Annotated in this window: 57 protein-coding genes (1 of these 57 cut by a window edge); 34 read left to right on the top strand and 23 right to left on the bottom strand. The window is 46.0% G+C overall.

Features of this window, described 5'->3' with window-relative positions; translation table 11 throughout:
* Nucleotides 1-21 carry the 5' portion of a vitamin K epoxide reductase family protein gene (locus C7Y66_RS08305; protein ID WP_106545204.1) on the bottom strand. Its footprint begins 924 nt before the window's first position, so the window shows 21 of its 945 coding nt (coding positions 1-21); its start codon is at nucleotides 19-21; the stop codon falls past the left edge of the window.
* A 55-nt stretch (nucleotides 22-76) separates the two neighbouring features.
* Entirely contained in the window at nucleotides 77-2,590 is a 2,514-nt protein-coding gene (locus tag C7Y66_RS08300; protein ID WP_106545203.1) for a heavy metal translocating P-type ATPase, read from the bottom strand.
* A gap of 145 nt (nucleotides 2,591-2,735) precedes the next feature.
* Here C7Y66_RS08300 and C7Y66_RS08295 point away from each other — a divergent pair, with 145 nt between their 5' ends.
* The 4 genes from C7Y66_RS08295 to C7Y66_RS08280 all read left to right on the top strand — a co-directional run bounded on the left by C7Y66_RS08295 (nucleotide 2,736) and on the right by C7Y66_RS08280 (nucleotide 6,108).
* Nucleotides 2,736-3,140, top strand: coding sequence for a metalloregulator ArsR/SmtB family transcription factor (locus tag C7Y66_RS08295; protein ID WP_106545202.1), 405 nt, complete (start codon nucleotides 2,736-2,738; stop codon nucleotides 3,138-3,140).
* Nucleotides 3,141-3,297: 157 nt separating this feature from the next.
* Complete coding sequence (locus C7Y66_RS08290; RefSeq protein WP_106545201.1) at nucleotides 3,298-4,002, top strand: glycoside hydrolase family protein; 705 nt, start codon at nucleotides 3,298-3,300, stop codon at nucleotides 4,000-4,002.
* Between the two features lie 72 nt (nucleotides 4,003-4,074).
* Nucleotides 4,075-4,650 carry a DUF411 domain-containing protein gene (locus C7Y66_RS08285; protein WP_106545200.1) on the top strand — a complete coding sequence of 192 codons (576 nt, stop codon included), beginning with the start codon at nucleotides 4,075-4,077 and terminating at the stop codon, nucleotides 4,648-4,650.
* 144 nt (nucleotides 4,651-4,794) lie between these two features.
* Nucleotides 4,795-6,108: an Nramp family divalent metal transporter gene (locus C7Y66_RS08280; RefSeq protein ID WP_106545199.1), complete on the top strand. Its 1,314-nt coding sequence runs from the start codon at nucleotides 4,795-4,797 to the stop codon at nucleotides 6,106-6,108.
* Between the two features lie 37 nt (nucleotides 6,109-6,145).
* On the opposite strand, the gene C7Y66_RS08275 is transcribed toward C7Y66_RS08280, so the two are convergent.
* From C7Y66_RS08275 to C7Y66_RS08260, 4 genes are all read right to left on the bottom strand, one after another.
* Nucleotides 6,146-6,877, bottom strand: coding sequence for a tetratricopeptide repeat protein (locus C7Y66_RS08275; protein ID WP_106545198.1), 732 nt, complete (start codon nucleotides 6,875-6,877; stop codon nucleotides 6,146-6,148).
* Nucleotides 6,878-7,072: 195 nt separating this feature from the next.
* The gene (locus tag C7Y66_RS08270; RefSeq protein WP_106545197.1) at nucleotides 7,073-8,431 is read right to left on the bottom strand and encodes a mechanosensitive ion channel family protein; all 1,359 of its coding nucleotides are present in this window, start codon (nucleotides 8,429-8,431) and stop codon (nucleotides 7,073-7,075) included.
* 125 nt (nucleotides 8,432-8,556) lie between these two features.
* Complete coding sequence (locus tag C7Y66_RS08265) at nucleotides 8,557-8,910, bottom strand: phage holin family protein (RefSeq protein ID WP_106545196.1); 354 nt, start codon at nucleotides 8,908-8,910, stop codon at nucleotides 8,557-8,559.
* A 100-nt stretch (nucleotides 8,911-9,010) separates the two neighbouring features.
* Nucleotides 9,011-9,730 carry a hypothetical protein gene (locus C7Y66_RS08260; RefSeq protein ID WP_106545195.1) on the bottom strand — a complete coding sequence of 240 codons (720 nt, stop codon included), beginning with the start codon at nucleotides 9,728-9,730 and terminating at the stop codon, nucleotides 9,011-9,013.
* Nucleotides 9,731-10,225: 495 nt separating this feature from the next.
* Here C7Y66_RS08260 and C7Y66_RS08255 point away from each other — a divergent pair, with 495 nt between their 5' ends.
* Nucleotides 10,226-11,302, top strand: coding sequence for an AI-2E family transporter (locus C7Y66_RS08255; protein WP_106545194.1), 1,077 nt, complete (start codon nucleotides 10,226-10,228; stop codon nucleotides 11,300-11,302).
* A gap of 8 nt (nucleotides 11,303-11,310) precedes the next feature.
* Here C7Y66_RS08255 and C7Y66_RS08250 read toward each other — a convergent pair whose 3' ends face one another.
* Both C7Y66_RS08250 and C7Y66_RS08245 read right to left on the bottom strand, forming a co-directional pair.
* Nucleotides 11,311-12,012 carry a class I SAM-dependent methyltransferase gene (locus C7Y66_RS08250; RefSeq protein WP_106545193.1) on the bottom strand — a complete coding sequence of 234 codons (702 nt, stop codon included), beginning with the start codon at nucleotides 12,010-12,012 and terminating at the stop codon, nucleotides 11,311-11,313.
* A gap of 165 nt (nucleotides 12,013-12,177) precedes the next feature.
* Nucleotides 12,178-12,522, bottom strand: a complete 345-nt coding sequence (locus tag C7Y66_RS08245; protein WP_106545192.1) for a DUF3703 domain-containing protein — start codon at nucleotides 12,520-12,522, stop codon at nucleotides 12,178-12,180.
* Nucleotides 12,523-12,657: 135 nt separating this feature from the next.
* On the opposite strand from C7Y66_RS08245, the gene C7Y66_RS08240 reads away from it, so the two are divergent.
* From C7Y66_RS08240 to C7Y66_RS08230, 3 genes are all read left to right on the top strand, one after another.
* Nucleotides 12,658-13,236, top strand: a complete 579-nt coding sequence (locus C7Y66_RS08240; protein ID WP_106545191.1) for a hypothetical protein — start codon at nucleotides 12,658-12,660, stop codon at nucleotides 13,234-13,236.
* A gap of 202 nt (nucleotides 13,237-13,438) precedes the next feature.
* Complete coding sequence (locus tag C7Y66_RS08235; RefSeq protein WP_106545190.1) at nucleotides 13,439-14,143, top strand: cytochrome b/b6 domain-containing protein; 705 nt, start codon at nucleotides 13,439-13,441, stop codon at nucleotides 14,141-14,143.
* 9 nt (nucleotides 14,144-14,152) lie between these two features.
* Nucleotides 14,153-14,542, top strand: a complete 390-nt coding sequence (locus C7Y66_RS08230; protein ID WP_106545189.1) for a YkvA family protein — start codon at nucleotides 14,153-14,155, stop codon at nucleotides 14,540-14,542.
* 98 nt (nucleotides 14,543-14,640) lie between these two features.
* Here C7Y66_RS08230 and C7Y66_RS33245 read toward each other — a convergent pair whose 3' ends face one another.
* Both C7Y66_RS33245 and C7Y66_RS08220 read right to left on the bottom strand, forming a co-directional pair.
* A complete protein-coding gene (locus tag C7Y66_RS33245) occupies nucleotides 14,641-17,328 on the bottom strand; it encodes a LuxR C-terminal-related transcriptional regulator (protein WP_199197311.1) in 2,688 nt (895 codons plus the stop codon).
* 219 nt (nucleotides 17,329-17,547) lie between these two features.
* Nucleotides 17,548-18,042, bottom strand: a complete 495-nt coding sequence (locus C7Y66_RS08220; protein ID WP_106545188.1) for a hypothetical protein — start codon at nucleotides 18,040-18,042, stop codon at nucleotides 17,548-17,550.
* Between the two features lie 550 nt (nucleotides 18,043-18,592).
* On the opposite strand from C7Y66_RS08220, the gene C7Y66_RS08215 reads away from it, so the two are divergent.
* From C7Y66_RS08215 to C7Y66_RS08195, 5 genes are all read left to right on the top strand, one after another.
* Nucleotides 18,593-18,862, top strand: coding sequence for a thioredoxin family protein (locus C7Y66_RS08215; RefSeq protein ID WP_106545187.1), 270 nt, complete (start codon nucleotides 18,593-18,595; stop codon nucleotides 18,860-18,862).
* 98 nt (nucleotides 18,863-18,960) lie between these two features.
* Entirely contained in the window at nucleotides 18,961-19,590 is a 630-nt protein-coding gene (locus C7Y66_RS08210; protein WP_106545208.1) for a class I SAM-dependent methyltransferase, read from the top strand.
* Between the two features lie 112 nt (nucleotides 19,591-19,702).
* Nucleotides 19,703-20,326, top strand: a complete 624-nt coding sequence (locus tag C7Y66_RS08205) for an FMN-dependent NADH-azoreductase (RefSeq protein WP_106545186.1) — start codon at nucleotides 19,703-19,705, stop codon at nucleotides 20,324-20,326.
* 3 nt (nucleotides 20,327-20,329) lie between these two features.
* Nucleotides 20,330-21,196, top strand: coding sequence for an RNA polymerase sigma-70 factor (locus C7Y66_RS08200; protein WP_106545185.1), 867 nt, complete (start codon nucleotides 20,330-20,332; stop codon nucleotides 21,194-21,196).
* Nucleotides 21,197-21,207: 11 nt separating this feature from the next.
* Nucleotides 21,208-21,876, top strand: a complete 669-nt coding sequence (locus C7Y66_RS08195) for a class I SAM-dependent methyltransferase (RefSeq protein ID WP_106545184.1) — start codon at nucleotides 21,208-21,210, stop codon at nucleotides 21,874-21,876.
* 87 nt (nucleotides 21,877-21,963) lie between these two features.
* On the opposite strand, the gene fldA is transcribed toward C7Y66_RS08195, so the two are convergent.
* From fldA to C7Y66_RS08160, 8 genes are all read right to left on the bottom strand, one after another.
* On the bottom strand, nucleotides 21,964-22,476 hold the full coding sequence (fldA, locus tag C7Y66_RS08190) for a flavodoxin FldA (protein WP_106545183.1): 513 nt from the start codon (nucleotides 22,474-22,476) through the stop codon (nucleotides 21,964-21,966).
* Nucleotides 22,477-22,834: 358 nt separating this feature from the next.
* A complete protein-coding gene (locus C7Y66_RS08185; RefSeq protein WP_106545182.1) occupies nucleotides 22,835-23,248 on the bottom strand; it encodes a heavy metal-responsive transcriptional regulator in 414 nt (137 codons plus the stop codon).
* A 110-nt stretch (nucleotides 23,249-23,358) separates the two neighbouring features.
* Nucleotides 23,359-23,949, bottom strand: coding sequence for a cupredoxin domain-containing protein (locus tag C7Y66_RS08180; RefSeq protein ID WP_106545181.1), 591 nt, complete (start codon nucleotides 23,947-23,949; stop codon nucleotides 23,359-23,361).
* A gap of 14 nt (nucleotides 23,950-23,963) precedes the next feature.
* Nucleotides 23,964-24,107 (bottom strand): hypothetical protein, encoded by a 144-nt coding sequence (locus tag C7Y66_RS30955; RefSeq protein ID WP_158265886.1) that lies wholly within the window; start codon nucleotides 24,105-24,107, stop codon nucleotides 23,964-23,966.
* On the bottom strand, nucleotides 24,104-26,359 hold the full coding sequence (locus tag C7Y66_RS08175) for a heavy metal translocating P-type ATPase (RefSeq protein WP_106545180.1): 2,256 nt from the start codon (nucleotides 26,357-26,359) through the stop codon (nucleotides 24,104-24,106). The genes C7Y66_RS30955 and C7Y66_RS08175 overlap by 4 nt, the downstream gene beginning before the upstream one ends.
* Before the next feature lie 41 nt (nucleotides 26,360-26,400).
* Complete coding sequence (locus tag C7Y66_RS08170) at nucleotides 26,401-26,595, bottom strand: heavy-metal-associated domain-containing protein (protein WP_106545179.1); 195 nt, start codon at nucleotides 26,593-26,595, stop codon at nucleotides 26,401-26,403.
* Between the two features lie 192 nt (nucleotides 26,596-26,787).
* Nucleotides 26,788-27,120 (bottom strand): four-helix bundle copper-binding protein, encoded by a 333-nt coding sequence (locus C7Y66_RS08165; protein ID WP_106545178.1) that lies wholly within the window; start codon nucleotides 27,118-27,120, stop codon nucleotides 26,788-26,790.
* 155 nt (nucleotides 27,121-27,275) lie between these two features.
* A complete protein-coding gene (locus C7Y66_RS08160; RefSeq protein ID WP_106545177.1) occupies nucleotides 27,276-27,632 on the bottom strand; it encodes a four-helix bundle copper-binding protein in 357 nt (118 codons plus the stop codon).
* Between the two features lie 308 nt (nucleotides 27,633-27,940).
* Here C7Y66_RS08160 and C7Y66_RS08155 point away from each other — a divergent pair, with 308 nt between their 5' ends.
* Nucleotides 27,941-28,801: a DUF5602 domain-containing protein gene (locus tag C7Y66_RS08155; RefSeq protein ID WP_233222577.1), complete on the top strand. Its 861-nt coding sequence runs from the start codon at nucleotides 27,941-27,943 to the stop codon at nucleotides 28,799-28,801.
* A gap of 239 nt (nucleotides 28,802-29,040) precedes the next feature.
* Here the strand turns inward: C7Y66_RS08155 and C7Y66_RS08145 are convergent, their stop codons facing one another.
* Complete coding sequence (locus C7Y66_RS08145; protein ID WP_106545176.1) at nucleotides 29,041-30,957, bottom strand: heavy metal translocating P-type ATPase; 1,917 nt, start codon at nucleotides 30,955-30,957, stop codon at nucleotides 29,041-29,043.
* Between the two features lie 86 nt (nucleotides 30,958-31,043).
* Here C7Y66_RS08145 and C7Y66_RS08140 point away from each other — a divergent pair, with 86 nt between their 5' ends.
* The 4 genes from C7Y66_RS08140 (at nucleotide 31,044) to C7Y66_RS32850 (ending at nucleotide 33,305) form a co-directional block, all read left to right on the top strand.
* Nucleotides 31,044-32,156 (top strand): precorrin-8X methylmutase, encoded by a 1,113-nt coding sequence (locus C7Y66_RS08140; RefSeq protein WP_106545175.1) that lies wholly within the window; start codon nucleotides 31,044-31,046, stop codon nucleotides 32,154-32,156.
* A 474-nt stretch (nucleotides 32,157-32,630) separates the two neighbouring features.
* Nucleotides 32,631-32,813 (top strand): transposase family protein, encoded by a 183-nt coding sequence (locus C7Y66_RS33325; RefSeq protein ID WP_199197309.1) that lies wholly within the window; start codon nucleotides 32,631-32,633, stop codon nucleotides 32,811-32,813.
* A gap of 43 nt (nucleotides 32,814-32,856) precedes the next feature.
* Nucleotides 32,857-33,042, top strand: a complete 186-nt coding sequence (locus tag C7Y66_RS33320) for a transposase family protein (RefSeq protein WP_199197308.1) — start codon at nucleotides 32,857-32,859, stop codon at nucleotides 33,040-33,042.
* Nucleotides 33,043-33,080: 38 nt separating this feature from the next.
* Nucleotides 33,081-33,305 carry a transposase family protein gene (locus C7Y66_RS32850; protein ID WP_199197307.1) on the top strand — a complete coding sequence of 75 codons (225 nt, stop codon included), beginning with the start codon at nucleotides 33,081-33,083 and terminating at the stop codon, nucleotides 33,303-33,305.
* Nucleotides 33,306-34,004: 699 nt separating this feature from the next.
* On the opposite strand, the gene C7Y66_RS08125 is transcribed toward C7Y66_RS32850, so the two are convergent.
* Both C7Y66_RS08125 and C7Y66_RS08120 read right to left on the bottom strand, forming a co-directional pair.
* A complete protein-coding gene (locus tag C7Y66_RS08125; protein WP_106545174.1) occupies nucleotides 34,005-36,098 on the bottom strand; it encodes a heavy metal translocating P-type ATPase in 2,094 nt (697 codons plus the stop codon).
* A 189-nt stretch (nucleotides 36,099-36,287) separates the two neighbouring features.
* Entirely contained in the window at nucleotides 36,288-36,884 is a 597-nt protein-coding gene (locus tag C7Y66_RS08120; RefSeq protein ID WP_233222576.1) for a DUF305 domain-containing protein, read from the bottom strand.
* A gap of 792 nt (nucleotides 36,885-37,676) precedes the next feature.
* Here C7Y66_RS08120 and C7Y66_RS08115 point away from each other — a divergent pair.
* From C7Y66_RS08115 to C7Y66_RS08070, 10 genes are all read left to right on the top strand, one after another.
* Nucleotides 37,677-38,393, top strand: coding sequence for a DUF305 domain-containing protein (locus C7Y66_RS08115; RefSeq protein WP_106545172.1), 717 nt, complete (start codon nucleotides 37,677-37,679; stop codon nucleotides 38,391-38,393).
* Nucleotides 38,394-38,654: 261 nt separating this feature from the next.
* A complete protein-coding gene (locus tag C7Y66_RS08110; RefSeq protein WP_106545171.1) occupies nucleotides 38,655-40,424 on the top strand; it encodes an efflux RND transporter periplasmic adaptor subunit in 1,770 nt (589 codons plus the stop codon).
* 297 nt (nucleotides 40,425-40,721) lie between these two features.
* Nucleotides 40,722-43,862 (top strand): efflux RND transporter permease subunit, encoded by a 3,141-nt coding sequence (locus tag C7Y66_RS08105; protein WP_106545170.1) that lies wholly within the window; start codon nucleotides 40,722-40,724, stop codon nucleotides 43,860-43,862.
* A 57-nt stretch (nucleotides 43,863-43,919) separates the two neighbouring features.
* Entirely contained in the window at nucleotides 43,920-44,414 is a 495-nt protein-coding gene (locus C7Y66_RS08100) for a hypothetical protein (protein WP_106545169.1), read from the top strand.
* A gap of 129 nt (nucleotides 44,415-44,543) precedes the next feature.
* Complete coding sequence (gene rppA / locus C7Y66_RS08095; RefSeq protein ID WP_106545168.1) at nucleotides 44,544-45,248, top strand: two-component system response regulator RppA; 705 nt, start codon at nucleotides 44,544-44,546, stop codon at nucleotides 45,246-45,248.
* On the top strand, nucleotides 45,235-46,563 hold the full coding sequence (rppB, locus tag C7Y66_RS08090; RefSeq protein ID WP_106545167.1) for a two-component system sensor histidine kinase RppB: 1,329 nt from the start codon (nucleotides 45,235-45,237) through the stop codon (nucleotides 46,561-46,563). The genes rppA and rppB overlap by 14 nt, the downstream gene beginning before the upstream one ends.
* 260 nt (nucleotides 46,564-46,823) lie before the next feature.
* Nucleotides 46,824-47,087 (top strand): metal-sensitive transcriptional regulator, encoded by a 264-nt coding sequence (locus C7Y66_RS08085; protein WP_106545166.1) that lies wholly within the window; start codon nucleotides 46,824-46,826, stop codon nucleotides 47,085-47,087.
* Nucleotides 47,088-47,109: 22 nt separating this feature from the next.
* A complete protein-coding gene (locus tag C7Y66_RS08080) occupies nucleotides 47,110-48,501 on the top strand; it encodes an MFS transporter (RefSeq protein WP_106545165.1) in 1,392 nt (463 codons plus the stop codon).
* 68 nt (nucleotides 48,502-48,569) lie between these two features.
* Nucleotides 48,570-49,247: a response regulator transcription factor gene (locus C7Y66_RS08075; protein WP_106545164.1), complete on the top strand. Its 678-nt coding sequence runs from the start codon at nucleotides 48,570-48,572 to the stop codon at nucleotides 49,245-49,247.
* Nucleotides 49,248-49,265: 18 nt separating this feature from the next.
* Entirely contained in the window at nucleotides 49,266-50,576 is a 1,311-nt protein-coding gene (locus tag C7Y66_RS08070; protein WP_146149754.1) for a cell wall metabolism sensor histidine kinase WalK, read from the top strand.
* Here the strand turns inward: C7Y66_RS08070 and C7Y66_RS08065 are convergent.
* The gene (locus C7Y66_RS08065) at nucleotides 50,573-50,854 is read right to left on the bottom strand and encodes a peptidase (protein WP_106545163.1); all 282 of its coding nucleotides are present in this window, start codon (nucleotides 50,852-50,854) and stop codon (nucleotides 50,573-50,575) included. The genes C7Y66_RS08070 and C7Y66_RS08065 overlap by 4 nt on opposite strands.
* A gap of 332 nt (nucleotides 50,855-51,186) precedes the next feature.
* On the opposite strand from C7Y66_RS08065, the gene C7Y66_RS08060 reads away from it, so the two are divergent.
* From C7Y66_RS08060 to C7Y66_RS08035, 6 genes are all read left to right on the top strand, one after another.
* Nucleotides 51,187-51,597 (top strand): DUF4363 domain-containing protein, encoded by a 411-nt coding sequence (locus C7Y66_RS08060; RefSeq protein WP_106545162.1) that lies wholly within the window; start codon nucleotides 51,187-51,189, stop codon nucleotides 51,595-51,597.
* Between the two features lie 399 nt (nucleotides 51,598-51,996).
* Entirely contained in the window at nucleotides 51,997-52,728 is a 732-nt protein-coding gene (locus tag C7Y66_RS08055; protein WP_106545161.1) for an MIP/aquaporin family protein, read from the top strand.
* A gap of 52 nt (nucleotides 52,729-52,780) precedes the next feature.
* Nucleotides 52,781-53,485 (top strand): manganese catalase family protein, encoded by a 705-nt coding sequence (locus tag C7Y66_RS08050; RefSeq protein ID WP_106545160.1) that lies wholly within the window; start codon nucleotides 52,781-52,783, stop codon nucleotides 53,483-53,485.
* Between the two features lie 186 nt (nucleotides 53,486-53,671).
* Entirely contained in the window at nucleotides 53,672-54,370 is a 699-nt protein-coding gene (locus C7Y66_RS08045) for a VIT1/CCC1 transporter family protein (protein ID WP_106545159.1), read from the top strand.
* A 34-nt stretch (nucleotides 54,371-54,404) separates the two neighbouring features.
* Nucleotides 54,405-55,079: a response regulator transcription factor gene (locus C7Y66_RS08040; protein ID WP_106545158.1), complete on the top strand. Its 675-nt coding sequence runs from the start codon at nucleotides 54,405-54,407 to the stop codon at nucleotides 55,077-55,079.
* A gap of 76 nt (nucleotides 55,080-55,155) precedes the next feature.
* Nucleotides 55,156-56,403 carry a cell wall metabolism sensor histidine kinase WalK gene (locus tag C7Y66_RS08035; RefSeq protein ID WP_106545157.1) on the top strand — a complete coding sequence of 416 codons (1,248 nt, stop codon included), beginning with the start codon at nucleotides 55,156-55,158 and terminating at the stop codon, nucleotides 56,401-56,403.
* On the opposite strand, the gene C7Y66_RS08030 is transcribed toward C7Y66_RS08035, so the two are convergent.
* Nucleotides 56,381-56,644, bottom strand: a complete 264-nt coding sequence (locus C7Y66_RS08030; protein WP_233222575.1) for a bestrophin family ion channel — start codon at nucleotides 56,642-56,644, stop codon at nucleotides 56,381-56,383. The two genes, C7Y66_RS08035 and C7Y66_RS08030, sit on opposite strands and share 23 nt — an antisense overlap.
* Nucleotides 56,645-56,725 lie beyond the last annotated feature (81 nt).

Below are 56,725 nucleotides of genomic sequence, written 5' to 3'. Positions count from 1 at the left end.
AGGGGTCTGTCGGTGCTTCATAAAACTCGTATAACTAAGATGAAAAAAAAACGAACAATTGTACGCCACAAAATACCTACTGAGATTTGGGGCTGACTTTGAATAGTCGCATCCCATTTGCCGTCACTAGCAACGAGGTTCCCGTATCTGCTAGAACCGCCACGACGAGTCCAACTACCCCCACCGTACCCAGCAGCAGAAACAGCCCTTTCGTCACCAGGGAAAAGACCACGTTCTGCTGAATAATTGACACGGTGCGACGCGAGAGAGCCACGGTGTAAGCCAGTTTTCTCAGATCGTTCCCAACCAAAACTACGTCAGCAGTTTCCAGAGCAATATCAATGCCGCCGACGGCAAAGCTGATGTCTGCTGCTGCCAAAGCTGGGGCATCATTGATGCCGTCGCCTACCATTCCCACAACTCCTGAATGTTTGAGTTGTTGAATGCAGTAAAGTTTATCTTGGGGTAGCAGTTCGGCTCGATAGTCCGAAATCTCGACTTGTCGAGCAATCTGTTTGGCAACAGCAGTGCGATCGCCCGTCAACATCACCAACTTTTTGAGTCCAACTCGCCGCAGCTGTCGCATCGCCTCTGCCGCTTCTAAGCGCAAGCCATCAGCCAGGGCGATCGCTCCTAATAATTGGGTTGGCGTTCCCACCAACACGGGCGTTTGACCTAGAGATTCAATCTCAGTTAGCATTGCCTCAGCTTCTTGTGATAGCGGAATGCCCCGTTCGGCAAATAGGCGCTGATTGCCGACTAAGTAAAAGCGATCGCCAATTTCCGCTTCAATGCCCTTACCAGGTAGCGCCGTAAACTTTTCGGGAGTCTGGAACTCAATTCCTTTAGATTCAGCGTCGGTAACAATTGCCTTAGCTAGAGGATGTTCCGACTGCTGTTCCAAACTGGCAGCAATCTGAAATACTAGCTTGGCGCTCGTCTGTCCCACAGCATAAACCTTCTGCACTGTTGGCAGCCCTTGAGTAATCGTGCCAGTCTTATCGAAGGCAAGGCTAGTCAGATGCCCTGCCGTCTCCAGCGCGTTGCCACCTTTGAACAAAACTCCTTGACGAGTTGCCGCACCAATGGCACTGACAATCGAAACTGGGGTGGAAATAACTAAGGCACAGGGACAGGCAATTACCAGCATGACCAAAGCACGGTAGAACCAAACATCGAAAGGTTGAGCGAATGCTAAAGGTGGAATCAGGGCGATCGCAATTGCGACTAGAATCACGATCGGAGTATAGACATTAGCAAACTTATCTACCCACTGCTGAGAGGGAGCGCGACTTTCTTGGGCTTGTTCTACTAGATGAATAATTTTGGCGACCGTCGTATCGCTGACGGTGTGGGTGACTTTGACTTCTAAAAAACCAGCTTGATTCAGCGTCCCCGCATAGACTGCATCGCCAGGAGCTTTATCTTCTGGAATTGACTCTCCGGTAATCGGGGAAGAGTCGATGGCGCTTGTCCCTGACACGACTACACCATCTAATGCCACGCGCTGTCCTGGTCGAATCGTCAAAATTTCACCCACCACAATACTCTCGACGGGAACCGTTATCTCCCGCTCTCCCCGTTTGACTGTAGCTGTGGGTGGAGTTAAGTCAAAGAGAGCGCGAATGGCGTTGCGAGTGCGACCGAAAGTAAAAACTTGCAGCGTTGTTCCCAAAGAGAATAAAAAGACAACCAGCGCCCCTTCAAACCAATCGCCTAAAATCACTGCCCCAATTACCGAAATGGTCATCAGCAGATTCATATCAGCTCGGCGCAAGCGCAACTCGAATAAACCTGCCTTCGCAATCGGATAGCCAGCAACGACTATACCAATGCCATAAAAAGCCCGTGCGATCCAAATCGGCAGTGCTAATTGTTGAGCGAGTAAGCCAAAAATTATCCCGACACCTGCCAGAATGACGCTCTGCCCTCGGCGGTTCGTCATCCAGAATTTCCAGGTTATCGGGTCGGGTTTGCGATCTGGCGTGTTAGCTAGTTCAGCTTGAGGATAGTCGTGACTGAGTGAGTCGGAGCTTTTCTCAGAAGTCTTTTCAACTGTATAACCTAGAGCTTTAATTCGGTCGTAAACCGTTTGTTCGCTGGCTAGCCGTGGGTCATAAGATAGTTGCAAGCGTTCGGTGGAAAAATTGACCAATATATCTATAATGCCTGGGATCTGCTGCACCCCCGCCTCAATCGTTTTGGCACAGCTACCGCAGTCCATCCCCCCAACCCGCACTTGTAGCGTTTTCGCAGCAGTTAAATTGCTCGCACTCGGTTGGCGAGCGCGATCCAAGTTGCGATCGCCCGCACAACAGCTAGAGTCTGACTCGCAGTGGCTATGCTGCCCTTTCTCCTCACGACTCTGCTCTACGGTATAGCCCAAAGTTTTTACCCGTTCGGCAATTTTTGTCTCGCTCACCAGAAGAGGGTTGTAGGAAACCTTGGCTCGTCCGGTGGCAAAGCTAACAGATGCTTCGCTCACGCCGCTTAACTGCTGCAAGCTTGTCGCAATTGTCTTGGCACAACTGCCGCAGTCCATACCACCAATCTGAAGTGTTTGGGTTTTGAGGTCAGGAGTTTGAGTCATGGCAGTTTCAATCCAACCGCGATCGAGTTTAACTGCATTCTAGTTCAATTCTCCTAACTTATGAACAATTATTCATATATACAATGATTCTCATTTTAGATAGCATAATGAGACCGATAACCATTGCCTCAAACTAAAAGTTCTGATGAACAGGCGTAAGAAAAAGCCAGACCGTAACCTACTACCAACTCCTGATGTACCGACGTGTGAAACCCATATGGTGCATCTAGAAAATGTCCGCTCCTACCAGTCAGAGATCGTCACAACAGCCAAGGCTCAGCAGATGGCAGAATTTTTTGCCGTACTAGCAGATCCAAACCGTCTGCGCCTCTTATCTGCTCTTGCTTCCCAAGAGTTGTGCGTCTGCGACTTAGCGGCATTGACGAAAATGAGCCAATCAGCTGTTTCTCATCAACTGCGATTATTGAAAGCCATGCGTTTAGTCAGCTACCGCCGATCAGGTCGCAACGTTTATTACGGTTTGGCGGATAATCATGTTATCGATCTTTATCGTGGAGCAGCTGCTCGTTTGGCAGACGATCCAGTTTGATTCTGCGTTCGAGCAATGAGATGAAATCAAGCAATTTGCTAGAAAATCCTGTTATGATGGCTGGGTTTGATGCGATCGCATTCAGAATAGAGGCGACTAAATGTAAATTATTCTGTTATAAAACCAGAACGATTCTCAATTGTTTAGCTCTAAGAAAATGCAAAAATCTTTCACTCACAAGCCAAATAACTTCAGACAACCTAAAAAGTCGGGATGGTGGTTGAGATTTCTGATTTTAGGGGTGCTAGCATTACCGATTCTCGTCTGGAACGGACGCAGAGAACAACAATCTTCTTTTGAAAAAAATCCTTTTGGGTACTTACCACAACTAGCTATGTCGGGAGGCGATCCTTATGTTCGGGCATTAATGCGGACGATATCTGCCAGCGAGTCAAATGCTAAAAATCCCTACGTTCTGCTGTACGGTGGAGACCACTTTCACAATTTCAATCGACATCCTAACGTTTGCGTAAAAATCGCTAGGGGTCCAAATCGGAGAAAATGTTCTACGGCTGCGGGTCGCTATCAATTTCTCGCCTCGACTTGGTTAGAAAAAGCTCGCAAATATCACCCTCACCCTCATGGATCTACTGGTTTAAGCATATATAGCTTTGAGCCTAAATACCAGGATAAAGTTACCTACAAATGGCTGAAAGATCGTCGGATTTGGGATACAGATATTGCGTTTTTGTTGAGACAAGGACGAGTCGATGAAGTCCTAAAGATGCTATCTGGCACTTGGACAAGCTTGGGATATGGAATTGAAGATAACTGGGTAACTCCTTATTTAGCCAAAATTTATCAGCAAGTTCTTGCCGAGGAATTGTCACGAGTCCAAAGGTCGGGCGATCGCGATCGCTAGATTTTCGATTGAGCTTTGACTTGAAATTTACAGAGCAACGCCAAAAACTAACTGTTATTTGTGAGGCTTGAAATGAAACACAAACAATCTACGAAAATACAAAAATGGTTACGCCCCGTTGCGATCGGTGCTGCGATTGGAATCGTCATGGTGACTCATCCAGCAGTCGCGCAGAACTTGGGAGACAATTCTTTACTAGGGACTCCTTTAGGGCGATTGGTAAGTATCGATTCAAACGTCAATCAAGAACGGACAAAACTATCTACAACGCCAGAGATCGTTGTCTATCGCAGTCCATCTTGCAGCTGTTGTGGTGGGTGGATTGACTATATGAAAAAACAAGGTTTTCCAACAAAAGTCATACTCACATCCGACATAGAAGCTGTAAAACAAAAGTATCGCGTTCCCGATCGCCTCGCATCTTGCCATACGGCAGTCGTCAATGGCTATGTCATCGAAGGACACGTACCAGTTAATGATGTTAAACGCCTGCTGCAAGAAAAGCCCAATGTTGCTGGTATATCCGTTCCCGAAATGCCTGTAGGTACTCCTGGGATGGAGATGGGAAACCGCAAAGACCCGTTTACCGTGTTTTCTTTCGATCGCCAGGGTAGAGCTAAAGTCTTTAACAAGTATCCATCCTCGTGAGGCGCGATTCTGTCAAAAAATAGCTTCTGTGAGAATGCAATCTCGCTCAGAATCTATTGCACCTGATGCAGAGGTTGATGATGCTGGCAAAAAATCTGAGATTATGAGAAGAATATGAAAATAATCTTGGTTAAATGAACGACCATGCCAGAAAATCGCCCCAGCCTGCCAGAAGTTCACCGCAGTATCAAAATCCCTCATGATAGTGGCTTTTGGCGCAAGATGCTTGCCTATGCGGGACCAGGGTATCTCGTCTCTGTAGGCTATATGGACCCTGGTAACTGGGCGACAGATATTGCTGGCGGGTCTAAGTTTGGCTACACGTTGTTGAGCGTGATTCTGCTGTCGAATTTGATGGCAATCTTGCTGCAATCGTTATGCGTGCGTTTGGGTGTTGCTACCGGAAGAGACTTAGCACAAGCTTGTCGTGACTATTTCAATCCGAAGGTTAACTTTTGTTTGTGGGTGTTGTGTGAAATCGCGATCGCAGCTTGCGATTTAGCCGAACTGCTGGGCAGCGCGATCGCCTTACAACTCTTATTTGGACTACCCTTAGTATGGGGAGTCTGCATCACGGCTCTGGACGTGCTGATGTTGTTATTCCTGCAAGGGAAAGGCTTCCGCTACGTGGAAGCGTTGGTAATCATGCTGGTGGCGACAGTAGGAATTTGCTTCGCCTTAGAAATTTTCTTCTCTCGCCCCGATGTGGGAGGAATATTACTAGGGTACGTACCCAAGCCGGAGATTTTACAGAATCCAGAGATGCTCTACATCGCTATGGGGATTCTGGGAGCAACAGTAATGCCACATAACTTATATTTGCACTCCTCGATCGTACAAACTCGCGACTGGCAACCAACAGTCGAGAAGCGATGGGAAGCGATTAAGTTTGGCACAATTGATTCAACTGTAGCTTTGTCACTGGCACTATTTATCAACTCAGCGATTTTGATTGTTTCTGCGGCAACGTTTCATTTTTCTGGTTATCGAGATGTAGCAGAAATTCAAGATGCTTATAAATTACTATCTCCTTTGCTAGGAGTTAGTACTGCCAGTGCGATTTTTGGTCTTGCCTTACTTGCTTCTGGGCAAAGTTCTACGCTAACTGCAACTCTGGCAGGGCAGATCGTGATGGAAGGCTTTTTGCATCTGCGCCTACCTGCTTGGCTGCGTCGTCTAGCTACCAGGCTGATTGCGATCGTTCCTGCCTTAATTGCAATTATCTTTTTTGGCGAACGCAGTACGGGGAACTTACTCGTTCTCAGTCAAGTAATTTTGAGCTTACAGTTATCGTTTGCGGTGATTCCACTAGTCATGTTTACCAGCGATCGCCGCCGCATGGGAGAATTTGTCAATCCCCTCTGGCTGATAGTTTTGGCTTGGTCAGTCGCTCTGATTATCGTCAGCTTAAATATTTGGCTGCTGCTGCAAACTTTTCTAAGCTGGCTAAAGCTGTAGGACAAAAACTTTGTATCTTCTACCTTCCCTTCAGGATTTACGGCTGCACGGGAGGTTTAGCAGTTGATGGCTGTTGGATCGTTTGCAGAAAAGTCAACGCTTGTTGGTGAGCAGGTTCATTTCCTTGAGCCGAAAAAATTCGCGCTGCTTGCTCTAGATCGGCGATCGCTCCTGGCTTATCTCCCAAATGATAGCGGACAGTGCCTCGATTGCCATATGCCTCAGCCATGTTAGGTTGGAGTTGAATTGCTCGGTCGTAATCGGCGATCGCGGCTTTGGCATTTCCTAGCCCTGAATGTGCCAGTCCTCGATTGTAGTAAGCATCGGCAAAATTGTCATCGTATCGTAAAGCCGCGTTAAAGTTGGCGAGCGCTGCGGAAAAATTGCCCTTTTGGGCTAATACCGTTCCCCGCTTATTGTAAGCATCGGCGTGACGGGGATCGATTCGCAGTGCCGAATTAAAGTCTGCCATTGCTGCTTTGTAATTTCCGAGTTCGGCACGGACGAAACCTCGGTTGCAGTAAGCTTCAATAAAACTGGGATTCAGCCGCACGACTCCATCGAAGTCTTCAATTGCGCCTTGTAAGTCTCCTCGTTCGGTCTTTTCTACCCCCCGATTAAACAACTCCTGAGCTTTTGTCACAGGTGCAGACGGCGATGAAGGCAGATTGGGTTTTACAGTAGATGCTGCACGAACGGCGGGAGTCAGTCCGCCCAAGGCAGTAGCTATTCCCAGGATGGCGATCGCTCTGTGAATAATGTTGTTCATGAATTGGCTCCACAGCTAGAGAACAACCTCAGATTCGTAAAAGAGCATTTCCTGCTAAATGGGTTAGTTCCAATTAAAACCACGCCAAGCAAGGAAAATACGATGTAGATTGACTCAAAATCGGACTTGAATTCGTCGTTGGCGATCGAGCGTTTACATTTAGCATAACAAGAGACAGCGAATGAGTTAGCACCTTTACCTCTGACTGTTTTGAGATTTGCTAGAATTTCCCACACCTAATGCAGCCTGCCAGCTGTCAACATGGCGTGGTACGAGAATGCGGACATCGGGATCGGGCAACCCAATCCCTGCTTGTTTCAAAGCACCAACGATCGCAATTCTGACTGCTGAAGTCGTAGCCACGAAATCAGAACGTCGCGAGTCAGTCCAAAAACGCACTTCAACTACAACATCATCCTGTCCTAGCTCTCGTATCCGCACGGAAACTCTTGGTTCTGCCAGCACTCCCGCAGCACTCTGGGCTGCATCTGTGACAACATTAACAACTTTTTGTAAGTCGCTATCGTAGCCGATAAATAATTCCACGCTGCTGCGGCGGATGGGAGCAGCTGTATTGTTGATAATACGAGAAGTAAATACTTCTGCATTGGGAACGAGAACCACGCGCCCGTCATAGGTACGTAACTGAGTTGCCCGCAATTCGATCCGCTCGACATTTCCCTCAGTTTCACCCACAACGATTTGGTCGCCTAACTCAAACGGGCGCAGAATCAAAATTAAAATCCCGCTGACGAAATTAGACAGGATATCTTTGAGAGCAAAACCCAAGGCAAGTCCAGTTAACCCTAACCCAGTAGCAACGGTACGCGGGTCAAAACCAAAGGCATCCAGCGCCACAATTACACCTAAAGTCCAAACAGCGTAGTATGCCACCTGCTTAATCAGGTTCTCTACAGTTAAATCTTCCACAATATGACGGAAGATAATTCGCATCAACCAGCGTACAGTGGTGGCGATCGCCCAAAATAATCCAATGACCAACAAAGATGCGATCGCACGCGGCACGATCGCGATCGCGGATTCTAGCAGCCGTCCGAAGGCAGTAGCAACCGATGCCTGAACTTCTGCCACAAATCGTCCCCAAGGGGAAAACCGCCGCCCACTCGCTCGCTTCAGAGCAGCATTAATTGCTTGCGACCATTGAGTCGCTAGAGCATCAACAGTCGTTAAGTTATCCTGAGCATCGGCTGGGGTGACGGTGACTACAGGTACTCCAGCAATTGTGATGACGCGCTCAGCCCGATTTGTTCTGGTTGTCTCGATTCGAGGTGCGGCGATCGCCTCTGGATTCTCTAGCAACCTATTCATCCGTCGCTCGATTTGCCGCGCCCGCGCCTGAGCGTCGTTATTCTCTACTGCACTGACGCGAAACACCGAGCGACCATCTAGGCGTACAGTTACTCGCTCGTCTTGCGCTCCTACCCAACTGGGAATAAATGTTGTCGTCAGGATAGCAAACAGCAGTAACCAACTCGCGGCAGTTCGTGCCAGCTTGTGTTGACGGCTCGCGATTGCTCTCCTGTTTTTGGGCATGACAAATCCATTCTTCTTTTCAAAAAATAAAGCGTAGCTCCAAAATTGTCGTCACGCTTGAGTCAGAAATAGTCATGCTAATTTGCTAACTTTTGTCCCCTTGCTGCGACTCAGAATACTCAAACTCACAGTCTCAATGTTGCTAGCAGATTGAAAAGAACAGAGTTAATCAGACTTAAAGCAATGGAGCCGAGTAAGGCACTCCAAATTCCCCAACGTAGCCGAAATCCAGTGACGAGAGCAGCGGCTAGACCAAAAATAATTGCATTCAAGACAAACAGGAATAGACCCAAGGTTAAAAGAATCAAGGGAAAGGTAAAAAACCCTAAGATCGGTCGCAACAGAGCGTTTAATACTCCAAAAACTGCGGCGGAAACTGCTGCTTTGCCAAAACTGTCAATTTCTACTCCCAGTGGTAGCCGCGCAATAATTAAAAAGCTAATGGTTGTGACTAACCAGGTAATGAGGATTCCAAGCATGATAATTATCGGGATTGGCGATCGCGTACAACATCCAGAATCCTGAATTTAGAATTCTGAATGTAATACTTATTCTAGTTTCTGCTGGCGAACTCCGATCCTAGAATCCAGCAAAGTTGTAGCCAACACCAATCGCTAACCCGACGCTGGTATCGTCAAAGAAACCCACATTTACGCCAGCGTTGGCTGTAATTTGTCTGGCTACGGGTACGTCAACACCTGCTGTTAACATTGGACCGACATCGCTGTTGTCGCCCGTAGCAATTGCTAAGCCACCTCCAACGTAAGGAGAGAAAGCAGATATTTCTTCTGTTGCTGCTCCAGTAGGCTGTAAGTTGAAGTCATAAGTGACTGGAATCAGAATCGCAGTGCTATCACCAATGACTACTGATGGACGAGCGGAGATAGCATTAGTCAATCCTACTTTGCTGAGAACTGTAAAGTTGCCCAAACCTAAAGCTGTTTCACCACCACCTAAACCGATATTACCGCCGATGCCGATATAGCTAGAACCTCCACGAGTGGCTCGACCTGGTTCGACATCTCCACGCGGAGGTTGAGCGGGTGTCGTTTCCGGTGTCGTAGTAGGAGCCGACGGTTCAGTAGTTGGGTAAGTAGGCTCGGTTGTGGGAGCCGATGGTTCTGTTGATGGATAGTTTGGTTGGTTGGTCGGCGCTGACGGCTCGGTAGGTGGAGATGTAGGTTGAGTTGATGGATAAGTCGGTTGAGTTTGAGCTTGAGCAGACAGTCCACTTGCTACTACAGTTAAAGTAGCAAGACCTAAGACTACAGAAGTCTGCTGGAGAAATTTGGCGTTCATGGTCGTTCCTTTATCAATTTAGTGGCAAGAACTGTCTCAGCACTAAGCTATCGATAATAATGCTTGTTAAAAATCTGTATGTGAAGGATTATTGACTGACACATTTGCTGAACGATCGCTAGCAAAAGATATGCGAATTCATACTTGAGATAGAGGTAGGAAGTTATTGCTGTCGTTAGCTTAACTGGCATCAATAGATAGACTCAAAGCATCCTGCTTTTGAAACAACACTAAATTTGCTGAAAAAGATAAATACTAGAAATTAATTGCTACCACTCGGCAATCGCCTTCTCTAAAACATCATTTGTTTAGAGAAAAAATTATTTGCGTTACTCTTTTTTCTGTTAAAGAGAAAGAAAAATCGATGCTAAAAGTAACAATTTAATTCCTAAGAAGGATGAATTGGTCTAAGCCAATTGAATAGTCTAACCACATCGTGCAGACAAACTGAGAGTCTTTTTTCCAGCAGAAGCAACACCAAAAGGAAGTTAGGTTGTGAGTTTAGGACAATCGATTGGCTTAGTCGTTTTTATTGTCTCTCTGTATATCTTGTGGCAAATCCGGCTAGTCGTCTTGCTGATATTTACATCTGTAGTGTTAGCAACAGCGATCGACCGACTCGTGCGGTTGTTGCAGCGACTTCACCTGAAACGAGGTATCGCGATCGCCCTCTCGATAACGTTGTTACTTGCCCTCCTCGTTGGCTTTTTTCTGGTCGTTGTGCCGCCTTTTGCCGAGCAACTGCAACAATTGGTCGATCGCGTACCTCAAGGGATAGAACAGTTACGCGGTTGGGCGACCTGGTTGCAAGATCTAATTCCAGAGCAAGTGGTAGAAGATCTACGCGGCTTGAGAGGATTTACTCAACAACTGCAATCTTTTGCAACTCGCCTATTTGGTAATTTCTTCACTCTGTTTTCTAATTCACTGGGAATTATTCTCAACTCGTTGCTGGTGATAGTTTTAACTATCATGCTCCTAGCCAATCCAGCGCCCTATCGCCAGGGCTTTATCCTGCTATTTCCTTCCTTCTACCGCCGCCGCGTCGAAGACATTCTCCAACAGTGCGAATTTGCTTTGGGAGGCTGGGCTACAGGCATCCTGTTTAATATGTTTGTCATTGCTGCCTTGAGCTGGATTGGGTTGTTACTTTTGCAAGTCCCTTTATCATTTGCCAATGCCATTCTTGCAGGTCTGTTAACATTTATCCCCAATCTCGGTCCCACCCTGAGCGTTATCCCACCAATGGCATTAGCTTTACTGGATGCACCTTGGAAAGCGTTGGCTGTGCTGGGACTGTATGTTGCAATTCAACAGATTGAGAGCAACGTGCTGACACCTATAGTGATGCAGAAACAGGTTTCGTTACTACCAGCAATCACCCTGGCATCCCAAGTCGTTTTTGCCAGCTTCTTTGGTTTCTTAGGTTTGCTGCTGGCTCTACCGCTACTAGTTGTAACTCAGGTTTGGGTAAAGGAGCTTTTAGTTAAGGATGTGCTGAATAACTGGCAGAGAAATGAATCGGGTAATTCTCGGCTAGCTCCAGTGGGAAAAGGTGATTCCGCTAATTGAAGACTACTTTAATTTCTGCGTAGTTGCGACTTTTTGAATCCCACACCAGCAATACTCGTCCAACGCGATAACCCAAAAGTAAACGGATAGCAACGAATATCGGACAATCCTGCTTCAGCCATTAAATGAGTTAGCTGCTTGGGACTAATACAACCATTACCCCAATGCCATTGAATGCACCACCCCAGTAAACCTGGACGAGTGACGGTGAGGACGAGCGGTGCTTTTGGACGCAATACCCTAACCATTTCTTGGAGTCCTCTAGTGGGGTTTGGCAAGTGTTCTAGCATATGGGCGCTCAGAACTAAGTCAAAGGCGTTGTCATCAAATGGAAGGCTATTGACATCGCTTTGGCAAACTTGGCAATCTACGCCTGAGCGCACTAATAACTGGTTTGCCTTTGCCAACATCTCTGGGGAGATGTCCACGCCTGTAACGTGTAATTTAGGACTCACGGTTTTAGCTAGAGCCAGACTGAAATCAGCAGTACCGATACCACAATCGCATACAGTCGAGCCATCATGTAAATCTGCTATTACACCTGAGTATTGCAGAGATTGAAATAATTTCGCGTAGGCACGGCTATAACCCAGCCATTGGAGGTGACGATGCCAGCAAGGAGCCGCAGTATTATACATCCGAGTCAGTTGCTCGGTGGTAGGATAAACTCGCCCAATCGAGATTTGCCAGTACCCAACCGTCCATTCCATCGCTCGAATTCCTAACTGCTACTTTAGCTTCAATGTCGCTCTGTAGCAGCAATAGATCGCTAGTCAAATGGATAGTTAGAGGACGATCGCCAGGATAGTTTTGGCGATCGCAACGTCAAAAAAAGGGGCTATTATAGCGCCCCTACTCGGATTTATTATTCAGATTTATTGCTCTAATATTTGCAATAAATCGTTGGGAATAGACATGCGCTCGGAGTCACTGATGTTAACTCTGCCATCTCGAAGATACCGCTTGCGTCCAAACAACAAAGTGAGAGGAATTGCTAACACAGTTGGCATCAGTTGTCCGGCTATTTCCTTTAGATCTCTTTGTCTCATTGCTAATTTGAGCATTTCCCAGTGAGCGATCGCGTGCGGTAAAGGATAAGCTTGACCGAGAATGTGCGATCGTTGCAATGCCGTCCATGCAGTTTCAAAATTTCCAGTTTCAACGGCAGCCCGCGCCTGACGTATTTCTGTTTCAAAGTGCTGGCGCACAATTGCTTTCATAATTTCTCATCCTCTTTAGCGTTCTAATTCCCATGTTGCGATCTCATTACCGTTACCCTACTAGCCAAAAGGATAGTTAAGAGGATAGTTTATTAGGCAGATTTTTGTTTCTTGCTCGACTGCTAAAGGAATGTTATGCAAACAAGATTTATACTTGTCGTCAGCTCTTTGCTATTACTTCCAGTTGTGGGCGCTGGTATTTTTGCACGTTTGAGTGCTGCGAGTGCGAACCAAACACCTAGATCGCCGTATGTTGATAAATTATCTAGCCCAATTCGCGGGTTAAGTACGCGAGAAGTTGACGATCTGTTGAATGGGCGTGGTGCGGGGTTTGCACGGATGGCTGAGCTGAATGACTATCCTGGACCAAGGCACGTCCTCGATCTCAAAGGGCAACTTAATCTCTCTGCCAAGCAAACTCAGCAAGTGCAAGCCGCGTTTGAAAAGATGAATGTAGAAGCTAAGCGATTGGGACGAGAGATTGTAGCTCAGGAGCAGCGTTTGAGTATAGCTTTTGCTGACAAAACCATTGCACAGCAGGCGTTACAAACCCAAACCGAAGCACTGGCAATGCTGTACGGTAAATTACGCCAAACACATTTGCAAGCTCATCTAGAAATTACTCCTCTACTCTCACCCAAGCAGATCGCCACCTACAATAGACTACGGGGCTACACTGATGGTAAGACACCGATAAGACATCACGGCAACTGATGTTGTCTTACCGTATACTGGCTGTCTGCGAGCGAGATTCGGAGCGCGTCAATTTCGTAAGTTGAGGATCAGCAATATGACTGAAATTCCAGTTTATTGAACTACGCTATCGTTTCGACTTACTATCATTTTGGTAAGATAAAAATATTTTCTGAAACTTCTATTAACGGATAGTTTCTGATGAATTTTATGAGCAGATTTGATGAAATTATCTCAGCCTTATCAGCCACTTCTTTTTCGGATTTTGCATGGACTAATTGGCTTATTTGTCTTATGTGCAATTGGAACGGCTTTCTGGACTTATGATACCTATGATGGACGGTGGGGACGAATTCCTTTACCCCGATTTGAGGCAATTGAAAGCATTCATGGTACGTTTGGGCTGTATGTTTTGCTTTTATTTCCTCTGTTTGCTTTGTATGCCTTTCATCGCGGACAGCAACGCCTGATTCAACAAGATTCTCTTCAGAAGCTAATTCAAGTCGGGAAACCGATTTGGTGGTATACGCTGCATCGGTTAACCAATACAATTGTGATTCTGGCACTAACTTTTGCTCTCTTCTCTGGCAAGATGATGGACGAAAAGTGGTTGCCAAATGGAGAACTCAACCACACATGGTACTACATTCATCTGATTTCGTGGGTAACGATGGTGTTATGCGTTGCACTTCACCTCTTAATGGTGGTTAGGGTTGGTGGTAGATCGTTACTGACATCAATGCTAAATTGGCAATACCGCGAGCGAGATCGCCCTACTCTGTGGTTGGGGCATTTCCTCAACTGGTGGAACGATTTGCAACTAGTTGTAGTCGCAAATTGGTTGCAGTCAGCTTCTACACTGAAAGTCTTAGAAGCTATTGTCCTGTTTAGTATTGCTGCTGCTTGGATTATTCCCCTCTTCAAGTAAGCCACAAACATGACAAGACTTGACCAGTTAAAGCAACAAGCAAAGCACCTCAAAGCAGAACTGTATGCGTTGTATCTGGCATATCGCGATCCTCGCGTGCCTTGGTACGCCAGAATATTTGTGGCGTGCGTCGTAGGCTATGCCTTCAGTCCAATCGATCTGATTCCCGACCCAATTCCGCTTTTGGGCTATCTTGACGACCTGATCTTGGTTCCGCTCGGTATTGCACTGGCAATTAAGATGATTCCAGCAGATGTGATGGCAGAATATCGCGAACGGGCGCGAAGCCTACAGCGACAGAAGCCGACGAATTGGGTAGCCGCAGGAGCTATCGTGAGTATTTGGTTATTATTCGCTATGCTAGCGGTGTTTTTGGCGATGAGAGCGACACGACGGTAAGAAAAAACTCTCATCAACCAATCCAAACATTGGTTTTAAACCACGATCGCCCGTACTGCATATCGCGATCGCATTGCCAAACTATCTTGTGTTATGGCTTATACCAAAATCCCTAATTCTCTTGCCTTCGCTACTGCTTGAGTACGGTTGCTGACATCCAGCTTACCGTAGATATTGCGGGCGTGCCATTTAATCGCGGCAAGGGTGACGAAAAGTTGATCTGCGATCGCCCGATTGGAAAGACCTTGAGCCAGGTGTTGCAAAACCTCCAGTTCGCGATCGCTCAAAGGCTCGATCAGTGGCTGAACTTTAGCAGCTGCCTTCTCAACCTGACCAAAGGCTGCTAACAAGCGATTGACCGATCGAAGATGCATCCCATCCGCAGCAGCATCGCGTAATAACTCTGCCATCGGCTGACCTTCATCTACAAATAAACGGATATAGTCTCCTGCATGGGAAAGAGCGAGCGATCGTTGCAGTAGATGTAGCGATCGCTCGCTCTTTCCCTGTGCTTGCCAAGCCAAAGCTTGCAGCATCAACACTTCCATCACTCGTGCTGTACGTCCACCTGCTGCGGTAAAATCATGGAGTCGCTCCAGCAGTCGCAGAGCATCATCTAGGTAGGGCTTAGTTACATCTGCCAATCTGCCACGAGCGATTAGGACTCTTGCTAAAGTTAAGTAATCTAGTTCCGATCCGACCGGAGACTTGTCAGTAAAACTGTATCGCAATTCGCCATCCACGCTTAGACCGCTATCCTCCGTCCAGGCGATCGCCGCATCCAAATTCCCCTGCGCTAAATCTAATCTTGCTTGACAAGCCGGAACCGAAAGAATCGTTGACCACAACCAAACTTGACACTTTTGGGCTGCCTTAATTGCATTTCTTGCTGCTTGGGTGTCCCCTTGCGCCTGACGCACGCGAGCCAAGGTAATGTAACCCATCATCAAACCTGGCTGTCGGGTTTGAATACCGCGCTCGATGCTTTCGGTGAGGTGTTGTGCGGCTGCCTCTAGTCGATTCTGTTCTCGCAGCAATTCTCCCATTGCTACCTTTACCAATACACCTGCATAGGTGGACAACCAACCCCTTTCCCTAGCTAGCTCGACTCCTTGCTGGCACAGGGTAGTTGCCTCATCGAGCCGACCGCGTAAGGCAAGAAACTGCGCCTGCAAATATAATCCCGCGATCGCCGGATCTGCTATGCCTTTGTTTTTACCAATTTGAGTCACTTCTGAGAGTAAGCTTTTAGCCGCTGCATAGTTGTCTGCCACAAAGTAAGTCACGCCGAGATTGAGTAGAATGACTGCCCGCAGCCAAGAATCGTCTTGAGGCAACTGCTGTAAAGCTCGTTCCATCAACTTGACTGATTCAGCCGTTGCTCCCTGTTGACGCGCTTGTATACCCTTAATTGCAGTCACCAGCCCCCATAACTTCTCGGTATTTGCCGAGGGTTTTTGTTGTTGCAGCAGCGATTCCAGAGAGCGAACTGCCCGCACTGCGGCGGGAAATTGAGCAGTAGAATAGAGCGCCCAGGCGTAAGATAGCAACAACCACGGGCGCGTCCACACGAGATTGTCGGGCAGTGCCTCTAGAAATGTTAATAACCTGGCAGGTTCGACTCGTGGATTGCTTAGCCCAGCTTCCCGCTCGATCGCCTCTGCTGCCTGGGAGAAATTACCAGCGGCGATTGCGTGGCTAATTGTTTCGGTGACAAATCCATGTTGTTCGTACCACTTTTGCGCCCGACGATGATACTCGCTCACCTGCTCCGGTTCTATCCGTTGCAAGCGATCCAAAAGCAGTTGGCGAAACAGGTGGTGATACCGATACCACTGCCGATTGTCGTCGAGTGGCACAACAAACAGGTTCCAGCGTTCTAGCTGTGCTAAGGTCTCCGTCCGAGTGCTTCCCACCACTGCTTGACAAAGATCTTCGCACATCTGCTCCAGAATCGAAGTCCGCAGGAGAAACGCCTGGAGGGGCTTGGGCTGACGCTCCAGCACCTCTTCAACTAGATAGTCCAAAACGTAATGCCGATCTCCGGTTAACGAGGCAATAAATGCCGAAATGTCCTTGACATCGCGCATTGATAGCGCCGCCAATTGCAATCCCGCAATCCATCCCTCCGTCCGTGCCTGAATTGCCGCTACTTGCTCCTGAGATAAAGGCAGTTGCATCGATCGGTTGATGAATGCAGTCGTCTCTGCTAGGGTGAAGCATAAGTCTGCTGCTCCCAGTTGCGTCAACTGGTTACGGACGCGCCATCGCGCTAGTGGCAGAGGTGGATCGAGGCGAGAGGCGATCGCCAAGTGCAGTTGGAGTGGTAGGTGTTCGAGTAAAAAAGTCATTCCCTCATGAATTGGACGAGCCGCGATCGCGTGAAAATCGTCCAAAACTAAAATCTGGTTATCCGAAAACCTGGTGATTTCGTTAATCAGCGGGATGAGGAAAGACTCGAACGATGGAGATTCGAGCGATCGCAGCATGGAGAGCGTCGCCTCTCCAATGTCGGGATGGGATTGCTGCAAAGCTGCAACAAAATAAGTCCAGAAGCGGATCGGATCGTTATCCCCTGCATCTAGCGATAACCAACTGCTAGAAAATTTGGTTTGACGCAACCACTCGCTCAGTATGGTAGTTTTACCAGAGCCAGCCGGAGCCGAGATCAGGATTAACTTTCCTTCCATGCCCCGATTCAACCGTTCCAGGAGGCGATCGCGCTGCACCAAAGAAGATCGAACAGGTGGAATGTGGAATTTTGTTAATAACAGGGGACTAGCCATTGATGATACCCCTCAACCCTAATTCACGCTGCTTGGCTAACGCATTACTGTCAAGCCGACCAATTAGAATCTATCTCAAAACTAGCAAATCAAAACTCTAGCAAATCAAAACTTTAGAAGGTCAAACTACTTTACAACGGATAAAAGCTGCTCGTCGGCGATCCTAGAGCAATGCACAAGCCAATTTATTGTTGAGAAATCGCTCGGTAGAGTCTTCCATTACATTGGTTTCGAGTTTCTATATCTGACATGAGAGAGTTGGCGCTTGACGAACCAAATTGTCAAAGGCGGTATCAGCATCCACATCAATAGTGGCAATAGTCCAGTACAGAAAATGGGAAGTGTTGGCATGGAATCGGCATATGCCCATACACCAAGCGATCCAGTCGCTAGAGCTTCAAAAATAACTGTAATCGCAACTCCTACAAGTGTAAAAATGCCGATTTGCCAGCGGCTTGGTTGATAAACCCATTGACGCGATTTTGATATAACTGCAACTACCCAAAATGAAGTCAGTGAGATACCAACATCCCCGACTGTAGCGAGAGTGCAATTGCTAGTTATGTCGAAGTAGGAAAGTTCGGAGGGAATTTGATAAAACGGCATTTGCTGAATCTCCCAGAAGAAAGACAACAAAAATGAGAATACACTCACATTCCATTCGGGTGAATCCAGCCAACGAAAGGAGTGAATGGTGTTTTGATGATTTGACATACGATAATTTAAGTAAGTTCTTGAGACAGTCGTTCAATAGTGAAGTCAGGTATGGAGAGCTAACTGCTCGGTTAATGAAACTCTATCGCCGCCTCGATGCTTGGAGAAGTAAATTGTTTTCAGTAGACAAAGTAAGTAACGCAATGGGACTTAATGAATGCCAGAAGCCCATGTAATTGCTTGTTTGCCCAAATCCCTTTAGCGTAAATAAATTAACCATAAAACTATTGAGTTCAAACCGGAAAAGCCACCAGCAGACAAAGGAGTATTATTCTCAGGACTGCTATGTTTTGGCGATTGAACAGAACGTTCCATCTGTTTTGTCTGCGCTTCGTCATAGAGCTAGGTTAAATTCTCTACTCGGTTGGAGAATCAAGCGATCGTCAAATTTCTTCACAATTAGAATTCAAGCTATGCTCGGCTATCAACCTGTTTTGTTAAAGATTGTCGAGCGAAAAATATTTCATTCCTCTTGACTCTCCAGTTAGCTAGAGAATCCAGAATAAGAATAGTAGCAGGAAAAAATTTTAATGCGTTCCTGGTGGAAATTATGGCAACTCGTAAGATTGAAATTTTTGTAGCCGACTGCCCTCTTTGCAATGAGACAGTTCGATTGGTGCAAGAACTGACTTGTCCTAGTTGTGAGGTATCAATATATGACCTGCGACAGGGACAGACACATCCAACCTACCTGACGAAAGCCCAGCAATATAGGGTTCAGGCAGTTCCCGCGCTGGCGATCGATGGAAAACTGGTTTTGACTGGTAAACCAAATCGAGAGCAACTGCAAGCTATTGGCGTAGGTCAGCCTCTAAATTGAAATTGGAGGTGTGGGGTAACCAAAAGAGCTTGAAGTTGTATGGAGATTTTCCGCAACTCTTTTGGCGATCGCTCGTTCAACAAACATCCAAAATCCACATGACTAAAACCACAGTTCGAGAACAATACGACCAAATGGCAGCGAAGTACGATCGCCGCTGGAGCAGTTATATTACCAATACGCTGTCATTTCTCCAAGACTGGGCGCAGATTTCTGCCCAAGACAAAGTGCTGGATATTGCCTGTGGCACGGGTGAATTTGAACGGTTGGTACTGACTCAGCAGCCGACGCAAGAGATAATTGGAGTAGACATTTCCGAAAAAATGCTGGCGATCGCCCGCCAAAAACTTCACGCCTACTCCAACGTTTCGTTCCACACTGCGCCTGCGTCGGCACTCCCATTTCCTAACAACAGTTTTGACTTAGTTGTATCTGCCAGTTCTTTCCACTATTTTGAAGATCCTGTAGCAGCATTAGTAGAAATGAAACGGGTATTGCAACCTAACGGTAGGGTAGTCATTCTAGATTGGTGTAAAGATTATTTGCTATGTCGGCTCTGCGATTTGGTGTTGAAGTTTTTTGACCCAGCTTACCAGCAGTGTTACACCGAAACAGAGTTTCATCACTTGCTGGAGCTAGCAGGCTTTGACATCGACCGTGCGACTAAATTCCGTTTTAGTGTTGTTTGGGGAATGATGATAGCGACAGCCACGCCCCGCCATAATTAGTCGAGTGTCGATCCCATTATTATTAACACTGCCGTAGTCTTGTCACAACAGCGAGGGGTTCTTCGTCTTATAGGTAAGTATTGCCTGTCTTTTAAAGACGAAACACTTTACCATGAAGTTACTCGAAGTCCAATCTAGCGTTCGCCTGGAGCGATCGATTTCCCGCAGTCTTAGCCACGAGTTTGTCCAAGCTTGGCAGACGAATCATTCTCATGCTCAGCACAAGATGCGGGATGTCGGCACAAATCCTCCGGCTCATCCTACAGAATCATGGACAAAAGCCAATTACACTCCTCCAGAAGCTCGAACTTCAGAAATGGTTGGGGTTTTATCTCACTCAGAGCAACTGATTGCAGAATTACTTTGGGCAGATCGCTTGTTGCTGGGAGTACCAATGTATAACCTGAGCGTGCCGTCTAATTTCAAGGCTTATTTGGACAATGTTGTTCGCGTCGATCGCACCTTTGCCTTCGATCAAGAGACATTTACGCTTCAAGGACTGGCTACAGGCAAGAAAGCGTTAGTCATTACCCCAAGTGCAGGAGATTATGCCCCAGGTACACCAATGGCGAAGTTTGATTTTTGCGAACCGTACCTGCGAGCAATTTTAGAGTTCATTGGCATTGTTGAGGTGACGGTTATCGCCGTACCAAACCAATTCATGCCAGATGAAATTCGCCACCAGCAAATTGAAACGGCGCGAACTAAACTCATGGCTTTAGCAGCTACTTGGTAACTGATGAATCGATTAGAGATTTTTAACCAGTATCGACCTTTGCTCTTGGCGATCGCGTATCGTATGCTTAGCAGTGTCACGGATGCTGAAGATATGGTACAGGAAGCATGGTTGCGATGGCAAACAGCAGAAGCAGCGGTGCGATCGCCCAGATCGTATCTTTCTCAACTCATTGCTCGTTTGTGTATCGATCGCCTGCGCTCAGCCCGCGTCCAACGAGAAAGGTATATTGGTGCATGGCTGCCAGAGCCATTAATTACCCAAGAATTTTCTCATCCTGTGGAGCAAGTCGAGTTAGCCGACTCGCTCTCATTTGCGTTTTTAATCTTGCTGGAATGCTTGTCGCCCACAGAACGAGCAATTTTCCTACTGCGCGAGGTATTTGACTATGAATACGCTGAGATTGCCAAAATCGTTGGGAAAAGCGTTCCTAATTGTCGTCAAATTGTCCGTCGCGCTCGCCTTGCCTTGCGTAGACCTAACGTGACTGCATCCATTCAACAACAGGAAGCATTGGTCGAGCAGTTCTTAGAAAGCTGGAATCAGGGAGACTTGCACGGACTGATTGTATTGATGTCGGAAAATATCACCTTTTGGTCAGATGGAGGTGGGAAGGCTACGGCAGCTCGAATCCCCCTACACGGTCGGCAGAAAGTTGCTCGTTTCCTAATTGCCATTCGCCGCAGCTCGTTGCTACCAGCATTTACTGCTAGCTTGCTGCAAATCAACGGTCGAGCGGGAATCGTTAACTACATAAATGGTTCTCCAACAGGAGTCTTTACCTTTAGTTTTGCCAATCGCTATATCCAATCTATTTTTGCTGTTGTTAATCCAGAGAAACTGAGATCGATTCAACCATCAATTGAGTGAAGGAGAGAAAAATGCATAGAAGAGTAGAGTCCCACCAACAAGCACCTCAAACCACAGGACAAACAGTTCGACGTTGGGCGCATTTGTATGATGCAGTTGTCGGCTTAGTGGCACTGGGGAAAGAGCGAGATATTCGAGAAATGACGGCTCAAATGGCAGGGCTAAAACCGAGCGACAAAGTGCTGGATGTAGGCTGCGGTACTGGTAGTCTGGCGATCGCAGTTAAGACACGAGTTGGAGCGACGGGTGAGGTGTATGGAATTGACGCTTCTCCAGAAATGGTAGATGTGGCGAGGCGTAAAGCCTCTCAAAGTGGCGTGGATATTGCCTTTCAGGTGGGGCTAATTGAGAATATTCCTTTTCCCGATTGTACGTTCGATGTTGTACTCAGTAGCATGATGCTGCACCACTTGCCAGGAGACGACCTGAAACGCAAAGGATTTGCCGAAATGTATCGCGTTCTCAAACCAGGTGGTAGCTTGTCAATCGTTGATGTTGAACCACCTGCCAGTCCTCTGCTACGAGTTCTACACCCGTTACTACTCGTCCACTTTTGGGTGAAAACTAACTTGCAAGATTACCAAGCTGTCATGGAAGCAACTGGTTTTACGGAAATTGAAGTGAGAAAGACTCGTTATGGTGGACTTGCTTTCATCCGAGGCAGAGCAAGTAAGTTTTAAAGGTACTGCAACAATAGCGTAGCGATGTAAGTCAAAACGAAGATCGTTCAATACTTCCCAGTTTGACGAACCACCTGCGATCGCGTCCTACAGACCAAATTCTTGCTTCAGCTGAGTGACCCAAGTTTTGATGCGCTCATCTGTTAAGTCTGATTGATTATCTTCATCTAGTGCCAAACCGACAAACTTACCATCGCGTAAGGCTTTAGAATCAGTAAATTCATAACCATCTGTAGACCAATAGCCGACTGTTTCGCCACCTCGTTCGACAATTTTTTCTTCCAACATGCCCATAGCATCTTGGAAAGTGTCGGGATAGCCTACTTGGTCGCCTTCACCAAAATAAGCTACTTTCTTACCCGTGAAATCAATGGTATCTAATTCGTCAAAAAAGTCTTCCCAATCGCTTTGCAACTCGCCAACGTTCCAGGTAGGGCAACCGATGATGATGTAGTTATAGCCTTCAAAATTGCTGGTTTCAGCCTTGGAAATGTCATTTAAGTCAACAACACTGTCACCGCCAAACTCTTTCTGAATTATTTCTGCCGCAGTTTGCGTGTTGCTGGTTTGAGTTCCAAAAAATAAACCAATTTTAGTCATTTCTTCTCCTCATTAGAACTAAAACTAATTTAAATTCTCTAGCTAACTGGAGAGTCAAGGGGGTAAACCAAAAAAAATATAATTGGTGATAAAGTTTTGAAACATGAAACAGTTAGTGCTTGATTGAAAAAAGCTCTAATTGTAAAATTGCATTTATTACTGTTTCAGCACGATTTTTTAGGTTGACGTAGCAGACTGGCAGAGCGATCGCCAGTAAATAAAGAAGAGCGAGAATCTGTCTACGACTTTCTAACTATTCAGTCCTGAAGTATTGCTCAGTCCTGAAGTATTGCACAACTCAAGTCATATTCAGCTTTTAGGTACAGAAAACTTGAGTTTCTGATGCAAAAGCACTTATCTATGCACGTTCAATAATCGGGCAAATCGTCTCTTCCGGATTTTCCGGTATAGTCTCCCAACCAGAGAGTAGTCCTGTTAACTCTAGCTTGAGAATCTGTAACTGCTGAATTTGTTGCTCGATTTGGGAGATTTTATCTTCTAGCTTTATTTGGACATGTTCGCACGGTAGCTCGCCGCGATCGTGAATCTCTAAAAAATCTTTAATTTCTGCTAGACTCAACCCCAGTCTCTGCGCTCGTTTAATAAAGTTCAACCGAGCTAAAACATCAGAGCTGAATATTCTAAATCCACCTTCTGTTCTCCCCGATGTTTTGAGTAGACCTAACTCTTCATAGTAGCGAATTGTTTTGATTGGTACGCCACTTTCCTTTGCAACTGAACCAATTAATTTTGTCTGTTCTTGAACTAACATATTCAACTCCTATGCTCGTAAACTCAGTCACTTCTATCCTAAACTCTCCAGTTGACTGGAGAGGCAAGAGGATAGGCGACATCGCTCGATGAACGGTGATGCAGATCGGCTCAGCGAAGCGCAGATGCTTTCCCGTTGTTGTCAACACTGGATGGCTGTAGTGCGCTTGTAGAATTGGCTGCTTGAACTTCTAGAGCGCCTCGAAACATATTCATGCCACAGGTAAACTCATATTTGCCAGGTTTGTCGGGCGTGAATTCAATCGGTGTAACTTTGTTCAAAGGTAGTTCCTGGGCAATATGAAAGTCAGGAAAACGGACTTCTTCAAGGCAACTGCTAGGATCTTTACGGTAGAAGTTGAGCCGCACTGGTTCACCTGCATTGACCACAACCTGACTCGGTTCGTATCCACCATCAACAGCAATATCGATTTCCTGAATCCCCCGCTCTGTCTTGGCTTTTTGCGATTTAGGCTTGCTCAGCAGAAACCACCATAGCTCTAGCCCAATTAATCCTAAGCCACCAACCGTAACTGCACCTTTTAACCATAAAGGTTGTTCGATGCGCTCAAACTGACTGGTGTTCTCTGATTCGGAGCGTTGCATTCCTTCGTGAGACATTTGTGCAACCGCTTGACCCGAAGCAATTCCCAATACTAATCCCAAACTCGCGATCGCACTGGCAATCGCCCTTTTATTCATCATTGAAAAACCTCCTAGACAATCGCTCCCCAAATGACTCCCAACAGAAATCCAAATCCTACTAACGTACCGAAAAATGTCACTTGCTTGAGCATTGTTACTTCTCCATCAAAAGTGCGATTGCCTCTGGCACTGCGCTCAGCGCAATCGCGGTTCAACTCGTTTTTGGATGGAAGTTACGCAACCGCAATGCATTCGTCACTACAGAGACAGAACTAAATGCCATCGCCGCACCTGCAATAATCGGACTGAGCAGCCAACCGAAGAAAGGAAAGAGAATCCCTGCGGCAATTGGAATGCCAGCCACGTTGTAGATGAAAGCAAAGAACAGATTTTGTCTGATATTGCGAATCGTGGCACGCGAGAGTTGAATCGCCGTCACGATGCCTTGTAAGTCGCCAGAAATTAGCGTAATGTCACTAGCAGAGATCGCCACATCCGTACCCGTACCAATAGCAACGCCGACATCCGCTTGCGCCAAAGCTGGTGCATCGTTAATCCCATCCCCCACCATCGCCACAACCTTGCCTTCTGCCTGGAGGTTCTGTACCTGAGCCGCTTTTTGGTCGGGACGAACTTCAGCAAAGACTCGTTTAATCCCCACTTCACGGGCAATAACTTCTGCGGTACGGCGGTTGTCACCCGTGAGCATCACCACTTCTAATCCCATTCGTTGCAGCGTGCGGATTGCCCCAGTCGAAGATGGTTTGACCGCATCGGAAATTCCCATAATTCCTTGAACCGTACCATCGATCGCAATCCAAACGACTGTTTTCCCCAAATATTCCAATCGCTCCCACTGTTGTTGCAGTTGGCTGGTATTAATGCCCAATTCATTCATCCAACGATGAGTACCGATTTGTACGAGGCGATCGGATACATAGCCTTGCACGCCGCTACCTGCAACCGCTTCAAACTCTCGTGCTTCGGTCGGTTCTACACCCTGAGAACGAGCATATTGCACGACTGCTTCAGCTAGGGGATGCTCGGAATTGCGTTCGACAGATGCCGCTAGGTGTAAAAGTTTTAACTCGTTGCTATTTGCCGTACCACTGACACTTACAAAGTCCGTGACAGTCGGCCTACCTTGTGTAATCGTACCCGTCTTGTCGAGAACGATCGCTTGCAGTTTGTGCGCTAATTCCAGACTTTCTGCACCTTTAATCAGAATGCCGTTTTCTGCACCTTTCCCCGTACCAACCATGATGGATGTGGGAGTAGCCAAACCCAAGGCACAAGGACAGGCAATAATTAACACCCCCACAGTGGTAATCAACGCCATCGTCACGTTGCCCATGACGTTGAACCAAATAATGAAGGTGGCGATCGCGATCGCTATCACCGCAGGCACGAACCATCCCGTTACTCGGTCTGCCAATCGCTGAATCGGCGCTTTGTCACCTTGAGCTTGCTGTACCAGCTTGACAATTTGCGCTAAAAATGTATCTTTACCAACTCTTGTTGCCTTAAACTTAAAGCTTCCAGTTTTATTGAGCGTCGCGCCAATCACCTCATCGCCGGACTGCTTTTTCACAGGCAAGCTTTCACCCGTCACCATCGACTCATCAATAGTGGAAGAACCATCAACAATTTCTCCATCGACGGGAATCTTTTCCCCAGGACGAACTAGGATGACATCTCCCAAAACTACCTCAGCGATCGGAACATCGACTTCCCGACCGTTGCGAATGACCCGCGCCGTCTTCGCCTGCAAGCCCATAAGTTTGCGAATCGCTTCTGAAGTTTGCCCCTTAGCGCGATTCTCTAGGAGTCGTCCTAGCAAGATCAGAGTAATGATGACAGCGGCGGCTTCGTAATATACGTCGGGTCTGAGACCTTGAGCGATAAACCACCCAGGAAAGAAGGTGGGGAATAAAGAATACAAGTAAGCCGCACCCGTACCGATCGCCACTAAAGTATCCATTGTAGCTGTATGGCGCTTGAGAGCTTTCCAGGCATTAATGAAGAAGGAGCTACCCGCCCAGAACAACACCGGAGCGGTTAACACCAGTTGTAGCCAGGGAGCGTGCAGCCACATGGGAATGAAAGGTATAGATAGCCCCGTCATGGCAGGCAACGATCCAATAACTAGAGTGGCACTGATAATACCACTGACCCACACCTTACGGGTTAAGGCGCGATTTTCCTTCTGCCGCGTCTGACGTTCCGTATCGTCTTCTGCTGCCAACACGTCTTCTTGTATCGGTTGAGCCGAATATCCAGCTGCATCAACTGCATTTTGCAGCGTTGCCACGTCTGTCTGGTTATGATCGTAAGTGACTGTAGCTTGTTCGGCTCCAAAGTTAACACTGGTATGGCTTACCCCAGGAACAGAGCGAATGGCATCTTCAATGTTGTTAGCACAAGAGGCACAGCTCATGCCTCTGAGTTTTATTGTGACGTTATCCATATTAAGATTGCTTTTTATTGGAACTGTTAACTTGTAACTGCTTAAGCTGTGGGATATCCCACAGCAGCGATCGCTCCTTTAATTTCTGCTTCCGAGTGCTGTGTATCGATCCTGACCATTTTCGTTTTTGCGTCTGCTTCTACTTTTGCTGTTGCATCAATACTCTTAACCGCCTGAGTCACGGTATTTATACAAGCAGCACAGGCAAGTCTGGGAACTTTCAGTTGTAGTGTCATTTGCTGACTCCATGAAGTGACTAAATCTATTGTGAATTCTCCAGTCAAGTGGAGAGTCAAGGGGGAAATACAATTTTGTTTTTCTACTTCTAGCAGCTTTAAACACGAGAGAAGCGATCGCTCAGTAAGACAATTCCCTCCTTAAAAACTAAGGAGGGACATATCCTGCCTAATCTGGCTGTTTGAAATCGATTAGGCTATGCCTGCAACGCTAGCAACCTTACGGTATTCCTCAACAGCACGCCGACAAGCTTGAGCGCATTTTTGACAATGGGGGTTATCTTTGTGCTTCTCGCATTCAGTGGCACATGCTTCGCAGATTTCGATACAGGAGCGAACGATTTGAGGAATGAAGCGCGAGCCACGGCTGATGTAAGCAGCAGAAGCCCAGCAAATATCTGCACAATCGCGGCATACGCGAGCGCATTCTGGCATACTACCGAGACACGCATCTTCGCAGTGTTCGCATTCATAGGCGCAGTGAACGGCAGCATCTACAATAGATTGGTAATCTTGATGCGGCATGAGAACTCTCCTAGCACTTAAGTATTAACGTCACGATCGAGCTTAGAGTCTCTAGTTAGCTGGAGAATCAAGACGATCGAGTACTACTAGAGACAGATTTTGGTGCTCGTGGTAATGCGTCTGCCCATCCAAGGAGCAGACGGCAAAGACAGTTTTTACGCAGCCATAGCTATAGCCATTTGACGGCAGGACTCGGCGCAACGGCGGCAGGACTGAGCGCAACGCTTGCAGTGGTCGTGGTCGTGCTTTTCGCACTCAACCGCACAGCGATCGCAAGCATCGGCACAAACGCTGCATAACTGACCGTGGAGGTCGGAGTTACGGGACATAAAACGAGCGCAGATATCGCAAGTGTCAGCACAATCGCGGCACAGCTTGATACATTGAGCCATCATTTGTACCATGTCGCTATCTAAGCAGGCAGTGGCACAATTTTCACACTCGCGCAGGCAATCGAGACAAGCTTGAATGCAAGTTTCGAGTTGGGATTGATGAGATTGAGCTGTTGTCATAAGTTTCCTCCGAAAGCTTTAAAAACAAAATGAAGCAGTCATTATGCTTCTGTAGCTTCACTTTAGAAAGTAGCAAACGCGCTCGCGTCTCTCTAATGGTATGGAGCGAATTTCTTACTGTAGAGATACAGCAATTTCATCCAAATTTCATCTCCATGTGATATCTGTTTTAGCTAATACACGATCGCGAATATTTCACGCTAATTTCATTTCCATGTGAGAACCTGTAGATATAAGAATAATGAGTAATGATAATGAGTAATGGGTGTTAGTAAGACGAAGACCATTAACTTAATTACCACTTTTGTATGACTAATACACGTTTTAAAAGCATTACTAATAAAAAAGCTATTGCTCTACTGGTAGCTACTACTATAGTTGTTATATTCCTACCAAAATTAACCGATCGCATTGCCAGTTTCTTTTCTGCTCTTACCTTAAGAACCACCAATATTGTCACTGCACCCAAGCTAAAGCAAGCCGTTCAAATCTACGGTAAGCCAGAACAGCTAGGTAACGGAGTTATTCGCTCCTTTGCCACGCTTGATGCTAAGAAAAATCCCTCCACAATTGGCGTTACTTTTACTAAGGAAGCACTGTCGAATCTACCAGCAACACCCCGCGAATACGAGTTTTCGCTACCGCCAGAAGCTTCTGCTTCAGCATTTCGCTATGTTATCATCACTTGGAATCCGCAAGGGCATCAACCGCTTGATGTATATAATTCTGCTCACTTTGACTTTCACTTCTACTCGCTGGGTGCTGAGGAACGAAAGAAAATTACGGCAAATGGGGACGATTTGATTAAGGTATACAAGGCACCCTTAAAGAAATCACTCCCAACAGATTACATTCCAGAGCCTACCAATCCTGCTCCTAGAGAAGGAAGGCATTGGGTTGACAGCAAATCGTCAGAATTTCGGGGTTTACCCTTCACTAAGACGTTCATCTACGGAACATACAACGGAGAAATAGTCTTTGGAGAACCGATGCTGACTAAATCTTGGTTAGAAACACAACCAAATTTTACCGAAGCTATCAAACTTCCAGAAGCATATTCTAAGAGTGCCTACTATCCCACTTCATATAGCGTTAAATACGAGCGAACACAGCAAGTTTATACCATGTCTCTCGATCGATTGATGTTTCGTTCTTCAAAATCTTTCTAAGACAAGAGTTAAGCAATCGTCCACATAAGACGAGCGCAGCTATTTTTGGTAGGAAAGTATAAGCTTCAAGACAAGCAAAAAGGCTGAAGTTTATATCTTCAATGTTGAAATACTTTTTACTTGAGTTAGCAATGAAGCTGATATTACTCTCTAAAATCCAAATTCTTGCTTCAGTTGACTCACCCAAGTTTTGATGCGTTCATCTGTTAAGTCTAATTGATTATTTGCACTATCTAACCTCAATTTTTTAGCAATCTTAAACCACTGAGAGTCACAAGCACGGTAGACCCCTCGTGTCCAATCACGCCGAGCGGCAGGGTAATGTGACTGACAAAGTTTGCAGTCAATAACAGTACAATGAAACTGAGGGCGAACGTAATGTTTTGCTTCACGACACGCCCAGAGCGGCGACCCAGACGAATTGCAGTGACTAACCGTTCCAGACGATCTGCCATCAATACGATATCGGCAGTATCCAGCGCAACATCACTTCCTGCGGTTCCCATTGCAATTCCAACAGAGGCTTGAGCCAGCGCTGGAGCATCGTTGATCCCATCTCCAACCATTGCAACTGTTTGATATCGTCGTTGTAGCGATCGCACCACGTCCACTTTGTTTTCAGGCAGAAGTTCGGAGTACACTTGGTCAATGCCAATTTCTCTGGCGATACTGCGGGCAGTGCGTTCGTTGTCCCCCGTCAGCATCACAATTTCCTGAATACCTAGTTGTTTTAATCGGGCGATCGCGCTTTTTGCCTCTGGACGAACCGTATCTGCAACCGCGATCGCTCCTAGAGGTTCTCCCGCATAGGCAACCCATACTATGGTTTTTCCTGCGTCTTCCAACTGCTGCGCCGATGCAATCAGCCAGTTTGACCAGCCGTTCACCCGCTCTCGGACAAAAGCTGCCTTACCAACCAGTGCCTGTTTTTGACCAATTTCTCCGGTAATTCCTTGCCCTGCATGAGCTTGAACGTTCGTCGCTTGCTTCCATTCAACTCGTTGCTGTCGAGCGTACTGGAAAATTGACTCACCGATCGGATGTTCGGACAAGCTCTCTAGCGCCGCCGCAACTTGTAGCAATTGAGTTTCTGCCTTTGGCATCGCTAGGACTTCAATGACTTGAGGTTTACCGATCGTTAGCGTTCCAGTTTTGTCGAAAGCGATCGCTCGGACTCGCCCAATCAGTTCTAACTGAGTACCATTCTTAAACAAAATGCCCTGTCTTGCCCCATTTGCAATCCCCGATAGCAATGTTGGCATAATCGCTGCCATCAGCGCACAGGGAGAGGCAACGACTAGAAAAATCAAGGCGCGATAGATGGTTGTCTCCCAACTCCAGCCCCAGAAAAAAGGCGGTACAATAGCAAGCAGAATGCCTGCAATTACGATCGCCTTGGCGTAACTCCGCTCAAACCGTTCGATAAACTGCTGAGACGGAGGTGCTTCGGTCTGTGCCTGCTTGACGAGGCGAATCACTCGCTGAATTAAGCTACTTTCGGGTGGCTGGTGAATCTTCAGTTTTAGAGCACCGTTGCCGTTAATCGTCCCTGCAAAGACTTCATCACCCACCGTTTTCTCAACAGGCATCGATTCTCCAGTAATCGGAGCCTGATTGAGGGTACTGAAGCCTTCGACAATCGAACCATCGGTCGGAACCAGTTCTCCAGGTTTGACCAACACTTCATCGCCGATTTGAAGTTGGGCGACCGCCACCGACTGCTCTTGTCCATTTCGCAGCACTCGTGCAACATCCGAAGTCAAATTCATCAGGCTGCGGATACTTCGCTCGGTTCGCCGCATTGCATAGCCTTCTAGCGCACCACTAATTGAGAAAATCAGAATTAAGATCGCTCCATCTACAATCAGGTTGTACTCCTGCCGCCATAATCCTAGCCCTGCCGCTCCTAAAGCTGCCACAATCATTAATAGGTCTACATCGAGTTCTTTTTCTTTAAAAAGAGTGGTTAAGCCTTCACGAGCGCTTTCATAGCCCCCAATGACATAGGCAGCAGGAAGAATCAACAACGCGAGTCCCAGCCAACCAGATTGCAGCGCGAGCCAGCTCAGTAGGATAAGGACACCGCAGAGAATTGCGGCGATCGCATCTGGATGCTCCTTGAGGAAAGCAGGACGAGGAATTGTCAGTGAGGACATAGGGCAATTAGTAGAAATCGAATCGCTCTTCTACCTTAAACCTTGACATTAATGACAATGTCAAGGTTTTAGTCTAGACTAGAGACATGAAAAGGCAGGATTTAACGATCAAAGAACTGACAGAAGCGGTGGGGAATGGCATTACGCCTCGAATGGTGCGGCATTACCACACCTTGGGGCTGTTGCCCCAACCCCAACGTTCAGCCAGCAACTATCGCCTTTATACTCAACGTGACGTGCAGCAACTGCGGCAGGTTGTGGCGTTAAAGCAGCAGGGTTTTCAGCTATCCCACATTCAGCAACTCCTCAAAAGCGGTTTAGAAACCGAAGTCGATTCAACGGCGATCGCGCAACTACAACAGCAATACCACACGATCGTCCAGCAGTTAGCTCGCCTGCGACAGACCGCCGCCGCACTCGAAGGAGTCTTAGGACGCGATCGCGATTGTCAAACGATCCAGGCAGAAGCTCTTGCCCAATTGAGATTATTGGAAGTTGAAACCCAGAGTGGGGTTGGAGAGTTGGAAAAACTCTGGCACCGCCTAGATGCAGAAACTACTGCCCATCCAGAAGCCTTCCAGGAATCTTTACAGCGTTTGCTACCTAATTTGAGCGATCGTTCCGAGATTGAAGCCGATTTGCTCTCCAAGCTCGTACTCGCGTGTGGCGATGTCAGTTTAGTGCAGTTTGTCCGGCAAAGCCGAGATGCGATCGCTGCTGCTCGCAATGCCCTCAAAGCAGGGTGTCAAGTCGTAGGCGATGTTACACCAGTGGTTGCCGCCCTCGATCGAACGCGCTTGGCGCATCTGAAATGTCCGGTTGAAACTCTAATTGCTGACTCCCACATCATCAGTGCTGTAGAGGCGGAGCAAGCCTTCTGGAACGACGAGCAATGGCAAGAGCGCTTGCAGAAGCTCGCGAACGGCTGTATCTTGGCGATCGGGTACGCTCCTTCGGTTTTAATGTCTGTCTGTGAATCGATCGAACAAGGACAGCTTCAACCTGCACTTATCGTTGCAATGCCGATTGGCTTTAGTCACGCACCTGCTGCCAAACGACGGTTAATCCGCTCCGGCGTTCCCTACATCACGGTCGAGGGAACGTCGGGCGGTGGACTGTTAGCAGCAGTGGCATTGAATGCGCTTGTGGAGTCCCTGATTGAGAAGCCAGACTGTCACTGCTACTTATCATCACTGTGAGGTGAGATGGATCGAGCGCCTATCTATCAGTCCCCCTTGGTCAATTCTAAAAACATGGAGCATGTCGATCGGAATGTAGCAGGCTAATTTGTCGCCATCCCAGCGACAAAATTCAGCGAACGCTATTAAAGAACAATTTGCTTTCCCGTGTCAATCAGAAGTTTTAATCCAAACAACAGCAATAGAAGTAACATTGCTACTTTAATTAGACCTGTCCGAAATATAAATCCGGATACAAAAAAATGGTAGAACGGTAAATTGAGTGTCTACCGTTGGTCTACCATAATGAAAAATCCACTTCATTATATTCACAAATATCCACTCCGTACCAAACAAATATTGGGAATTAGCTACGAGCAATTTCTTTGATTAGTTAAACAAGCCGAATTGAACCAAAAAGAGAGGCAAGCTGAGACCGAACGTCAGAAGGTTCGTCTCAATGCAAGAGGAGGGGGACGTAAACCGAAACTAACGATGACAGAGGAGATATGTCTGTGCCTATTTTACTTAAGGCAAATGCCGACATTTGAAATTTTAGGAATGCCGTTTGGGAGCTCGAAAACAGAAGCGAACGATACGTTTCATTATTGGCTCTTAATCTTGAGAGAAGTTTTGCCTTCCAGTTTACAAGGGGCAGGTAGAAAATCCAGAGAGTGATTATGAATTTGTACAAGAAATCTTCAAAGAATCTGAGTTAATTGTGGATAGTTACGAACAGCCTAGGGAGCGACCGACCGACAATAAAAAGCAACAAGAATACTTTGCTGGCAAACAGAAACGTCATACTTTTAAAAGCCAGGTTGTTTCACTACCTTTAGCTAAAGATATTGTAGATGTGATAGTAGGAGAGAAGGGTTCAAGAGCGCGACATTTCTTGATTTCGTAATCAAAGGGCAAAATTTGCTCCTGCACAATCATTTCAAGGTGATAAAGCGAACAATTGGTGGTAAGAACATCTCTACTCCTCATAAGAAACCTCGTCAGCGGGAATTAACCACCACGCAAAAAGCAGAAAATAAAGTCTTTTCAGGAGAGCGGGTGTTTGTAGAACATTTGATTAGACTTATGAAAATTTTCCGCATTGCAGCTGAAAGATTTCGACTTCATTCTCCGGTATACGAGCCGATAATTCTGACTGTTTGTGGTTGAGTCAGGTTAAGAATTGGTAGTTGAATTTTGCCAACTTAATTCAAAGCGCTAATTCCACTGTTCAACCAAAGCAAGGGAGTGTATATTTTTGGGGCTAAACTATCACTAACCATCTCTAACCCTGATTTCTACGTTTTCACGAAGATCCCAAAGCTGGTTCTCAAAGCTTTGCACAGACTGGCTTACTAATTTTCGGACAGGTCTATTGTACGGAACTAAGACCCGCTCGATAGTTGGCTCTGTAATTATATTCCGCCACCATCGTTAGCAATACTTTTAGTGACGAGCGCTTTGAGTATAATTTATCAGTGCTGTTTCACAATTTTACTGGTGCAAGTCGTGCTAAAACACTCTTCAAAAAAAGCTAAACTCTTCCCTAGTCATAACTCCAAAAAGTTTAAGTGGCAGGCGATAATTGTTGGAATATTAACTTTAGCTTCGCTCATTCTTCTTTAGCAGGGATTAAGGATTTTCTGTCCTCAAATCGTTTTTGCGACACAACCCTATCGAAAGTAGTTGGCATTGTACTGTTGCTTCTGGCACTGCTCGATATTTATTTCACCGTTTTATATCCCCGTAGTGGCAACAGCTTGACGAGCGGATACACTCAGATGCTGGGCTGAGTTCCGCTATCGTCTCATGACCTTTGTAAATCTACGTCTAGAAGGTAGACTCTACGATGCTATCCTGGCAATAATCTCATTCTCTGAGTCTAAGCCGACGTAATAACATGGCATTAATCGAAACAACAACCGTCGAAACGCTCATGAAGATAGCACCCACTGCTGGAGATAACAAAATTCCGAAGGAGTAAGCGACTCCTGCGGCTAAAGGAATGCCAATGACGTTGTAACCCGTTGCCCAAAACAGATTTTGCAGCATCTTATTGTAGGTCGCTTTTGCCAACTTCAATGCATATGTGGCATCGAGGGGACTACTATTGATTAATACCAAATCTGCGGATTCGATCGCGACATTGGTTCCAGCTCCGATCGCCAGTCCTAAATCTGCCTCAGTGAGAGCAGGTGCATCATTAATCCCATCTCCCACAAAAGCAGTCGGTTTTTCGGCTTTGAGTCTGCGGATAATGGAGGCTTTATCTTGCGGTAGCACGCGGGCATAGTAGCGATCGATGTTCAAATCCTCAGCAACGGTCTTGGCAACTGCTTCTGCATCACCCGTAATCATCACCACTTGCACGCCCATTTCCTGCAATCTCGCGACAGCTTCTCTTGCAGGTTCCCGCACTCGATCGGCTAATCCAAAAACAGCCAGCACTTGCCGCTCGTCCATGAGGACGATCGCGCTTTCTCCCCGCGACTCGCTTTGCTCCAATCCCGCTTGTAAGGCTGCTGGGAATTCTAGCTTCAATTCGCGCACCCATTCAGGTCTACCGACTCGATAACGTTGGTTGTTTACCGTGCCTTCCACACCGCTACCAGGAATTGCTTGAAAATCTTCGCCTTTTGTAAATTGAATCTGGCGACGATCTGCTTCCTGTACGATCGCTTGAGCCAGAGGATGTTCGGAGAGCGACTCTAGCGTTGCCGCGATTCCTAACGCTTTGAGTTCATCAATTTTATCTGTATAAATTCGTTGAACCCCAAATTGTCCTTCCGTTAACGTTCCAGTTTTATCGAACGCAATTGTTTGAATGTTTCTTGCTCGCTCAAACGCTTCTCGACTGCGAACCAAAATTCCATGTTTCGCCGACATTGCTGTTGCATTGACAATCACGAGGGGAATCGCTAAGCCTAATGCGTGCGGACAAGCAATCACTAATACCGTTACAGCGCGATTAATCGCAAAAGTACTATCGGGACCAAATGTCAGCCAAACAATAAAGGTCAGCGTTGCAACTGCGATCGCGATTAGCGTCAACCAATACGCTAATCGATCCGCTAATGCTTGATAGCGGCTTTTAGAGCTTTGCGCTTCCTCAACCAGGCGCATAATTTGACTGAGAGTAGTTTGTTCGCCCGTTCGAGTAACTTTCACGGTCAACGCGCCATCTCCATTTACGGCTCCGGCAACCACTTCATCGTTGACTTGCTTGGTGACTGGGCGGGATTCCCCTGTGAGAAAAGCTTCATTCACGCTAGAAGCACCTTCTGTGACTTCGCCATCGATCGGAATTTGTTCGCCAGGACGAACCAGAATTAAGTCATCGTGTTGTAGCGTATCGACCTGAACATCCTCAACTCGTCCATTGACCAAACGATGTGCCACGGTAGGCACGAGTTCTGCTAAATTCTCTAAGGCTCGACTTGCTCCCTGAACCGATGCCATTTCGATCCAGTGCCCTAGCAGCATGATGTCAACGAGCGTTACCAATTCCCAATAAAATGGTTCGCCTCTCAGTCCAAATGAAACAGCAAGACTGTAAATAAAGGCAACAGTGATGGCGAGCGCAATCAGCGTCATCATGCCAATCTTGCTGTGAAATTCACGCCATGCCCCTCGCAGAAAGACCCAACCGCCATAAAAGTAGATGACTGTGCTGAGAATCGGGGCAACCCACTCTGAACCAGGAAACGCGATCGCGCGATACCCAAACCACATTTGAAACATGGGCGCGTAGTACAGCACGGGTAAACTTAGCACTAGGCAGATGAAGAATCGTCGCTGAAAGATTTCTGGACTATGACCTGCGTGCCGATCGTGGTGGGAATGTTGCTGTCGAGCTTCATGCAAATCCTGACGGGCATCAGCAAGTTGCTTCTGATGTTCGTCATGTCCGACGTATTCTGGCTGGGGTTGCTGATGCCCGTGATGCTCGTGATTGTGTCGCATAAGTCTCTCTATAAAAGTGCAGAAAAATGTAGATAGTTCAAGACTTTCAAAACAATGTATAAGAATTATCCATCTCAAGTCTTACGGGAAAAACTAGATCTTCGGCACTAAAAAACGATTTGCTTGAAATGAAAAATAGTGATGGACAGATGTTGAATACTACCACCACTACATTACTATCTATAGTCTCTAACGGGATGTACCAGGAGCAAGCAGTGATGGCTCAGGCTCCATAGATGATGACCCTGCTGGAGTAGCACCGTTGTATTGGATACCGTAAACTTCTCGAAGCATCCTTCGCAGCTGCGTAATCTCACCTGCTTGTTGAATGACGACATTCGAGGCAAGTTCTATAAATTCATTATGATAGGCGCGATCGATAATCTCTCCAGCGAACTCGATCGCACCCCAGTGGTGTGAGGTTAATGTCTTCATAAACTCAATCTCGAACTCGCTACCATTTAGCGACTCCAACTGTTTCACGACATTTCTGCCAAAATTGTTTGCAGTGGGTTGATAGTTAATTCCATACCAATTATTCAACCACGATCGCATTGTTTGGATTTCCTGTTGCTGGGCTTCAATCACCTGCTCGCAAAGCGATCTTAATTCATTGCGCGAAGCTTTCTGCACGCATACTTGCGCCATCTGAACTGCAAAGTTATGACCGTCAATCAGATCTCTGAGCAGGCGAATTTCTACTATTGTGAGTCTATTTCTTGGCGCGGGTGCGTCTGCCTTAGCTGGTATCTTGGTAGCAACGAGCGTACCAAAAGTAAGTGTCATCGCTACCAACAGATGGGTGGTAAATTTAGCAGCCCAGTTTTGTTGTGTGTTACTATTAAAAAACATAACAGTGTTGATTCAAGTAAGTAATTGGAATTACACAGACATTAGACGCTCCACTCAAACTCGAACGCAGTCAAGAACGCGAAAATTGAAAGCAATTCCCTCATAGGATTAGCAATGTGTTAAAGCAAAATCTATGAAGACAGCTTTTTGGCAAGGTAAATGAATACCGCCTATCAAGTTTTCAGGCAAGACACCTAAAACAACCTATTCACCTTGAAGCAGGTATAGAATACCCGCTATAACATGTAACTTTTGGGTTAATTCTAGTTTGCTGAACGCATATCTCTAGAGGCAAATTCAGCATAAAACGTGAAGAATGCTAATTCATCATTCTGAAGTGAGAGTCACAATTTCTTCCTATTGAAAGACAAGCATTTCATCTCAATTTCATTGCCGTATGCAGTCTTTGCTATGAAGAATAAAAAAGTAGCGTTTTATACTTAGAATCAAATCGTTCGTTTTTCTCACTAACGCGGGCACTGACCTGACTTTGCCGAACTAGAGGTGCGATCGCGATTGGCGAATGAAAAATTTCATCCTAATTTCATCCTGCTTTGCAATACTTAATATTTAGGGCATTTGAATTGCCCTGTCGAGCGAAACCTTTGTCTGGCGTTAGCAGTCAGTTACGCTGGCAAACATAACTGTTGACTCTCCAGCCAACTAGAGATTTTACACTGAGAAAGGAAATTCTTAAGCAATAGATTTATGAGTACAAAGTCGTTTATGCAACCTAATTCTGCGAAAACTAAGTTTTTGGCGTTAACTCTGGCGGCGATCGCCTCAGTGACAAGTGGTTTACTCGCTACAGGTTCTAGTGTCTCGGCAAAAGACAGTAAAACTTCAAACACCAATCCTCATGCCAAGCAGAACATGCAGCATGGAAGCGGTATGATGAATCACGGCAGTGGCATGATGCAACATGGTAGCAGTATGTCAATGGATTTAGGTCCAGCCGATGCTAACTACGATCTGCGGTTCATTGATGCAATGAGAATGCACCATGAAGGTGCAATCCAGATGGCAAAAGAAGCACAGCTCAAATCGAAGCGTCCTCAAATTAAAAAACTAGCGAGCAGCATCATTGCCGATCAAAATCGTGAAATCAACCAGTTGCAACAGTGGCGACAAGCCTGGTATCCCAAAGCAGGAGATAAACCGATGGCTTATGACACTAAAATGGGACGCATGATGCAAATGTCTTCTAACCAGATGCAGGGCATGATGATGATGGGTAATTTAGGGACAGCTGATTCTAAGTTTGACCTGCGTTTTATGAATGCGATGATTCCTCACCATGAAGGTGCGGTGACAATGGCTCAAGACGCGCTGAAAAAATCAAAGCGACCGGAAATTAAGCAATTGACAAAGGATATTATCACTGCACAACAAAAAGAGATCGCTCAAATGAAGCAGTGGCGCAAAGCTTGGTATAACCAATAAACCAGTCAGTTATGCAGTATAGAGCTGAAAACGCATACACTGCATCATTAGCTCAGAAGTTTTGTGGCGATCGCGCTTAAGGTGATTCATCAATTGTCTAATTGCCAGCAGCTATTTCATCTAGATTTCATCTGCATAGGAGAAACTAGATATTCAGTAGCGCAGTTGTAGTGCTGTGTTAGCTTCAGGCAAAAAGTAAAAACCTGCTCGATGCCAACACGGTAAACTTTGCTTCTACGGTACACAAGGACATTTCTAGTGATGCTCAAACCATACCGTCCCCGATCGTCTGCACCGCTTCGCCGCATCTCTGGGGCGATCGTCAGTCTCGCAATCCTGATGGCTCCAGTTACTGTGCTAGCTCACGGCGGACATGGAGATGAATTTCAAGGAGGAGGAAGCGAGGCAACTCAAACAACTGACTCGATTCAAATTGATGCCGAGACTGCCAAGCGGCTGGGAATCAAAGTAGAACCAGTTAAGCGACAGCGATTAGCAGTAGGGCTAAAAACGACCGGACAAATTGAAACTCTGCCCAACAAGCAAGTAGAAGTCACGACACCAATTTCAGGAGCTAAAGTAGCCCAGTTGTTAGTGCAGCCTGGTGCTTCCGTGCAAGCGGGTCAACCCGTTGCCGTTATCTCTACTCCCGATTTAGTAGAACTGCGCGTAACTTCCCAGGAAAAGCGAGCCGAGGCACAAGCAGATTTGCAAAAAGCGCAAGCAGACCTGAGACTAGCACAACAAAACTATCAGCGTTTCTCGCAAATTGCCGCAGCAGAAATCGCCCAGGCACAAAGCCAAGTAGACTTTGCCCAAGAAAAGTCTGACAAAGACCAAATTTTATTGACTAAAGGTGCAATTCCCCGTCGCCAAGCCCTAGAATCCGAAACTCAGCTAGCCGAAGCTAAAGCTAAACTGACAGCAGCAGACAGCCGCCGAGATGTCATTGCAGCCGAAGCAGATCTCAAACGCGCTCAGTCATCCGTGCAAGTGGCTCAGTCCCGCCTCAACCTCAGCGATGCTGCATATCAGACTCGACTGCAACAACTGGGTGCAAAAGCCAATGCTCAAGGACTGGTGACAGTTACGGCTCCCATCTCTGGTAGAGTTGCCGATCGCGAAGTCACTATCGGTCAATCTTTCCAAGACGCAGGTGGCAAGCTGATGACAATTGTGAACGACAGTCGGGTTTATGCTACAGCTAACATCTATGAAAAAGATTTAGATAAAGTTAAAAAGGGTCAGTCAGTCAAAGTCACGGTTGCTTCCATGCCTAATCGCACTTTCACCGGACGCATTGCCGTAATTGGCTCGGTGGTGGAAGGTGAAACGCGGGTCGTACCTGTCAAAGCCGAGATCGATAATTCTAGCGGAGTTCTGAAGCCAGGAATGTTTGCCCAACTAGAGGTGCTAACGGATCGGACATCGACCGCACTCTTGGCAATTCCCAGCTCAGCTGTGGTGGAAGCTAATGGCAAGCAATTGGTTTACATCCAAAATGGCAATGCTTACCAAGCAGCTGAAGTCACTCTAGGTCAAACATCTGGAGACACGATCGAAGTGAAAAGCGGCTTATTTGAGGGGGATGCGATCGTTACCCAACGCGCGCCCCAACTTTACGCACAGTCTTTACGGGGAGGTGGAAAAGAGGCTCCAGCAGCAGACGGAGAAGCCGAAGCACCTCAAGCAAGTAACCTAGGAAAAAGCCCTGCCTCTACAACAGCAGGAGCGCAATTTCCTTGGTGGTTGGCAGGAGCAGCAGGGGGATTAGCAATTGGTACTGCTGCTTTCGCAGCAGGTGCTATTTGGTCTGGTCGTCGCACCAAATCTGGGCTCGTGCCAGCATCTACAGGACTGACTTACGAAGCAGATGAGTATTCTACCAATGGTAATGGTTCTACTCGATCGACTTACCATACCTCCAAACCAACCGAGCGAGTAGAATCTATTTCGAGTGAAGAATCATCCTCGATGAACGATAACCATCATCCAAGGAGCCAGCAGTCGGAAGTCAGAGATTGGAAGTAAAGATATTCTTTAACGGTTCCACTTTTTCCTGGTAAAAGCGTCGCTCGTTGCTACATTGGAAGCATTTTACTCAAGCTAAAAGATTCTTCCCGATTGCCGATTTTAGTTTTTGCTGCTGCGTACAATTGTATTTTTGATTAAATCAACGTGAAAAAAATCTATTTTCAAAGTGGATTTCATTTCAATTTCGTCTTCTTTTGGAAAATTGAATAGAGTAACTGACCGCTAACATTGTGACTCATCTAGTAAGGATGAGTAGTTTCAGAAAGCAGCTATCTCTCGCTCAAAGTTTAGAAAATGCTTAACTCTATCCTCAAGTGGTCGATCGTTCAACGCTGGCTGGTTGTTCTAGGTGCAATTATTGTCACTGTATTAGGAATTTACAACCTAACGCAAATGCCCTTAGATGTTTTTCCTAACTTTGCGCCGCCCCAGGTTGAGATTCAAACAGAAGCACCAGGACTGGCTCCAGAAGAAGCCGAGTCTTTAATTACATTGCCAATTGAAAGTGCTATCAATGGTACGCCTGGAGTCACAACGGTACGCTCGTCCTCTGCGGTTGGAATTTCTGTTGTCAAAGTAATTTTTAGCTGGGACACTAATGTATTTCAAGCTCGCCAGTTGGTGACAGAACGATTGCAGCAAGCACAAAGTAAGTTGCCTCAGAACATTGAGCCACCGCAAATTTCTCCAACTAGCTCTCCCATTGGCACAGTCCTCCAATATGCATTTACTGCTGAAACTACGCCGTTAATGGAAGTTAGGCGGCTGGTCGATCGCGATATTACTAACCGTCTGCTGGCAGTGCCAGGTGTTTCTCAAGTCATCGCTTATGGGGGAGACATTCGCCAGTATCAAGTATTGGTTGACCCTGCTAAGTTAAAAGCCTTCAACGTCTCTTTGGCAGAAGTCACCGCAGCAGCACAAACAGCGAATACCAATGCGGCTGGGGGCTTTCTCGTTAGCCCAGACCAAGAATTATTAATTCGGGGGATTGGGCGAATTTCATCAATCGAGGAATTGAAGCAGTCAGTAGTTACTGCCCGCAATGGCAAGCCCGTACTATTGAGTGATGTGGCTGACGTGCAAATCGGCGCAGCCTTGCAACGGGGTGATGGTAGTTTAAACGGTCAGCGAGCGGTTGTCGTGATGGTTAACAAGCAACCCCAAGCTGATACTCCGACCGTGACAAAAGCGATTGAAGCCGCGATTGAAGACATTAAGCCCAGCCTGCCTCAAGATGTTAAAGTTACCGTTTCTTTTCGCCAGCAAAACTTCATCGACGATGCAATTAAGAATGTTGAAGATTCCCTGCGCGACGGCATCATTATTGTTTCCGTTATCTTAGTGCTGTTTTTGATGAATTGGCGTACTGCCGTTATTACTCTCAGCGCTATTCCTTTATCAATATTGATTGGATTGCTAATTTTGAATTGGTTTGGACAAGGCATCAACACGATGACTTTGGGAGGACTAGCAGTGGCAATTGGCTCGGTGGTGGATGACTCAATCGTAGATATGGAAAATGCCTACCGAGGGTTGCGGAAAAATCAGCTAGCAGGAAATCCAGTTCATCCGTTCCAAGTGGTCTATGACACATCAGTAGAAGTGCGCGTTAGCGTGCTATTCTCCACGATAATTATCGCTGTTGTTTTTGCCCCAATTTTTACGCTGACTGGAGTAGAAGGTCGAATTTTTGCCCCAATGGGGGTGGCTTACTTGGTATCGATTTTTGCTTCAACCCTGGTAGCAATGACGCTCTCGCCAGCCTTATGTGCCATTTTGTTAGCCAACCGCCGATTACCAGAGGATGAAACTTGGATTTCACGCTGGTCTCAACGGCTGTATCGTCCGCTGCTCCGATTTTCCATTCGCGTTCCTAGTGTGATTCTGGCGATCGCAGTGGCTTTATTTGTCGCATCCGCGATCGTTTTGCCGTCGCTCGGACGAGTGTTTTTGCCAGAGTTTCAAGAGCGATCGCTCGTCAATGCTATGTTGCTATACCCTGGTGTTTCTTTGGAAGCCACAAACAAGTCAGGAATGGCAATTCAAGAGGCGCTTAAAGGCGATCCTCGGTTTGAGTCCGTGCAGTTACGCTCTGGACGTGCGCCTGGAGATGCAGATGCGGGTGGTGTCAATTTAGGACACGTAGACATAGAAATTAGCGATGAGGGGATGAAAGATCGAGAGGCGACGATTGAAAAGATCAGAGCAGAATTTGCGAAATTACCAGGAGTTGCTCCTAGTATTGGTGGTTTTATTTCTCACCGCATGGATGAAGTATTATCTGGGGTAAGAAGTGCGATTGCCGTGAAAATTTTTGGTTCCGAACTGGATGAATTACGCAGTATTGGTGCTGAAGTTCAAACAGCAATGAGCAATGTCAAAGGTATTGTAGACTTGCAGCTAGAACCTCAAGTACCAATTAAACAGGTGCAAATTCAATTCGATCGCCCAGATGCGGCTCGTTACGGTCTTTCAGTCGGTCAACTATCAGAAACGATTGAAACGGCATTAAACGGGCAAGTCGTCTCCCAAGTGCCGCGAGAGCAACAGTTATTCGATTTGTTGGTGTGGTTAAAACCGAGCGATGCCTTCGGCGGGCTTCGCCAACGCAATAATTTAGAAACTATTCGCAACTTGCTCGTCGATACTCCTAACGGACAGAAAATTCCTTTAGCTACTGTTGCTAATATTGACTACGGTACTGGTCCCAATACTATCAATCGAGAAAATGTGTCGCGATTAATTGTTGTTTCTGCTAATGTCTCCGGTCGAGATTTAGGTTCTGTTATTGAAGATATCCGAGCCAATGTTAAACAACAAGTGCAACTGCCATCGGGTTACTTTATTCAATACGGCGGTCAGTTTGAATCCGAGCAACGGGCTACCCAAAACTTACTAGTATTCGGCACATTGGCTATTGTCGTCATTGCTGTCTTAATGTACTTTGCCGTCAAGTCCATATCTGCCATGCTGATGATTATGGTTAATTTACCCTTGGCTTTAGTAGGAGGCATTTTTTCTGTGGCTTTGGGTGGTGGTGTCCTTTCTGTAGCTTCAATGGTGGGATTTATCACTTTGTTTGGAGTTGCCACGCGCAATGGCTTGCTGCTAGTTGAAAACTACAACGCCAAGTTAGCACAGGATATGCCGTTGAAGGCAGTTCTATTTGAGGGTTCTATGGAGCGATTGGCAGCTATTTTAATGACCGCACTTACGTCAGCATTAGGTATGGTTCCGCTGGTGATTGGTAGTGGAGCGGGTAAGGAAATTTTGCAACCTTTAGCGATTGTGGTTTTGGGTGGATTATTTACTTCCACGGCGTTAACTTTGTTAGTTCTTCCAGCTTTATATGCTCAATTCGGCAAATTTTTAGTGCCCAAAAAGAATATGCCAGTACAAAATATTGAAACTACTAGAGGCTCAATTGTATAAACCTACATATATAGCTAGCTTCTTCCTCTTTAAATATTCTAAGTCAGGAGTTAATTAATGAAGTTACTTAATTTCGGTACGATCGCTCTAGGTAGTGCAGGACTGCTCTTTTTCGGCGCTTTTAGCCATAGCGATCGCGCCAATAGTTACGCCAGTAGCTCAAATATAAAAGCTGCGAAAGTTGTAGCAAGAAACGAATTAGTTAGCGAGAAATCTGGTGCATCTAAAGATAGTAAAAGTAAAAAGGGCGGTCAAGTTGTAGAGGCTGGTGCTTACCATCTAGAGCTAGTATCTGAAAAAGAAGCTAATGGAATCCACTTAGATTTGTACTTACAAAGAGGAGACAATCATCAAGCAATTCCTAACGCTAAAGTCACGGCTCAAATTCAGTCACCTGACGGAACGCAAAAAAACTTAAATTTCAAATACGATTCCAGCGGGAAACACTATACGACCTTACTGCCTGGGAAAGCAACTGGTCAGTATCAGATGAAAGTTACCGCTGACGTTAAGGGTGAAAAGGTAAACGGACGTTTTAGTTTTAAGCAGTAATCCGAGCAGACGGCGTTACCGATTGCGGACATATTTCACTGGTATAGTCAATCTATTTTTATAGATAAGATGACTGACAGTTAAGCGGAGGAGAGACTGACGCGCAATAGCGTCGTCAGGATTAATTTTATGAGAATACTACTAGTTGAGGATGAACCGGATCTAGGATCTGCAATTAAGCGCACTTTACACCAGGAAAAGTATGTGGTCGATCTGGTTTTAAATGGTACTGAAGCCTGGGAATATTTAGAAAACCAGCACGCGCAGTATGCCTTGGCTATCCTTGACTGGTCGTTACCTGGAATGTCAGGAATAGATCTTTGCCAGCGGCTGAGGAGGCAAAACAGCCCGTTACCAGTATTAATACTAACTGCTAGAGATAGTATCGAAGATAGAGTGACAGGTTTGGATGCAGGGGCAGATGACTATCTAGTAAAACCGTTTAGCATGGCGGAACTCCTAGCAAGGGTGAGGGCGCTCCAGAGGCGATCGCCTCAGATTCAACCCCAAAAACTCCAAGCAGGTAATCTAATTTTAGATTACGCCAGCCGAAGTGTTTATCTGCTCGAACAAAGTGGCGATCGGCAGTTAGTATCACTGACCAATAAAGAATTTCAGCTACTAGAGTATTTTATGACACATCCAAATCAGATTGTTAGCAGCGAGCAGATCCGCAATCAGCTTTGGGAAGTGAATGCAGATACGACTAGTAATGTAGTAGCTGCTCAAATTCGCTTGCTCAGACGACAACTTGCAGTCATAGGCAGCACTGACGCAATCGAAACTGTTCCTGGCAGGGGCTATCGCCTCAAAATTCCCGATGCAACAAAATAAACTTTTTACTCGGACTCGCTGGCAATTAGTTGCCTGGTATGCAGCCGTGATGGGCTGCATTTTAGGTCTAATTGGTTTTGGAATGTACCAAGCAATTATTCACGCTCACTGGCGCACTCTAGATCGAGAGCTAGAGATTGTGGCTGGAACGCTACACGATTCTATCGAAAAAACTTTGATCCAACCTGGACGCTTGGAACAGACAACCAAGCAGCTCTTGCCACAAATGTCGCAGTTGGAAAAACGCCACATTCTCGGAGCCATTCACCGAGACGATTACTACATCAGGTTTTTAGACCGTTCTGGACGGGTTATCGCTGGGTTCGGTTCTCAACCAGATGGGTTGTCGATCGCATCAGGAAAGGCGACGTGGCAAACTCTTGTCGATGCTAGAGGAAATCGATATCACCAAATATCTTTATCATTACACACTCAGGACAATCGCCCTTGGGGATATATGCAGATGGGGCGAAGTCTCAAAGATGTTGACGATTACCTAACTAACGTGAAGTTAGTTTTGCTAGTAGGATTACCAATCGCTATGGCAATGGTGGCAGTTGCCAGCTGGTGGCTGGCAGGGTTAGCAATGCGACCGATTTACCGCTCGTATAGGCAAGTTCAACAGTTTACAGCGGATGCAGCTCACGAATTGAGAACGCCCTTAGCGGCACTAGGAGCAACTGTCGAATCAGCTCTGCGATCGCCCGATCTGTCCCAAGCAGAAGCATACGATATTTTACAAACTTTAAACCGTCAAAATCAACGATTGACGACATTAGTTGCCGATCTACTTTTACTATCTCGCATGGAGCGGCGACCTTTACCAGCACGTCATCAGCTTTGTTGCTTGAATGATATTCTCAGCGATTTAGTAGAAGAATTAACATCCTTGGCTCTTGACGCAGAAGTAACGTTGACATCTGACATCCAAGTAAAAAGTTTGTTGCGCGTCTTTGGGGATGAAGAGCAACTGTACCGTTTATTTACAAATTTAATGGTTAATGCCATCCAATACACGCCATCGGGCGGTTGCGTAACTGTGATTTTAGAGCGTAGCGGTCACTACGCGCTGATTCGGGTTCGAGATACGGGTATTGGCATTGCACCTGAGCAACAACAACGAATTTTCGATCGCTTCTATCGTGTCAGTAGCGATCGCTCTAGAGCATCAGGTGGATCTGGGTTGGGGTTAGCGATCGCGATGGCGATCGTTCAAGCACATGATGGTAGTTTAGAGGTGCAGAGCGAATTGGGTAAAGGCAGTACTTTCAGCGTTCGATTACCTTTAGAAACTACATCACTTCCAGATAGCTGAAGAGGATTTCTTGCTCATGGAATAGCAGAATTTCATCTGATTTTCATTTGAGATATTTACAATAGTCAACGCTGAATGTGGAGATTAATCTTGATTTTAAAACTAAAATACTGAATTCAGATTAAGAAAAAAAGTTGGCGTTCGCCTCTGAAAAAACCATTTGCCAACAAGCAACCGCACCAATCGGCTCCAAGGTGTTGCAATAACACTGGGTAGCAGAGCTAAAATGTGCGTATGTATATCCCCCAGGGGGGTATCCGATGCCCCGAACTCAAAACCAAAAAATCCTCAATCGTCTTGCCAGGATTGAAGGTCACGTCCAGGCTATTCAACGAACGATCGAGGCTGACAGATCTTGCCCAGAGGTACTTATGCAAATTGTGGCAGAACGAGCGGCACTCAAAAAAGTGGCTTTAATTTTGCTGGAAGACTTTGCCGAACAACGCTTGGCAGATGTCATGCCAAGCGACAATTTTAAATCGGAGCGATCCGATCTTTTCAAAGCTTTGAATTTGTTGAGTTAAAAAAGTCGAGCGAAGAAGACAAATGAATGCCTTATCGCTATTTCACTGCCTCCGCAATCCAGTATTTGCTCGGCTTTATACAGCCCAAACCGTCAGTTTGTTGGGAGACGCACTGACCTGGGTAGGTTTAGCTCTACTTGCCTTTGAGTTGGTGGGGAAGAATTCAGCCGTTGTCTTATCTGGGGCGCTGACACTGCGCGTTACTGCTTTCGTCCTACTGTCACCCCTAGCAGGAGCGATCGCCGATCGTTTGGATCGCAAGCGCATTATGGTGACAACTCATTTAGCGCGAATGCTGTTGGTTGGCTTACTACCGTTCGTTACAGCAGTGTGGCAAGTCTACTTGCTGATTTTTGCGCTTAACCTCTTCAATGCTTTCTTTACGCCGACATATAAGGCGACAATCCCGCAAGTCACGGGACAAAATGACTATCCGCAAGCGATCGCGCTTTCCAGCGTCACTTATCAATTATTAAGCGTATTAGGTCCAGGTTTTGCCGGAGCTGTCGCCGCTTTTATCGGTGCAAGGCAGATTTTCTTCTTAGATGCTCTGAGCTTTGTAGTTGCGGCTATTTTAATCTTCAGCTTACCAGGACAGCTTAGAGTCGATTCTAGCCAACCATCGGTGAGGACAACAGGCAGAACGTGGCAAGATATCAAAGCAGGCACAACTCGTTTGTTTGTAGATGCGCCAATTCGCTACGCACTCCTGATGCAGTTAGTTGCCTCTATTGCTGGAGCGCAAATTCTCGTCAATACTATCGGTTACGTTCAAGGAACGCTCAAATTAGGAGAAGTGCAGTACGGCTGGGTGATGGCAGCTTTTGGTATTGGTGCTGCTATATCGGCTGTGGTAGTAGGTGCGCTGAATAGACGTTTAGCACTAACATCGCTGATACCGATCGGTGCAGTTTCGATTTCCCTAGCTTTAATGCCTGCAAATTTCGTAGATTTAGCAGTGCTGATGATGCTATGGGCTGTGGCAGGTGCAGGACAAAACTTGGTGGACTTGCCAACTCAAACTTTAATTGCAGATCGTATCCCCAGGACTATCCAAGGAAGAGTTTATGGGGCGCACTTTGCTTGGAGTCATCTGTGGTGGGCAATCTCATATCCGCTAGCTGGGTGGTTGGGCAGTCATTTAGGCGATCGCTCATTCCTGTACGGTAGCTTAGTTAGTTTGGCGATGTTAGCAGTTGTCCAAGTCACTGTTGCACCGCAACTGCGCGATCGCGAACACATACACTATCCGACTTGGCACGAACACGAACACATACACGACGAACACCATCAGCACGACCACGAGCTAGGAATACTCACAGGCGAGCCACATACGCATCTGCACGAACATACTACAATCTTGTATCACAGCCATCCCGATCTCATCGACCTCCACCACCGTCATCATTACTAGGGGAGTGGGAACTCGCCTGGAGAAGCAGATAATGTAGAAAGCGATCGCACTCAACGGAAAAGACAGTTATGAGAATTCTGTTGGTAGAGGATGACGAGCGCCTTGCTAAGGCTTTAGCAGAAGCCCTTACCGACCAACATTACGTTGTTGACATTGCTACAGACGGTCAGGCAGGCTGGGAGTTTGTAGAAATCTGTCCTTACGACCTGTTGATTTTGGATGTCATGCTACCAAAGCAAGATGGGATCGGTCTTTGCCAAAAATTACGTCAGAGCAAGCATTCTATGCCAATTCTCATGCTGACGGCAAGAGACACCAGTTCGGATAAGGTTATGGGGCTAGATGCAGGGGCAGATGATTATGTTGTCAAACCCTTCGATTTACAAGAGCTGATGGCTCGGATTCGAGCGCATCTACGTCGGGGCAACTCCAGCTTACCGCTAGTGTTAGAGTGGGAACATTTGCGCCTCAACCCTAATACCTGTGAGGCTACATACAACGGACAACTTCTACATCTAACACCAAAAGAGTATCGCATACTAGAATTATTCATGCGTCACAGCCATCGCACTTTCAATCGGAGCGAAATTCTCGATCGCCTTTGGTCGTTTGATGAACCACCAGCAGAGGAAACCGTTAAGGTTCATATCAGGAGCCTACGGCAAAAATTGCGAGCGGCTGGAGCTGCGGCTAACTTCATTGAAACAGTTTACGGTTTAGGTTATCGGCTCAAACAAACTTTCTAACTAGATGTTTCTAACTTAATGTTTCAGGCTTTACACTGGCGGCTATTGATTTCCTACCTAAGTGTCATGGTGACAATTTTAGGAATATTTACCGTAGCCGTATATCAGTTTGTCGCCTACAATCTTTATCAAAAAACAGACCGCCAAATGCTAGGATTGGCGGATGCAGCCGCTCACAGTTTATCGAAGCTCCGAGCCGATCGCACCGCCATTTCTCGTCAGATGCCCCGCTCGTTCGACGACGATGGCGATCTCGATATCCCCTGGCAGGATTTACGCGAAAATCATCAAAGTGTAGAGTGGTATGATGCTAACCGTCAGTTGTTAGGTAAAGCAGGAAAGCCACTTCCAGACATTCCTTTAGCAGCTAATTCATATATTTCGCAACAAGGGCAGATTCGCACGCTCACGATTCGGGTTTACGAGGAAAAGCAGCGTGGAGCTAAGCAGGAACTCCAAGGTTATATTCGCGTATTAGAATCCACTGAAGAATTAGCAGAAGAACTAGACAGACTCCTATTAGGATTGGGTGTAGCAGGGATAATTGCTCTGTCGCTAACTAGTGTTGGTAGTTTGTGGCTGACGCGACAATCCATAAAACCGATTCAGTTGAGTTTTCAGCAGTTAAAACAGTTAAATCAGCAGTTAAAGCAGTTTACAGCCGACGCTTCCCACGAGTTGCGTAGCCCCCTGGCGGCGATTAAGACTTCAACTCAGGTGATGATGACTCATCCAGAGCGAATTCATCCAGCAGATGTGGATAAGTTGGATGCGATCGCCAGTGCGACTAAACAAATGACTTGCTTGGTGGAAGATTTACTCTTTCTCGCACGGACAGACGTTACAGAAACTAGCTTAACGCAAGAAACGTGGAGAGCGATCCCAATAAACGAACTGCTAGAAGATTTGGTAGATTTCTTATCACCTCAAGCCCAAGCCAAGGAAATTACTCTCAAGTTAGATTCATTAGAAGAAGTGTTTGTTAAAGGTGATGCCTTCCAGCTAGGGCGGTTATTTTCTAACCTGCTAGAGAATGCGCTGCAATATACACTACCTGGAGGAACTGTAACTATTTCTATAGTCAGCCAAGGTAAGTTTGTTGTTATTAGTATTGAGGACACTGGAATCGGGATCGCACCAGAACACGTTCCACTAGTTTTTCATCGCTTTTGGAGAGCAGATAAGGCGCGGACGTACAGAGAAGACGGTTCAGGATTGGGATTGGCGATCGCTCAAGCCATTGCTCAACGTCACGGGGGAGAGATTGTCCTCAGCAGCCAAATAGGAGTTGGTAGTTGCTTTGGGGTACGTCTACCGATCGCCGCCTAATTTCTTTTTGTTTGCCTTTTGCTGTTGAACAAACCAGACATACTCAACCCCGTTACTAACAATCCGATTAGTCCTAAGCCATTCAAAATGGGGTAGATTGCCTGAAGATGAAAGATTTCACCCGTGTGAATGCTCAATAGAAAACTAGAGGATAATCCTGTGGCGATCGACCACTCGCGAACGATTGTAACTATCATCCCAGTTAGCACGGTTACAGTCAGTGGGATCGAGATCGCGATCGCCAGAATGCGGTGATATTTCCGAAACGCACGTTTCATGTCAACTCCTCGTTAAAAATAGACTTTTAGAATACTATCTGCTCTTTAGATTGGAAAAATCGAGCTTTGCGTGACAAAACTCGATGGGTGAGAGGAGTCCCCTTTGCCGGAGACTTTTTCTCAAGGTACAACAAATATAGTAAAGAACTCGGAAAGATCGGGATTGAGCTATTTTCTTTCCGAGTTCTTTACCTTCGTAGTTTTATCTTGGAGTTGGTTGGCAGAGAAGTCATTAACTGCTTTGCTGTACTTCGTATCCCTCAGCATTTTTACTCATAGCAGTAACGATGTTTTGTGCCAGTTAGCGTAAATTTTTGCCGGAGTTTGAGATCGTGAAACGACATCAAGTACTAATTGTTGCTGCCATCAGTGTTTTGGTATTGGCAGGATGCACTAATGCTCAACAGCCTACAATACAGACCTCACCCGCAGCCAGTCCTGTTGCTACTGGGCAAACCGATCGAGCAGGTGTCGATCGTCTGCTAAGCGTTGTATCTAATACCAAAGTAGCAGTTGAAGCAGGGAATTTTTCTAAAGCCAACACTGAATTTAGCCAATTTGAAGATAACTGGAAACAGGTTGAGGATGGCATAAAAGCCAAATCTAGCGATCGCTATAAAGCGATTGAAGATAGCCTGGATCGGGTAACGGGCGAACTAAAAGGCTCTCAGCCCAACAAACAGAATGTGTTAGCAGACTTACAATCTATGGAAAATAACATCAATAGTGTTGCCAAACTGTAATTTTTTCAAACTTCGAGAACAATTAGCACTCGCTTCTACTTGAATTGAAATCACTTGAATAATTGAGTTTCTCATGCTCGTGTGAGGTATAACTACTAAGTCTGTAGAGCTACCTCACATTTTTTTATGTTTAGTTTTATCGATTGTTAAAATTTTTGCGAAACGATTAGCTAGTAGCAATTATACTAATAAGCAATATTAGTATAAAAATTAGCCTTATCTAGCGAAAATCAACTTTTTTAATAGTAATTATTTGCAAGAACTAGCTGAATAAATAGAATTAATTCTTATCTAAAAAATAGCTTAAACTCTTTCCGAGTTCTTTACCTTTAATATCTTACTTTTAAGGTGCAGGAGTTACAAATGTAGCCTTCAGCAGACTCATAAGGAGTAAAGAGGATGAATTCAAAAGCACTCGTAGCTGAATTTGTCGGAACTTTCGCTTTGATCTTTATTGGAGTGGGTGCGATCGCCACTAATTACATCAATCGGGGCGGAATTACAGGCACAGCAGTGGATCTGACTGCTATTGCTCTCGCCCACGGTTTGACAATCGCCGTTATGGTCAGTGCAACAGCAGCTGTGAGCGGCGGTCATCTCAATCCGGCCGTCACCTTTGGCGCTTGGCTGACAGGTAAAATCGATCCCAAGAATGCGTTGGGATATATTATTTCCCAATGTTTGGGAGCCATTTTTGCCGCCAGTTTGATCAAACTGGTTATTCCTTTACAGGCACTCCAAGCTGTAGGTATGGGAACCCCAGCTCTTGGCAAGGGAGAAACTCCATTTATGGGATTGGTCATGGAATTCATTCTGACCTTCTTCCTGGTATTTGTTGTTTTTGGCACAGCTATTGACTCTCGCGCCCCTAGAATCGGCGGTTTGTTCATCGGATTAACTGTGGCACTAGACATCTTGGCTGGTGGTCCTCTGAGTGGCGCTGCTATGAACCCAGCTCGGTATCTCGGTCCAGCTTTAATGGGGGGTGGACTCCAGTATTTTTGGCTGTATTGGATCGGTCCCTTGGCAGGTGGTGCTACCGCAGCTTTGTTATACCACTACACGTTGGCAGATAGGAGTAATCGCGCTATCCATAACAGTGAAGTTGCAACTCAGTCTCGTCTAAACTAATCGACTTGTTTCAAATCCTCTTTACAAAATCATTCACAGGAGACAGCAATTTATGTTCTTTCATAAAAAAGAAACAATCCACAGCGTAGATATTAGAGAACCAAATCCGCGTTTTGCTCAACTTCTTCTAGAACAATTTGGTGGCGCAACAGGAGAGCTTTCTGCGGCTTTGCAATACTGGGTACAGTCTTTTCACGTTGAAGATGCAAGTATTCGAGATATGCTTCAGGATATTGCCGTCGAAGAATTCGGTCATTTAGAAATGGTGGGCAAAATGATCGAGGCTCACACTAAAAATGTCGATCGAACTGAGGCTTACAAAAGTACTCTATTTGCCATACGTGGTATGGGTCCGCATTTTCTAGATAGTCAGGGCAATACTTGGACTGCTAGCTATCTCAACGAAGGTGGTGACGTAGTGCGCGACTTGCGGGCTAACATTGCGGCTGAAGCTGGAGCGCCTCAGACTTACGAAGAGTTGATTAAACTCTCAACTGATGAAGGAAGTAAAAAAACACTCGTGCATTTGCTGACAAGAGAAATTTCTCACACTCAAATGTTCATGAAAGCGTTGGATTCTCTGGGTAAGCTAACTGACCCAATGTTTGGTAACATTCAACCGGATGAGACAGTTGATATTTACTACAACTTGTCCTCTTATGGAAAAGAGGGAGTAGTGCAGGTAGACGAACGCGGTCCTTGGAACTCGGAGCCAACGTTCAAGTACATTGCCGATCCGCTCAATACTCGTTCCTAGGCAAAGCCTAAAGGGTATGAGATAAACCAGAAGCCAGTGGAAGCATATCTACTGGCTATGCCTACTACCTACATCAAAGAGGTAAAGTCGATTATAGGTGGTTAATTGTTAAATTGCGATCGACTATAAATTATGAATATAAATTATGAACCATCAGCAATTAACTATTAGCAACTGACACAAAGTATGCCCCAAACACCACACGTTGAGGAACATTTTACAGCCAGCGAAGTTGTCCGAGATATTGTCATTGGAGTCTCGGACGGATTGACAGTTCCCTTTGCTCTAGCAGCTGGGTTGTCTGGAACTGTAGCTTCTACTAGCATAGTTGTCACTGCTGGTTTAGCCGAGATTGCAGCAGGTGCGATCGCGATGGGTTTGGGCGGTTATCTTGCTGCTAAAAGCGATGCCGACCACTACACGTCAGAGCTAAAGCGCGAACAACGAGAACTGAGAGAAAAGCCAGGAGTAGAGGTAAGAGAAGTCATAGATATATTTCAATCTTATGGGCTGACAGCAGAAGAAAGTAAGTTAATTGCCAAGGGGTTGTTGCGAAATCCTCATGCGCTAGTTAATTTCATGATGCGCTTTGAGTTGGGTATAGAAAAGCCTGCTCCTGGGCGAGCATTAAAGAGCGCCCTCACCATTGCTGGTTCTTACATTGCTGGAGGGATCGTTCCCCTAAGTCCTTTTATCTTCATTTCTAATTCCAAAACGGCACTGACACTTTCAGTAATTATTACTAACATTGCTCTAGTAATATTTGGCTATATCAAAGGTCACTTCACAGGTGCTAAACCAATGCGTAGTGCAGTCCAAACTGTGCTAACTGGAGGACTTGCTGCGGCAGCTGCCTTTTCGATCGCCAAACTTATTTCTAGGTAAATTAGTCAAATAACTTTTCTCCTTACACAACTGTATGAAAATTTTAATAGTTGAAGATGACGATCGCATTGCTAAACCACTAGCGGAAGATTTGAGGCATCAACACCATGTTGTAGATTTAGCTGCTGATGGGGTTGAGGGTTGGGAATACGCCCAATCGACTGCCTACGATGTTATCTTACTAGACTTAATGCTACCTCGATTAGATGGAATTGCGCTGTGCAAGCGTTTACGCGCTGCTAAATGTCATGCTTTCATTTTGATGTTAACAGCAAGAGATACAACCTCAGACAAGGTAATTGGACTTGATGCTGGTGCTGATGATTATTTAGTCAAGCCATTTGAGCTTGAAGAATTGGGGGCGCGAATTAGGGCTTTATCGCGGAGAAGTCCAGAAATAAGACAACCGATTTTGAGTCACGGCGAGCTGCAACTCGATCCAGCCAATCGCGAAGTTACTTATGCTGGAAAAACGCTGTCATTAACACCTAAAGAATATACAATTTTAGAATACTTTTTGAGAAATCCTACTCAAGTTTTAACTCGCACGGCAATCCTAGATAAATTGTGGGAATTTGATAAATTGTCTGGAGAAGAAACTGTAAAAACTCATTTGACAAACTTGCGCCGAAAACTAAAAACAGCAGGGAGTTCAGAAGATTTCATCGAAACAGTATACGGAGTTGGTTATCGTCTCTGCGCTAAGTAATGTAATCTGATAGAATTGTCAGAGGTGGACTTTGTTACATTCTGGTAATTAACTCATAACTGAATCGCACCTGCTCGTGTTTGAAAAAATTCGGTATCGCTTATTATTGTCTTACCTAGTAGTTATTGCATCGATACTAGGAACATTTGCGATCGCCGTGCGGACTGTCTTCACCCGCAGTCTCACTCATCAGCTTACAGATAAACTAATTGCTTTAGGACAGGGTGCTGCCGCTAATGCAGAATATGAAAACGGTCAGATCAAAATTGAAAGCGACTTTCCCGTGCAAGATCTAATTGCCAATAATCAAGCTTTGGAGTGGTTCGATACTCAGAGGCGTTTGGTAGAGCGACAAGGAAAAGCTACTGTAACATTACCACTTTCTCCAAAAGAAACAGTACAGTTTCAAACTAGAAAAAATCGCCTTATAGCTACGACTTTACCGATTATTGGTAGCGACGATCGAAAACTGATTGGGTATGTAAGAGTCAGTCAATCTCTGGAAGAATATGATGAAACTTTAAGTAAATTAGACTGGGGATTAGGCGGTGGAATCCTCGTCGCTTTGGCTCTGAGTGGAATTGGTGGAGTATGGTTAACTCGTCAAGCCATGCAACCAATCGAGCAGAGTTTTCAAAGGTTAAAGCAGTTTACGGCTGATGCCTCCCACGAACTTCGCAGTCCTTTAATGGCAGTAAAAAGTAATGCAACAGTAGCATTGAAATATTCAGAGGGAATGCGGGAAACAGATAAAGAGAAGTTCCAGGCGATCGCTAGCGCAACTAATCAAATGTCTCGCTTGACAGAAGACTTATTATTTTTGGCTCGTAACGATAAAATTCCTCACCGTAATCGAGATATTATCGATTTGACAGAACTTTTAGAGAATTTAGTGCAGTTATATAAACCTCAAGCTGAAGCCAAACAAATTAAACTAAGTATACAAGTAACTAAGAATCTGAAATTGCTAGGCGATCCAGATCAACTAAGGCGATTATTTGGCAATTTAATTGAGAATGCTGTTCACTATACGCCAAATGGAGGTATAGTTGAAATCGAAGATCGCCGCGTCAGTTCTCAGTGGTACATTGACGTACGAGATACAGGTGTAGGGATTGCACCAGAGCAGCTTAAACACGTATTTGACAGATTTTGGCGAGCCGATCGCTCTCGTTCTTATAATTCTGGTGGTTCTGGATTGGGATTGCCGATCGCTCAAGCGATCGCCCAGAATCACGGTGGATTCATTACTGTTACTAGCCAAGTAGAAGTTGGCAGTTGTTTTGCAGTGCGTCTACCCACTAGCGCGACTTCAGTACTATAGGTATTTGGTTAAAATGAGTCGCGTTATTAGTACTTCTCAAGATATCTTCAACATTACGGAGTATGGTACGACAAATTTCATCCAGAGGTAGATCGTTAGGATCGCGTCCAAAAGGGTTTTCTAGTTCGGAACCAAGCTCTTCAATTCCAAATAATATAAAGCTTATCAAAGCCATTACTGGGATAGTCCACCAGTGTAAGTTCTCGACTAGCTCTATAGGTAGTATCAAACAATATATCATTAATCAATACATCGGACAGAATCAGGCGGCGATAGTGCCGTAGGAACGTAGACTTTGGTAGTTGGGATGAGATTTAATCAA

The sequence above is a fragment of the Chroococcidiopsis sp. CCALA 051 genome, assembly GCF_003015105.1.
GTDB classification, from domain to species: domain Bacteria; phylum Cyanobacteriota; class Cyanobacteriia; order Cyanobacteriales; family Chroococcidiopsidaceae; genus Chroococcidiopsis; species Chroococcidiopsis thermalis.
Note: the sequence above shows the minus strand (reverse complement) of the source record. Positions and strands in the feature narration are given on the sequence as shown.

What these genes read in the sequence shown, in the direction of transcription:
- C7Y66_RS08300 (WP_106545203.1), bottom strand. Translation starts at nt 2,590, where the DNA reads ATGACTCAAACTCCTGACCTCAAAACCCAAACACTTCAGATTGGTGGT.
- C7Y66_RS08045 (WP_106545159.1), top strand. Translation starts at nt 53,672, where the DNA reads ATGCCCCAAACACCACACGTTGAGGAACATTTTACAGCCAGCGAAGTT.
- C7Y66_RS08155 (WP_233222577.1), top strand. Translation starts at nt 27,941, where the DNA reads ATGACTAATACACGTTTTAAAAGCATTACTAATAAAAAAGCTATTGCT.
- C7Y66_RS08145 (WP_106545176.1), bottom strand. Translation starts at nt 30,957, where the DNA reads ATGTCCTCACTGACAATTCCTCGTCCTGCTTTCCTCAAGGAGCATCCA.
- C7Y66_RS08165 (WP_106545178.1), bottom strand. Translation starts at nt 27,120, where the DNA reads ATGCCGCATCAAGATTACCAATCTATTGTAGATGCTGCCGTTCACTGC.
- C7Y66_RS08235 (WP_106545190.1), top strand. Translation starts at nt 13,439, where the DNA reads ATGAAATTATCTCAGCCTTATCAGCCACTTCTTTTTCGGATTTTGCAT.
- fldA (WP_106545183.1), bottom strand. Translation starts at nt 22,476, where the DNA reads ATGACTAAAATTGGTTTATTTTTTGGAACTCAAACCAGCAACACGCAA.
- C7Y66_RS08175 (WP_106545180.1), bottom strand. Translation starts at nt 26,359, where the DNA reads ATGGATAACGTCACAATAAAACTCAGAGGCATGAGCTGTGCCTCTTGT.
- C7Y66_RS08080 (WP_106545165.1), top strand. Translation starts at nt 47,110, where the DNA reads ATGAATGCCTTATCGCTATTTCACTGCCTCCGCAATCCAGTATTTGCT.
- C7Y66_RS08120 (WP_233222576.1), bottom strand. Translation starts at nt 36,884, where the DNA reads ATGACACTTACTTTTGGTACGCTCGTTGCTACCAAGATACCAGCTAAG.
- C7Y66_RS08215 (WP_106545187.1), top strand. Translation starts at nt 18,593, where the DNA reads ATGGCAACTCGTAAGATTGAAATTTTTGTAGCCGACTGCCCTCTTTGC.
- C7Y66_RS08105 (WP_106545170.1), top strand. Translation starts at nt 40,722, where the DNA reads ATGCTTAACTCTATCCTCAAGTGGTCGATCGTTCAACGCTGGCTGGTT.
- C7Y66_RS08285 (WP_106545200.1), top strand. Translation starts at nt 4,075, where the DNA reads ATGAAACACAAACAATCTACGAAAATACAAAAATGGTTACGCCCCGTT.
- C7Y66_RS08245 (WP_106545192.1), bottom strand. Translation starts at nt 12,522, where the DNA reads ATGAAAGCAATTGTGCGCCAGCACTTTGAAACAGAAATACGTCAGGCG.
- C7Y66_RS08265 (WP_106545196.1), bottom strand. Translation starts at nt 8,910, where the DNA reads ATGCTTGGAATCCTCATTACCTGGTTAGTCACAACCATTAGCTTTTTA.
- C7Y66_RS33325 (WP_199197309.1), top strand. Translation starts at nt 32,631, where the DNA reads ATGACAGAGGAGATATGTCTGTGCCTATTTTACTTAAGGCAAATGCCG.
- C7Y66_RS08290 (WP_106545201.1), top strand. Translation starts at nt 3,298, where the DNA reads ATGCAAAAATCTTTCACTCACAAGCCAAATAACTTCAGACAACCTAAA.
- C7Y66_RS08205 (WP_106545186.1), top strand. Translation starts at nt 19,703, where the DNA reads ATGAAGTTACTCGAAGTCCAATCTAGCGTTCGCCTGGAGCGATCGATT.
- C7Y66_RS08160 (WP_106545177.1), bottom strand. Translation starts at nt 27,632, where the DNA reads ATGACAACAGCTCAATCTCATCAATCCCAACTCGAAACTTGCATTCAA.
- C7Y66_RS08040 (WP_106545158.1), top strand. Translation starts at nt 54,405, where the DNA reads ATGAAAATTTTAATAGTTGAAGATGACGATCGCATTGCTAAACCACTA.
- C7Y66_RS08115 (WP_106545172.1), top strand. Translation starts at nt 37,677, where the DNA reads ATGCAACCTAATTCTGCGAAAACTAAGTTTTTGGCGTTAACTCTGGCG.
- C7Y66_RS08260 (WP_106545195.1), bottom strand. Translation starts at nt 9,730, where the DNA reads ATGAACGCCAAATTTCTCCAGCAGACTTCTGTAGTCTTAGGTCTTGCT.
- C7Y66_RS08070 (WP_146149754.1), top strand. Translation starts at nt 49,266, where the DNA reads ATGTTTCAGGCTTTACACTGGCGGCTATTGATTTCCTACCTAAGTGTC.
- C7Y66_RS08100 (WP_106545169.1), top strand. Translation starts at nt 43,920, where the DNA reads ATGAAGTTACTTAATTTCGGTACGATCGCTCTAGGTAGTGCAGGACTG.
- C7Y66_RS08065 (WP_106545163.1), bottom strand. Translation starts at nt 50,854, where the DNA reads ATGAAACGTGCGTTTCGGAAATATCACCGCATTCTGGCGATCGCGATC.
- C7Y66_RS08275 (WP_106545198.1), bottom strand. Translation starts at nt 6,877, where the DNA reads ATGAACAACATTATTCACAGAGCGATCGCCATCCTGGGAATAGCTACT.
- C7Y66_RS08085 (WP_106545166.1), top strand. Translation starts at nt 46,824, where the DNA reads ATGCCCCGAACTCAAAACCAAAAAATCCTCAATCGTCTTGCCAGGATT.
- C7Y66_RS08280 (WP_106545199.1), top strand. Translation starts at nt 4,795, where the DNA reads ATGCCAGAAAATCGCCCCAGCCTGCCAGAAGTTCACCGCAGTATCAAA.
- C7Y66_RS08295 (WP_106545202.1), top strand. Translation starts at nt 2,736, where the DNA reads ATGAACAGGCGTAAGAAAAAGCCAGACCGTAACCTACTACCAACTCCT.
- C7Y66_RS08050 (WP_106545160.1), top strand. Translation starts at nt 52,781, where the DNA reads ATGTTCTTTCATAAAAAAGAAACAATCCACAGCGTAGATATTAGAGAA.
- C7Y66_RS08185 (WP_106545182.1), bottom strand. Translation starts at nt 23,248, where the DNA reads ATGTTAGTTCAAGAACAGACAAAATTAATTGGTTCAGTTGCAAAGGAA.
- rppB (WP_106545167.1), top strand. Translation starts at nt 45,235, where the DNA reads ATGCAACAAAATAAACTTTTTACTCGGACTCGCTGGCAATTAGTTGCC.
- C7Y66_RS08075 (WP_106545164.1), top strand. Translation starts at nt 48,570, where the DNA reads ATGAGAATTCTGTTGGTAGAGGATGACGAGCGCCTTGCTAAGGCTTTA.
- C7Y66_RS08180 (WP_106545181.1), bottom strand. Translation starts at nt 23,949, where the DNA reads ATGAATAAAAGGGCGATTGCCAGTGCGATCGCGAGTTTGGGATTAGTA.
- C7Y66_RS08170 (WP_106545179.1), bottom strand. Translation starts at nt 26,595, where the DNA reads ATGACACTACAACTGAAAGTTCCCAGACTTGCCTGTGCTGCTTGTATA.
- C7Y66_RS08220 (WP_106545188.1), bottom strand. Translation starts at nt 18,042, where the DNA reads ATGTCAAATCATCAAAACACCATTCACTCCTTTCGTTGGCTGGATTCA.
- C7Y66_RS08195 (WP_106545184.1), top strand. Translation starts at nt 21,208, where the DNA reads ATGCATAGAAGAGTAGAGTCCCACCAACAAGCACCTCAAACCACAGGA.
- C7Y66_RS08250 (WP_106545193.1), bottom strand. Translation starts at nt 12,012, where the DNA reads ATGGAATGGACGGTTGGGTACTGGCAAATCTCGATTGGGCGAGTTTAT.
- C7Y66_RS08200 (WP_106545185.1), top strand. Translation starts at nt 20,330, where the DNA reads ATGAATCGATTAGAGATTTTTAACCAGTATCGACCTTTGCTCTTGGCG.
- C7Y66_RS08055 (WP_106545161.1), top strand. Translation starts at nt 51,997, where the DNA reads ATGAATTCAAAAGCACTCGTAGCTGAATTTGTCGGAACTTTCGCTTTG.
- C7Y66_RS33245 (WP_199197311.1), bottom strand. Translation starts at nt 17,328, where the DNA reads ATGGCTAGTCCCCTGTTATTAACAAAATTCCACATTCCACCTGTTCGA.
- C7Y66_RS08030 (WP_233222575.1), bottom strand. Translation starts at nt 56,644, where the DNA reads ATGATATATTGTTTGATACTACCTATAGAGCTAGTCGAGAACTTACAC.
- C7Y66_RS08240 (WP_106545191.1), top strand. Translation starts at nt 12,658, where the DNA reads ATGCAAACAAGATTTATACTTGTCGTCAGCTCTTTGCTATTACTTCCA.
- C7Y66_RS08270 (WP_106545197.1), bottom strand. Translation starts at nt 8,431, where the DNA reads ATGCCCAAAAACAGGAGAGCAATCGCGAGCCGTCAACACAAGCTGGCA.
- C7Y66_RS08140 (WP_106545175.1), top strand. Translation starts at nt 31,044, where the DNA reads ATGAAAAGGCAGGATTTAACGATCAAAGAACTGACAGAAGCGGTGGGG.
- C7Y66_RS08230 (WP_106545189.1), top strand. Translation starts at nt 14,153, where the DNA reads ATGACAAGACTTGACCAGTTAAAGCAACAAGCAAAGCACCTCAAAGCA.
- C7Y66_RS08210 (WP_106545208.1), top strand. Translation starts at nt 18,961, where the DNA reads ATGACTAAAACCACAGTTCGAGAACAATACGACCAAATGGCAGCGAAG.
- rppA (WP_106545168.1), top strand. Translation starts at nt 44,544, where the DNA reads ATGAGAATACTACTAGTTGAGGATGAACCGGATCTAGGATCTGCAATT.
- C7Y66_RS08110 (WP_106545171.1), top strand. Translation starts at nt 38,655, where the DNA reads ATGCTCAAACCATACCGTCCCCGATCGTCTGCACCGCTTCGCCGCATC.
- C7Y66_RS08125 (WP_106545174.1), bottom strand. Translation starts at nt 36,098, where the DNA reads ATGCGACACAATCACGAGCATCACGGGCATCAGCAACCCCAGCCAGAA.